We start from the raw sequence: 41,284 nt of genomic DNA on the forward strand, positions 1-41,284 counted from the left end.
GGCCGTTCAGCCCCCCGCTCGGCGCGGAGGCGGGGGCTTGGGTACAATCTGCGCCCCGACGCAGCACGGTTCCCCGGACATGATCGTCCTCGAGGGCCCCCAGGCCCTGTCCTCGTTCCGCCGCGAACGCCTCCAAGCCCGCCTCCAGGCCGTCCATCCCGAACTCCGCCTGCTGGGCGCGTGGCCGGTCTACTGGGTCCAGCCCGAGGCCGGTGCCGATCCCGACCTCGACACGCTCTGCCGCATCCTCCAGGCCGGTCGCCAGGCCCAGCCGCTGGCCGAAGGCGCGACGGCGCGCTTCGTGACGCCGCGCCTGGGCACGCTCTCGCCTTGGTCCAGCAAGGCCACCGAACTGCTTCACGGCGCCGAGCTGCCGGTCCAGCGCGTGGAACGCGGCCTGCGTTACGACCTGGCCGGCTGGCCCGTGGACGCGGACACCCGCGCCGCGGTGGCGCGGGCGCTGTACGATCCGATGACCCAGTCGCTGCTGGAGACGCGCGAGGCCGGCGAGGCGCTGTTCACCGCGCCCGGCCGGGGCGAGCTGGAGCGGATCCACCTGGCCACCATGGACGCGGCCAACGCGCGCCTGGGCCTGGCGCTGGCCGACGACGAGATCGCCTACCTGCGCGAGCGCTACGGCGTCCTCGACCGCGAGCCCTCGGACGTCGAGCTGATGATGTTCGCGCAGGCCAATTCCGAGCACTGCCGGCACAAGATCTTCAACGCCTCGTGGACCATCGACGGTCGCGAGATGTCGTCCAATGGCGGCCCCGCGTCGCTGTTCCGGATGATCAAGAACACCCACGCCCACACCCCCGAGCACACCCTGTCGGCCTACAGCGACAACGCGGCGGTGGTGGCCGGCTACATGAGCGCCCGTTTCCGTCCGGATCCGGCCACGGGCGGCTACGTCACCGAGCCCGAGGCAGAGTCGGCCTTCTGCATCAAGGTCGAGACCCATAACCACCCGACCGCGATCGCCCCGTTCCCCGGCGCGAGCACCGGCAACGGCGGCGAGATCCGCGACGAGGGCGCGACCGGGCGCGGCGGCAAGCCCAAGGCGGGCCTGTGCGGCTTCAGCGTCTCGCACCTTCGCATCCCCACCCTGCCGCAGCCCTGGGAGCGCCCGCGCGCGCTGAACCCGCGCATGGCGCCGGCCCTGGACATCATGCTCGAGGGCCCGATCGGCGCGGCTGCGTTCAACAACGAGTTCGGACGCCCGAACCTCGCCGGCTACTTCCGCAGCTTCGAGCTCGACGAAGGCCAGGTCGACGGCACCGCGCTGACGCGCGCCTACGACAAGCCGATCATGCTGGCCGGCGGGCTCGGCGCGATCGACCGCGTCCAGGTCGAGAAGCACGGCCTGGCCCCGGGCCACGCGGTGATCGTGCTGGGCGGTCCGGCGATGCTGATCGGCCTGGGCGGCGGCGCCGCCAGTTCGGTCGCCTCCGGCACCAGTTCCGAAGACCTGGATTTCGCCAGCGTGCAGCGCGACAACCCGGAAATGGAGCGCCGCTGCCAGGAAGTGATCGACCGCTGCGTCGCCCTGGGCGAGGCCAATCCGATCTCGAGCGCGCACGACGTCGGCGCCGGCGGCCTGTCCAACGCGATCCCCGAGCTGCTGCACGACTCCAGCGTCGGCGGCGTCATCGACCTCGACAAGGTGCCCAGCGACGACCCCTCGCTGAGCCCGATGCAGCTGTGGTGCAACGAATCGCAGGAGCGGTATGTGCTGGGCCTGCCGGCCGACCGCGTGGCCGAGTTCGCGGCGATCTGCGAGCGCGAGCGCTGTCCCTTCGCGGTCGTCGGCCATGCGACCGCGGAAGAGCGCCTGGTGGTGGGCCATGGCGCCACGGTCGATAACGCCGGCGAAGCCGGCCGCGACTGGGCGATCGACCTGCCGATGGACGTGCTGTTCGGCAAGGCGCCGAAGATGCACCGCGACACCACCCGGCCGGCCGACGCGCCTTGGCCGTCGCTGGACTGGAGCGGCCTGGACCTGCGCGAGGCGGCGCTGCGCATCCTGTCCCACCCCACGGTGGCCTCGAAGAACTTCCTGGTCACCATCGGCGACCGCACCGTCGGCGGCCTGACCGCGCGCGACCAGATGGTCGGCCCCTGGCAGCTGCCGCTGGCCGACTGCGCGATCACCCTGGCCGGCTTCGACAGCCACGTTGGCGAGGCGATGTCGATCGGCGAGCGCACGCCGCTGGCGCTGCTCGATGCCCCGGCGGCGGCGCGCATGGCGGTCGGCGAAGCGATCACCAACCTCTGCGCGGCACCGGTGGAAGCGCTCAACCGCATCAAGCTCTCGGCCAACTGGATGGCCGCGGCCTCCCACGACGGCGAGGATGCCCGCCTGTTCGACGCGGTGCGCGCGGTCGGCATGGAACTGTGCCCCGAACTCGAACTGAGCATCCCCGTCGGCAAGGACTCGTTGTCGATGCAGGCCCAATGGGACGTGATGGGTGATTCGCAAGCAGTGATTGGCGGGCAGGGCGCTGGCGCGGTGCCTGCGAATCCCGAATCACGAATCACCAACCATAAGAGCGTCTCCCCGGTCTCGCTGATCGTCAGCGCGTTCGCGCCGGTGCTCGACGTGCGCGCGCAGCTGACGCCCGTCATGGATCGCGAGGAGGAGTCGGAGCTGTGGCTGATCGGCCTGGGTGCCGGCAAGCAGCGCCTGGGCGGCTCGGTCCTGGCGCAATGCCATCCCGATGCCACCCTCGCGGGCCCGCATGGCGAGGACTTGCCGGCCTTCGCCGGGCAGCCGTCCGAGGACGGCCGCCGCAACGCGGGCGTGCCCGACCTGGACAATCCGCAGCGTTTGCGCGACTTCTTCGAACTGATCCGCGAAGCGCGCGAGGCCGGCCTGCTCAAGGCCTACCACGACCGCTCCGATGGCGGCGCCTTCGCAACCCTGTGCGAGATGGCGTTCTGCTCGCGGCTGGGCCTGGACATCAACCTCGACGGCTGGGGCGACGATGCCTTCCGCACGCTCTTCAACGAAGAGCTGGGGGCGGTGGTCCAGATCGCCAGCGAGGACCGCGCGGCGTTCGCCGACCTGGTCGCGCGACACGGCCTGATCGATTGTGCGCAACGCATCGCGCGCCCGACCACGGCGCCGGTGGTGCGCGTGTACGAGGACGGCGACACCCTGGCCGAATGGCGCTGGGACGAGCTGTTCGACGCCTGGTGGTCGACCACCCACGCCATGCAGCGACTGCGCGACAACCCCGAGTGCGCCGACCAGGAGCGTGACGAGGCGCGCCAGTTCGCCGCGCCGGGGCTGAAGCCCAAGCTTGCCTTCGATCCGGCCGAGGACGTCGCCGCGCCCTTCGTCAACACCGGCGCGCGGCCGCGGGTGGCCATCCTGCGCGAGCAGGGCGTCAACGGCCAGGTGGAAATGGCGCGCGCCTTCGACCGCGCGGGTTTCCAGGCCTTCGACGTCCACATGAGCGACCTGATCGGTGGCCGCTTCACGCTCGACGACTTCACCGGCCTGGCCGCCTGCGGTGGCTTCAGCTACGGCGACGTGCTCGGCGCCGGCCGCGGCTGGGCGACGTCGGTCCTGGAGCGGCCCGCCCTTCGCGATGCGTTCGCCGCCTTCTTCGCGCGCCAGGAGACATTCGCCCTGGGCGTGTGCAACGGCTGCCAGATGCTCAGCCAGCTCAAGCCGATCATTCCCGGGGCCGGTCACTGGCCGGAGTTCCTGCGCAACGCCAGCGAGCAGTACGAAGCGCGCCTGGCCCAGGTCGAGGTCCTGGAGTCACCGTCGGTCCTGCTGCGCGGCATGGCCGGTTCCCGGCTGCCGGTCGTGGTCGCCCACGGCGAGGGGCGTGCCGCCTTCGGCGACGCGCTCGATCCCGCGGCGGTGCCGGTGGCGCTGCGCTTCGTCGACGGCAATGGCGAGGTGGCCCATCGCTACCCGCTCAACCCCAACGGGTCGCCCGCCGGCATCACCGGCCTGAGCAGCGACGACGGCCGCGTCACGATCATGATGCCGCACCCCGAGCGGACCCTGCTGAGCGCCAACCTCAGCTGGGCGCCGCGCGACTGGGGCGTCGATTCGCCCTGGCTGCGGATGTTCCGCAACGCGCGGGTGTTCGTCGGCTGACTATTGCGCCGGAGATGACACACTGTCTGCCGAGGGGTCGGTCGAGAATATGAACCGGAACTCGACCTCCTCGCCACCCAGGTTCCTTTGTGATTCAAGAAAGCTGTAGGTGGGTGCCTTAGAGCTTCCGGAGAACAATTCATACCAGCGGGCGTACGCATCGGGGTTCCGGGTGCGTAGTGCACCCATGCAAAGGCTCAGTCCACACGCAAAATCGCTCACGGACAACTCCGAAGTGAGCGCGCGATCAACTGCGTTTCGATATAGCCAGGTCACGTCCTGTGCGTCTGTGTCCCTGCTCGTGTCGCGGACCATCGCTTCCATGACATCGTCGAACCGATCCGTTTGCAGCGTTGCCCCGGCCGATTCGACAGAAATGCTATCTCCTACTAGCAGTCCTGATTCCGCGTTCAGGTAGGGGTGTTCGACGGGTCTGCTCCCCGATGCGTCGAAGTCAGCGCTGCTGGAGCCGGAGAAAGTGGGCGGCGGAGTCTGATCGGCGAGTCCGACACTGCGCGACATACCCGCTCCGGGTTCCCCCGCGTCGTTCTGATGTGCGTTTTCAGCCAACGTGCCGTTCCCATGCTTCTCGACTTCAGAGCACGAAGGAACAATCGTTGCAACAATGAATGCTAGCGCCAGCGCGCCGAGTCCATGTCGAGGCATTCTCGATAACTCCAGGCCGTCAGGGGTTCAAGAACCCACCCGCCCGCGATGGGGGGTGGGTCCAACTGCTTCACTCGGGCTGGGTGGGAACCTCCGGAGGAGGCGGATAACTGATCTTTACCCGTCCCCCGCAGCAGTCCCTGACGCCATAGCGCCCGTTCGTTATCGTGACGCTACAACTGTTCGTGCACGTGTGTACCAAGCCGTTCACGGTTACCGATTCTTCCGCGGAAGCGGAGAATGCCAACAGGGTGACACCTACAGCCACGAAATAGCTTCTTGCTTTAGACACTATCCTGATCTCCTTGTCATGTGGCGTCTTTCGAACGCATATCCATTCTTCAAGGATCGTTTCCTGAAGAAGAATCCACGCTCGTCCACTAGTCTCTGGCTCCCGAGGGGGTAGTCAACTGGACGACGCATCGAGCTCGGTTCCCGCTAAAGGCGCGGAAGGAAAGTAAAGTCTCGCGGGAGGCGGTGTTTGAGTGGCCAATTTGTGATGCGTATCGCGGTCTGCTGCGACCGGCGGCGGCCGGATTATCCGTTCTCTCCTGATAGAGTCAGGTCCCGTCCGGCGGCGTGGCATGCGTGTCCGGATGGCCCTGCGGGCCGCGCGCGCCTTGTGCGGCGCGGTCCTTGGAGAGAAGCGTGAACGCACCCAGCGAAGAGGCAGACCCCGAAGGTATGGATACCGCGACATCCGGCAACCCGGCAGGCGGCGACGGCGCCACCGCCACGGTGGCCGCCAGCGTCGACGAGCGCATCGTCGAGGCCCTGGTGCAGAAGGGGCGCCTGAAGGACGCCGACCTCGTGCGTGCGCGCCGCCTGCAGGAGGAGACCGGCGGCAGCCTGTTGTCCCTGCTGGGCCGCCTGGGCCTGGTCTCCGAGCGCGACCACGCCGAGACCGTGTCCGCGGTCACCGGCCTGTCGCTGGTGGCGGCCAAGGACGCCCCGGACCTGCCGCCGGAGGACGTCGCGCTCAGCGTGAAGTTCATGAAGCAGTTCCATGTCTGCCCGCGCAACGTCACCGCGCATGCGGTGGAGTTGCTGATGGCCGACCCGCACGATGCCTATTGCGTGGATGCGGTGCGCCTGGCGCTGCAGCGGCCGCTGATCCTCAAGGTGGGCCTGCGCTCGGAGATCGATGCCCTCATCGAACGCTGGTATGGCCAGGGCCGCAGCGCGATGGGTGCGATCGTCGAGACCGCCGAAGGCGAGGGCAGCGGCGACCTGGACGATGTCGAGCACCTGCGCGACCTCGCGTCCGAGGCGCCGGTGATCCGGCTGGTCAACCTGGTGATCCAGCGCGCCGTCGAACTGCGCGCCTCCGACATCCATATCGAACCCTTCGAGAACCGCCTGAAGGTGCGCTATCGCGTCGACGGCGTGCTGCAGGAGGGCGAAAGCCCGCCGCCCAACCTCACCGCCGCGGTGATCAGCCGCATCAAGATCATGGCCAAGCTGAACATCGCCGAGCGCCGCCTGCCGCAGGACGGCCGGATCATGCTGCGCGTGCAGGGCAAGGAACTCGACCTGCGCGTGAGCACCGTGCCCACCGCGCATGGCGAGAGCGTCGTCATGCGCCTGCTCGACCGCGAGACGGTGGTGTTCGACTTCAAGAAGCTGGGCTTCACCGACCACTTCCTGCCGCAGTTCCAGAAGGTGCTCGACCAGCCTCACGGAATCCTGCTGGTGACCGGCCCCACCGGTTCGGGCAAGACCACCACGCTCTATACCGCGCTGAGCAAGCTCAACACGCCCGACGTCAAGATCATCACCGTCGAGGACCCCGTCGAATACCAGATCGAAGGGATCAACCAGATCCAGGCCAAGCCGCAGATCGGGCTGGACTTCGCCCAGGCCCTGCGCTCGATCGTCCGCCAGGACCCTGACATCATCATGATCGGCGAGATGCGCGACCTGGAGACCTGCCGCATCGCGATCCAGTCGGCGCTGACCGGCCACCTGGTGCTCTCGACCCTGCACACCAACAACGCCGCCGGCGGCATCACCCGCCTGCTCGACATGGGCGTGGAGGATTACCTGCTCACGTCCACGATCAACGGCATCCTCGCCCAGCGCCTGGTGCGGCGCCTGGAGCAGCGGCATGCCGAGAAGTACCTGGCCAGCGTCGAGGAGATCGAGAAGTTCGACCTGCGGCGCTACCAGCCCGAGGGCGACATCCACCTGTACCGGCCCCGACCTTCGGCGGTGTCGCCGACCGGCTACTCGGGCCGCACCACCATCATGGAATTCCTGGTCATGAACGACGCCCTGCGGCGCGCGGTGATGCGTCATGCGGGCATGGGCGAGCTGGAACAGATCGCCCGCGAGGCGGGCATGCGCACCATGTACGAGGACGGCATCGCCAAGGCCCTGGCGGGCGAGACGACGATCGAGGAAGTGTTGCGGGTGACCGAAGATGCGTGAGTACGGCCCGGCCATGGCGAAAGGGAAACGCGACATCGGCGGCCCCCGCCCTGACGTTCATGCCAGGCGTTCGTGTTCGTCCCGGTTCCCGATGCCCGGTTTCCGGCGCTGCCGCTGATGGCCCTGTTCTCCTACAAGGCACTCAACGCGCGCGGCGAGATGCTGGAGGGCCAGATGGAAGCCGCCAGTCGCGACGAGGTCGCGCTGCGTTTGCAGGAGCAGGGCCACCTGCCGGTGGAGGCGCGACCGGCCAGCGAGGGCGGCGGCGGCTCCCTGCTCAAGGGCCTGCTCAAGCCCCGGAGCTTCTCCGGCGAGCGCCTTGTCCAGTTCACCCAGCAGTTGTCCACGCTGCTGGGTGCCGGCCAGCCCCTGGACCGCGCACTGAGCATTCTGCTGGAGCTGCCCGAGGACGAGGCCGCCAAGCGTACGCTCACCGACGTGCGCGACGCGGTGCGCGGCGGCACCTCGCTGTCGACGGCGCTCGAGCGCCAGCACGGGACCTTCTCGCGCCTGTACATCAACATGGTGCGCGCCGGCGAGGCCGGCGGCAGCATGCAGGAGACCCTCGCGCGCCTGGCCGATTACCTCGAGCGCAGCCGCGCGCTGCAGGGCCGCGTCGTCAACGCGCTGATCTATCCCGCGATCCTGCTGGTGATGGTCGGACTGAGCCTGCTGTTCCTGCTCGGCTACGTCGTGCCGCAGTTCGCGCAGATGTACGAGAACCTCGACGCCGAGCTGCCCCTGTTCACCCAGGTCGTGCTGGGCGTCGGCCTCTTCGTGCGCGACTGGTGGATCGTGCTGCTGGTGGTGCCCGCGCTGGCGCTGTGGTGGTTCGACCGCAAGCGCCGCGACCCGGTGTTCCGCGAGGCCCTGGACGGTTGGCTGCTGCGCCGGCGCTTCGCCGGCTCGCTGGTGGCCAAGGTCGAGACCGCGCGACTGGCACGCACCCTCGGCACCCTGGTGCGCAACGGCGTGCCGCTGATGGCCGCGCTGGGCATCGGTCGCAACGTGATGAACAACCGCGTGCTGGCCGACGACGTCGAGAAGGCCGCCGCCGACGTCAAGAACGGCGTGTCGCTGTCGGTGGCGCTCTCCAAGGGCAAGCGCTTTCCCCGGCTGGCGCTGCAGATGATCCAGGTCGGCGAGGAGTCGGGCGCACTCGACACCATGCTGGTCAAGACCGCCGAAACCTTCGAGCACCAGACCTCGCTGGCGCTGGACCGCATGCTCGCCGCGCTGGTGCCGCTGGTGACCGTGGTCCTGGCGGGCGTCGTCGGGATGGTGGTGCTGGCGGTGCTGACACCGCTGTACGACCTCACCAATGCCATCGGGTGATCGCGCCCGGATGCGTTACGACAATCTGAACGCGCGTCACGCGACGGACGGACGGGGGCGGCGGCAAGCGGCCAAGTGCGGTACACATCGAGGGACGTTCCATTCCGTCCTTGACGCCTGCCCACCGCCATCGACGCATTGATAGACCGCTTCACTTCGAACGACTTACGAACAACACGAGGATGCCTGCCATGACCCATCGACGTTCACTGACCCGTTCCCCGTCCCCGGCCCGACAGGCCGGCATGAGCCTGATCGAGATCATCATCGTCATCGTGCTGATCGGTGCGGTGCTGACCTTCGTCGGCAGCCGCGTACTGGGCGGCGCGGACCGCGCCAAGGCCAACCTGGCCAAGTCGCAGGTCACCACGCTGGCGCAGAAGGTGGAGTCCTTCCAGATGGACACCGGGCGCCTCCCCGGCAGCCTGGACGAGCTGGTCACCGATCCGGGCAATGCCCCCGGCTGGCTCGGGCCCTACGCAAAGGCGCAGGAACTCAACGATCCGTGGGGCCACCCCGTCGAATACCGCACCCCCGGCGAGAGCGGCCCCTTCGACCTGGTGATCCTGGGCAAGGACGGCAAGGCCGGTGGCACCAGCGTCGACGGCGACGTGCGCTACGAATAAGCGACGCGACCGATCGCACCCTGATGCGCATGGCCTGCCACTCCCGGGCCCGCCCGGCGTCGGCGGCCCGCCAGCATGGCGTTTCGCTGATCGAGATGCTGCTGGTGGTCGCCCTGTTCGCGATCGCCAGCCTGCTGGCCGCGGCGGTGCTCACCGGCGGCATCAAGGGCATGCAACTGCGATCGGCGGCCAAGGAAGTGGCCGCCCAGTTGCGCTACACGCGCGCCCAGGCGCTGGCGACCGGCGAGGCGCAGCGCTTCGTGATCGATCCGCGCGCCCACACCTGGGAAGCGCCGAACGGCCGCCATGGCGAGATCCCCGAGGACGTCGCGATCCATTTCACCGGCGCGCGCCAGGCCCAGCCCGCCGACGGGCTCGGCGCGGTGATGTTCTTCAAGGACGGCGCGGCGACCGGCGGCCGGGTGGCCCTCAGCGTCGACAACGCGGCCTGGCACATCGACATCGCCTGGCTGACCGGCGAGATCCGCATGCGGCGCGCCGAGGTCGGGCCATGAGCCGCGCGCTGCGTCGTCCCCCGCACCGGCAGGGCGGCTACACGCTGATCGAGGTCATCGTCGCCTTCGCCCTGCTGGCGCTGGCGCTGGGGCTCCTGCTGGGCACCCTCTCGGGGGCGACGCGGCAGGTGCGCTGGTCGGGCGATGCGGGCCGGGCGGCCCTGCATGCGCAATCGCTGATCGACCAGATGGGCATCGCCGCGCCGATCCGCGCGGGCCGCGACGACGGTGACTTCGAAGACGGTCGCTACCGCTGGACCATGGAAATCACCCCCTGGGAGGACCCGGACGTGCCGCCCGATGCGCCGCCATCGAACAACACCGGCAACCGCCTCTACGAGATCGCGCTGGCGGTGGAGTGGGGCGAGGGCGGTTCTGGCGAGCACCTGCGGCTGCGCACCCTGCGCCTGGTGCAGGGCGGGCTGGAGGACGTGCCGTGAGCCGCGTCGCGCATCGACGTGCCGGGGGCTTCACCCTGATCGAGGTCCTGCTGGCGACCGTGCTGCTCGCCGCCGGCCTGGCGCTGGCATTCGCGACACTGACCGCGGCCACCCGTACCGTGGACCGCGGCGAGGCGATGGCACAGCGCGGGGAGCGCGAGCGCGCGGTGCTGGGCTTCCTGCGCAAGCGCATCGCCGCCGCGCGTCCGGTGGCCTTCGGCGTGGACGAACAGACCACCCTGCCGATGCGCTTCGTCGGCCAGCCCGACCGCATGGCCTTCGTGGCCGACCTGCCGGATTACCTGGGGCAGGGTGGCCCGTACCTGCATGCCTTCAGCATCGAAGGCAATGGCGAGGACAAGCGCGTGGTGCTGGACCTGCAGGTGGTGCAGGCCGGGCAGGCCTACGAGGACCTGCAGCCGCGACCGCCGGAACTGCTGGTCGGCGAACTGGCCGACGCCCGGTTCCGCTACCGCGCGCTGGACGGCAACGGCGAACTGACGCCCTGGCTGGATCGCTGGGAGACCAGCGAGCAGTTGCCGCTCCTGGTCGAGGTCAGCCTGGTCGACGCCAACGGCCGTCCCTGGCCGACCCTGGTGGTGGCGCTGCCGCAGGCCGGCAACCTGGCCGGCGGCGCATTCGTGGGTGGGCTGTGATGCCGGGCCGGCATCCGCATCCGCTTGCAACCCGCGCGCGCGGTGCTGCGCTGCTGCTGGTGCTGTGGCTGATCACGCTGCTCACCGCCCTGGTGGGCGGCTTCGCCCTGGCGGCGAAGGTCGAGGCGATGCAGGGCCGCGTGCTGGTCAGCGGGCTGGTCGCCGAGAACGCGGCGCGCGCCGGCATCGAGTACGCGATGACCCGGGTCGATCTCAACGACCCCAGGCGCCAGTGGCGACCCGATGGCCAGGGCCATGCCTGGCAATACGGCGGCGCCGAGATCGAGGTGAAGATCGTCGACGAGAACGGCAAGGTCGACCTCAACCAGGCCGATGCCGGCCTGCTCACCCGCCTGCTGCAGGCGCTGGGCAGCGACCCGCAGGAGGCCGCGCGGCTTGCCTCGGCGATCATCGACTGGCGGGACCTGGACATCCTGACCCAGGTCGCCGGCGGCGCGGAGGATCCGGACTATGCCTCCGCCGGGCGTCCCTACGGGGCCAAGGACGGCGAGTTCGAAAGCGTCGCGGAGCTTGAGCAGGTACTGGGCTTCACGCCGGAGATTTATGCGCGAATTGAGCCTCACGTCACGGTTTTCAGCGGCCTCGCCCGGCCGGAGGCTGCGTTTGCTTCATCACAGGTATTGACCGCGATGGGCATGGACGGCGAAGCGATCATCGAACAGCGCCGCCAGCTCGACCCGGTGACCGGCCTGCCGGTGGGCACCACCCCCGACGGCTTGTCGCTCGTGGGCAGCCGGAGCGGAACGTATAGTATCGACAGTCGCGCGCGGCTGACGGATGGCCGCGAAACGGTGGTGCGCGCGGTGATCCGGGCAGGGGGGAGCGCCGTGCCGGGCATGGCCTACACCGTGTTGCGCTGGGAGGAGGGAGTTTCACCGCGATGACAGGACTGCGAGACCGCCTTGGGCCGATCAGGGCCCGGCTATGGCCGGGTGCGGGCCGTTTTCTGGACTGGTGGGCCCGGGGCCTGGCGGCCTGGCTGCCGGCGACGATGCGGCGTGCACTGGGTGTTGGCCGCGGCCGCCTGATGCTCCAGGCTGCCGCCGGGGAGATCGTGCTGGCGCGTCACCAGGATGATGCCCTGCGCGAACTGGGCCGCATTCCCGCGCAGGCGCCCGCGCCGGCCGTTTCGGCACCGTCCATGCCGGGCGAGACCGACCCGCTGGGCCGCCTGTTGGCGCCGCGTCTGGCCGAACTCCCCCGCTGGCTGCTGCTGCCCGCGTCGAGTTGCCTGCGCCGCCACCTCGTCCTGCCGGCCGCCGCCGCGGACCGCCTGCGCGACGTCGTCGGCTTCGAAGTGGACCGGCAGACACCGTTCGACCTCGCGGACGTCGCCTATGACGCGCGCCTGCTCGGCCGGCGCGAGCGAGATGGCCAGCTCGAGGTCGAGCTGGTGGTGGTGCCGCGCAAGGCGCTGGCACCGCAAATGGAGGCCTTGGGCGCGCTCGCGGACGGGTTGGCGGGCATCGACGTGGCCGGCGAAGACGGCCGGCCGATCGGGGTCAACCTGCTCTCGCCGGACCAGCGTCGCCAGCAACGCGATCCCTGGCGGGTGTGGAACTGGGGACTGGCGACCCTCGCGGTGCTCGCCACCGGCCTGATGCTCTGGCAGCTGCTGCAGAACCGCCGTGCCGCCGCAGAGGCCTTCGAGGCCCGGATCGCCGAACAGGCGGCCGCCGGGCGCCAGGCGGCCGAAAAGCGACAGAGGCTCGTGTCGCTGATCGAAGGCCAGGCCTTCCTCGACGCGACCCGTGCCGAGCGCCCGACCTCGGTCGAGGTGATCGACGAGCTTACCCGCCGCCTGCCCGACAACACCTATCTGGAGAAGTTGTCGCTGGAAGACCAGCGCATGATGCTGATCGGACTGAGCAGCGAAGCGCCGGCATTGATCAGTCGCCTGCAGGGCGCGCCCTACTGGCGTTCGCCCGCGCTGGCGGGCGCGCTGCAGCCCGATCCCACCAGTGGCCGCGACCGCTTCACCCTGACCGCCGAGCTGGCCAATGCCACGCCGCCGGCGGGCTCCCCGCCGACGAACGCGCCGACCGCGCCGCCGGCCCCGGTCCCGGTCCCGGCTCCGCCGACGCAGGAGGCCACCGATGACGCCGGATAAGCGCGATCGCTGGCTGGCCCTGGGCCTGCTGGTCGGCCTGTGCGTGCTGGCCTATTTCGTCCTCATCCACCCCTGGTGGACGGTGCCGATGATGGAGGTCGAGCAGCGCATCGAGACCCTGCAGCAGCGCGAGCTGCGCCTGCGGATGCAGCTCGAGCAGGAGCCGCAGGTCGACGCGCGCCTGGCCGAGCTCACCGAACTGCAGGCGAGCCACCCGGGCTTCATGACCGAGTCCAACCCCGAGCTGGCGACCGCCGCGCTCATCCAGCGCCTGGAACGCGTGGTCAGCGATGCCAGTCCGGGCAACCGCAGCTGCGGCATCGTCAACCGCTCGCCGCTGGAGCCCAGCAACCGCGAGCCCTACACCCGCGTCACCGTGCAGGTGCGCCTGAGCTGCGGTAGCCGCGAGACCGCGGCGGTACTGCACGCGCTGGAAAGCGGCTCGCCGCGCCTGTTCATCGGCAACCTCAACATCCTCGTCCAGCGCCGATATTTCGCCCCCGGTACCGGCGGCGATACCGGTGAAGGCGGGCAGGACGTCACCTTCGATCTCTATGGCTACCTGGTGCCGGCGGGCAAGGGAGGCATCGATGCGCCTCGATAACGCCGGCCCTCGGACCTGGCTGCTGGGCGCCGTCGCCGGCTGGGCGGTGATCGCCCTCCTGCTGGCGATCGTCGGCATGGGCGGTCGCGTCGTGCCGGTCGAGGCCGGCGACGACATGCGACAACCGCTGCCGCCTGTCCCCCGTACGACGGCGCGCGCGCTGGGCCCCATGGAGCAGTACGCCGAGATCTCCACGCGCCCGCTCTTCAGCAGCGACCGCAAGCCGCGTCCGTTCACGCTGCGCAACGACGAGGAAGGCAAGGGCGAGGACACGAGCTTCGATTACGTCCTGACCAGCGTGCTCATCACCCCACGGCTGAAGATGGCGATCATCCAGCCGGCTGATGGCAGCGAGTCGGTGCGGGTCAAGCTGGACGAGGCGCCCGAGTCCCATCCGGCCTGGCGCCTGGTCGAGCTGGCCGCACGCTCGGCCGTGTTCGAAGGCCCCGAAGGCCGGAGGAGCATGGAATTGCGCGTGTTCGATGGCGAGGGTGGCACCGCCCCCACCGCGATGACCCCGCCGGGCGGCACGCCGCCGGACGGCCTGCCCGAGCCGCCGCGCGATCCGCCTGCCGGCGAAGTCGCCGACGCCGATGGCGGAAACCCCGAGGCCGACGCCAAGCCGGCGATGACGCCGGAATCGCAGATGGAAGCGATCCGCCAGCGCATCCAGGCGCGCCGCGCGGCGCTGCGCGAGCAGTCCGAGAACCGCCAGACCCCGCCCCGACAGCCGATGCCCCCGGATCCGCCGTCGTCCCCGCCACCCAACCCGCCCGCCGAGAGCCGGTAGAGTGTCCGCAATGAATCCATGCCCCGAGCTTCGCGACCCGTCTGTCGCCGTGTCCACCGCCCCCTCCCGTGCCGTGCCCGTGGGCGCGCGCGTCCGCGGCGCGACCCGGCAACTGCTGCTCGCCACGGCGATCGTCGCCGTGCTCAATGCCTGCGCGTCGTCGCCCGTGCCGCGGATGAGCCGCGAAGGCGACATGCGTGCGCAGACGGCAAGTCCGCAGTCCGCCGCGCCCGGCACCGTCGCCGGTGTCGAGGCCGAGCCGCTGGATGACGCCGAGGGCGGCCCGAAGCCGCAGATCCGGCGCGGCAGCGGCCAGGTCATCAACCAGGCCGCGGCGGCGGCACCGCCCCCCAACCTCGGCGGCACCACGGGCGAGGCGACGTTCAACTTCGAAGGCGAATCGCTGCATGCGGTCGTCAAGGCCATCCTCGGCGACATGCTCGGCCAGAACTACGTCATCGCGCCCGGCGTCCAGGGCACGGTGACCCTGGCCACGCCCAAGGCGGTCAGCCCGGCCAATGCGATGAGCCTGCTGGAGATGGTGCTAGGGTGGAACAATGCGCGCATGGTCTACGCCGACGGCCGCTACAACATCGTGCCGGCCGACCAGGCGGTGCCGGGCAACGTCGCCCCGCGCACCGGCAGTGCGACCACCGCGCGCGGCTTCGAGGTGCGCGCGGTGCCGCTGCGCTACATCTCGGCGGAGGAAATGAAGAAGGTCCTGGAGCCCTACGCGCGCCCCAACGCGATCGTCTCCACCGACCCGGCGCGCAACGTCATCAGCATCGCCGGCACCCGGGCGGAGCTGGAGAACTACCTGCGCACCATCCAGATCTTCGACGTCGACTGGCTCTCGGGCATGTCGGTGGGCGTGTTCCCGATCCAGTCCGGCAAGGCCAGCGAGGTGGTCGCGGACCTTGAGAAAGTGTTCGGCGAGCAGAGCAACTCGCCGGTGGCGGGCATGTTCCGCTTCATGCCGCTGGACGGCGCCAACGCCGTGCTGGTGATCACCCCGCAGGCCGAGTACCTGGACGACATCCAGGCCTGGCTCGAGCGCATCGACAGCGCCGGCGGCGACATGCGCCTGTTCACCTACGAGCTCAAGTACATCGATGCCGGCGAACTGGCCGAGCGCCTGTCGGAGGTGTTCGGCAACAGCAGCCGGGGCGGTGGCCGCAGCGGCGGCGCGCCGTCGCTGATGCCGGGCCTGGACCCGGTGGAGCTGCAGTCCACCGACAGCGGCAGCGTCGCCAACATCGGCGGCAAGGGCGGTGGCAGCGAGGGTGGCAGCGACATCGGCGGCATGTCGCTGGACCAGCGCCAGGGCGGCGGCAACGGCAGCGTCACCCTCGAGGTCGAGGGCGCGCAGGTCGGGGTGTCGGCGGTGGCCGAGACCAACTCGCTGCTGGTGCGCGGCTCGCCCGCGGCCTGGAAGTCGATCAAGGACGTGATCGAGCGGCTCGACGTGATGCCCATGCAGGTGCACATCGAGGCGCAGATCGCGACGGTGACGCTTTCGGGCGAACTCAGCTATGGCGTGAACTGGTATTTCGAGCAGGCGGTGAATGCATCGGTCGACAGTGGCGGTGCCGGCCTGCCGAGCGCACTCGGGCGCGGGATCTGGGGCGACCTCGCCGGCAAGGTCGCCAATACCGGCCTCGGCTGGACGTTCCTGGGCACCAACGCGGCGGCGGTGATCAGCGCCCTGGACGAAGTCACCGACGTGCAGATGCTGCAGTCGCCGTCCTTGTTCGTGCGCAACAACACCGAAGCGACCTTCAACGTTGGCGCGCGCATCCCGATCTCCTCGGTGACGGTCAATCCGAATGTCGGCGTCGGCGATACCATCAGCCAGGTCCAGTACCTGGAGACCGGTACCATCCTCAAGGTCCGCCCGCGCATCACCAAGGACGGCATGGTCTTCCTCGACATCGTGCAGGAGATCAGCGCGCCGGGTGACACCCCCGACGCCAATGGCAACGTGCGCATCGACACCCGCAAGCTGAAGACCCAGGCCGCCGTCCAGAGTGGCGAGACCGTCCTGCTCGCGGGCCTCATCAGCGAAGGTACCCAGCGCGGCTCCAGCGGCCTGCCGGGCCTGAGCCGGATCCCGGTCATCGGCGGCCTGTTCGGGCGGCAGACGTCCAGCTCGGGGCGCGAGGAGACGATCATCCTGATCACGCCGAAGATCGTGCGCAATCCGCAGGAAGCCCGTAGCCTGACCGACGAATATGGACGCCGTTTCCGAGCGCTGGAGCCGCTCAACCGCACGCCCAAGCCCTGATGCCCGAACGCCCCGTCCGTCGCCACGGACCCGAACATGGCTGACTCGCCCATCGTCGTCGTGCCCGTGGGGGCCGACGACGTCGCGCTCGATGCGTGCCTTGGCGCGCTGGAGGCGCATACGCCCGCCGATACGCGGGTGTGGCTCGCCGACGACGCCCAGGTCGGGCCGCGAGGCTATGCGGTGATCGAGCGCTGGATGGCCGACACCGCCCTGCAGGCCGACTACACGCGGCGCCAGCGCAGCATCGGCGAGGTCGCCCACCTGGACGAAGTCCTGGCCGCCTGCGGCGATGCCGACGTGGTGGTGCTCGCCGCGGACGTGCGTCCCACCGCCGGCTGGCTGCCGCGCCTGCAGGCCTGCCTGCACGCCGACGGCGCGGTGGCCACCGCCACGCCCTGGTGCAACGCCGGCGAAGCCGCGGCCTGGCCGCGCATCGGCGAAATCAATCCGCTCGCCCACGAGCCCGCCAGCCTGTCGCGCGCCGCCGGTGCGATGCCGGCGCTGTGCCCGGAATTGCCGGCGGCCATCGCCCACGCGGTCCTCCTGCGCGGCAGCGCGCGCAGTCGCGCCGGCGGGCTCGACACCAGCAGCTACGGCGCCTGGTACGCGGCCCTGATCGATCTTTCGCTCCGGCTGGCCGGGCTGGGCTGGCGCAACGTCCTGTGCGACCAGGCCTTCGTGCTGCGCGATCGCGAGGGCCTGGCCTTCGACGGCGACATGGAGCGCCTCGCGGTGCGGTGGCCCGGCTGGCACGCGCGGTTGGCCAACTTCCTCATGCACGATCCCCTGCGAGGGCCGCGCGCCCGGCTCGAGGCCCTGCTCGCCGAGCTCGGCCCACCGGACCCGCAACGCGATCTGTTCTGGGACGCCCACGAAGCTTCGCCCACCGGCGGGGCGACCGGGAGCGGCGCGCCATGAGCCGACCCTCGCCCGAAGCCGGGATCGCGGCGGTGGTGGTGACCTACCGCAGCCTCGAGACCATCGACGAATGCCTGCAGCGCCTGCGCCGGGCCGATGGCGTGGTGGAAATCCGCGTCGTCGACAACGGCTCCGACGATGGCACCGTCGACATCCTCCAGCGCCATGCATTGCAGGACCCGCGCGTGCGTTTCATCGCCAACCCCGACAACCCCGGCTTCGCGGTCGCCTGCAACCAGGGCGCGGCCGACAGCCACGAGCCCTGGCTGGCCTTCGTCAATCCCGATTGCCTGCCCGAAGCCGACGCCCTTGCGCGCCTGCGCGCGCTGGCCTCGACCCTGCACGAGCCGCTGCTGGGCGCGGACCTGGTGGACGAGGCGGGCATCCGCGATGCCGCCGCGCGCCGCCACGACCCGGATTTCGCGGCGATGCTGCGGGGCCTGCTCAGCGGCCAGGGCCTGCGCAGCACCGCGCACGCCATGGCGCTGGCGCCGGACGACGGCGTGGCGCTGCAACCGGTCGAGGTGGTGTCCGGCGCCCTGATGCTGATGCCGCGGTCGCTGTTCGAACGCATCGGCGGTTTCGACGAACGCTACCGCCTGCACGCCGAGGACCTGGACCTGTGCCGCCGCGCGCGCGCGGCAGGCGCCACCCTGGCCGTGGCCAACCGCGTCAGCGTGGTGCACGTACGCGGGGTGTCCAGTCGCAGCCGGCCGGTCTTCGTCGAGTGGCACAAGCACCGCGGCCTGTGGCGCTACTTCAGGACCTTCGAGGCCCCGCGCCGCGGCCTGGCGATGCGCGCGGCCGTCTTCGCGACCATCTGGCTGCGCTTCCCCGTCGCGGTGTTGCGCGCGCTGCTGCGCTGAAACGACGTCGCGGCGGGCTCGATGGGAGGCGCCCCGTATCGCACCACGCGCAGACGATGGGTTTCGCTTCGCTCTACCCATCCTACGGCTACCGTGCGGGAACGACGGGCAAGCACGTCCCGTCATCCCAGCGAACGCGGGGATCCAGCCTTTGCGGCGGGTCTTCAGCTTTGGCGGGGTCAATAGGCACGCCGCATCGCGGCACCACGCGCCGACGATGGGTTTCGCTTTGCTCTACCCATCCTACGGTTACGGTGCGGGAACGACGGGCAAGCACGTCCTGTCATCCCAGCGAACGCTGGGATCCAGCCTTTGCGCCGGGTCTTCGCTTTGGCGGGGTCAAGAGGCACACCGCATCGCGGCACCACCCGCCGACGATGGGTTTCGCTTCGCTCTACCCATCCTACGGCTACGGTGCGGGAACGACGGGCAAGCACGTCCTGTCATCCCAGCGAACGCTGGGATCGAGCCTTTGCGCGGGGTCTTCACTTTGGCGGGGTCAAGAGGCGCGCCGCATCGCGGCGCCACCCGCGGACGATGGGTTTCGCTTCGCTCTACCCATCCTACGGTTACGGTGCGGGAGCGACGGGCAAGCACCTCTTGTCATCCCAGCGAACGCTGGGATCCAGCCTTTGCGCGGGGTCTTCGCTTTGGCGGGGTCGAGAGGCGCGCCGCATCGCGGCGCCACGCGCCGACGATGGGTTTCGCTTTGCTCTACCCATCCTACGGTTACGGTGCGGGAACGACGGGCAAGCACGTCCCGCCATCCCAGCGAACGCTGGGATCCAGCTTTTGCGGCGGGTCTTCGCTTTGGCGGGGTCGAGAGGCGCGCCGCATCGCGGCACCACGCGCGGACGATGGGTTTCGCTTCGCTCTACCCATCCTGCGGCGACATGGGCCTATTGTTCCGCTCGACCTGGCCTGCGATCGCGTGGGGGTGCGGGCGCCTATCGGCGATGCGCGTTCAGGGTCTCGCGCAGGTCCAGGGCGGCCTGGGCAGCCGCTTCGGCGTAGTCGTCGCCATTGGACGCATACAGCACCGCGCGCGAGCTGCTGACGATCAGGCCGGTGCCTTCGGCATTGCGTGCATGGGTGACCACCGCCGCGGCGTCGCCGCCCTGGGCGCCGACGCCGGGGACCAGGAACGGGATGTCGTCGCCGACGATCGCACGCACCTCGCGCAGTTGTCCGGGCCAGGTCGCGCCCACCACCAGGGCGCAGTTGCCATGGTCGTTCCAGTCGCGGGCGACCGTCTCGGCCACGTGCTGGTAAAGCGGTCGGCCTTCGACCATGAGGTCCTGCAGGTCGCCGGCGCCCGGGTTGGAGGTCCGGCACAGGATCACCACGCCCTTGTCGGCGTGGTCGAGGAACGGCTGCACCGAGTCGCGGCCCAGGTAGGGGTTCACGGTGACGGCGTCGGCGCCATGGCGGACGAAGGCTTCGTCGGCGTAGTGCCGGGCCGTGCTGCCGATGTCGCCGCGCTTGCTGTCCAGGATCACGGGAATCCCGGGGTGGTGGGCATGCACGTGCGCGATCAGGCGCGACAGCGCGTCTTCCGCACCGAGGGCGGCGAAATGCGCGATCTGGGGCTTGAAGCAGCAGACATGCTCGGCGGTGGCATCGACGATGTCGCGGCAGAAGTGGAACACCGCGTCGTCGTCGCCCGCGAAGCGCGCCGGGAAGCGCGAAGGCTCCGGGTCCAGGCCGACGCAGACCAGCGAGTCGGCCTGCTGCCAACGGGTGCGGAGGGATTGCATGAAGCTCATCGCGGGGCTCCGGGTCTCAGGTCACCACGATCGGTGCGTCGCGCGTGACGATCACGGTGTGTTCGAACTGCGCGGCATGGCCGCGCGGGCAGACCATCGACCAGCCGTCATCGGCCTCGACGGTCCGGGTGCAGTGGGTGGCGAGGAAGGGCTCGACGGTGATCACCATGCCGTCGTGCAGGCGGCGCGCGTCGCGCGGATCGTAGTATCCCGGGATGGTGCCGGGCGCCTCGTGCAGGGCGCGTCCCACGCCATGGCTGCCGAGGTCGCGGATGACCCGGAAACCACGACGCGCGGCCACTGCCTCGACCGTGCGGCCGATGCTGCTGATCAGGTTCCCGGCACGCAACTGCGCGACGGCACTGTCGCGGGCCTCGCGGGCGGCATCGAGCAGTCGCTGTTGGCCGGCGCTCGCCGTGCCGACCACGAAGCTGGCGCCGGTATCGGCGAAATAGCCATCGAGTTCCGCGGAGACGTCGATATTGACCAGGTCGCCCTCGCGCAGCACGGTCCCGTCGGGGATGCCGTTGGCCGCCACCCGGTTGATGCTGATGCAGGTCGTGCCCGGGAAGCCATAGGTCAGCGCCGGGGCCGACCGGGCGCCGGCCGCCTGCATGCGCGTCGCGGCGAGCGCGTCGAGGTCGCGCGAGACCATGCCCACCACGGCCGCGTCGCGCATCTGCGAGAGGATGCCCGAGACCAGGGCACCGGCACGCCGGAGTCCGTCGATGTCGCCCTGGTGTTCGATGGTCATGCCGTCGTCCTCCCCCGGCCCGCCGGCCCGCGGTGGGCCGGGGGCTCGTATCGATCCCCGCGCTTACTTCAGCGCCTTGAAGCGCAGGCGGTGCGGGCCTGCGTCGTCGCCCAGGCGGCGCTTCTTGTCCTCTTCGTACTCGCGGTAGTTGCCCTGGAAGAACTCCACGTGCGAGTCGCCCTCGAACGCCAGGATGTGCGTGGCGATGCGGTCCAGGAACCAGCGGTCATGGCTGATCACGAACGTGTTGCCCGGGAACTCCAGCAGGGCATCCTCGAGCGCGCGCAGGGTCTCGATGTCGAGGTCGTTGGACGGTTCGTCGAGCAGCAGCACGTTGCCGCCCTGGAGCAGGGTCTTGGCCATGTGCAGGCGGCCGCGTTCGCCGCCCGAGAGCGTGCCCACCAGCTTCTGCTGGTCCTGGCCCTTGAAGTTGAAGCGGCCGATGTAGGCGCGCGACTGGATCTCGATGCCGTTGATGTTGAGGATGTCCAGGCCGCCGGAGACTTCCTGGAAGACGTTGTGGTTGCCCTCCAGCTTGTCGCGGCTCTGGTCGACGTAGGCCAGCTGAACGGTCGGGCCGGTGACGATCTCGCCGGAATCGGGCTTTTCCTGGCCGGTAATCATCTTGAACAGCGTCGACTTGCCGGCGCCGTTGGGGCCGATGATGCCGACGATCGCGCCCGGCGGCACGATGAAGCTCAGGTCATCGATCAGCAGGCGATCGCCGAACTTCTTGCTGACGTTCTTGAACTCGATCACCGAGTTGCCCAGGCGCTCGCCCGGCGGGATGAAGATCTCGTTCGTCTCGTTGCGCTTCTGGTAGTCGACCGACTGCAGCTCTTCCAGGCGGCCCAGGCGCGCCTTGCCCTTGCTGCGGCCGCCCTTGGCGTTCTGCCGCGACCATTCCAGTTCCTTGGCGATCGCCTTCTGGCGGGCCTTTTCCTGGTTCTCTTCCTGCTTCAGGCGGGCTTCCTTCTGCACCAGCCACTCGGTGTAGTTGCCCTTCCACGGGATGCCGCGGCCGCGATCGAGTTCGAGGATCCACTCCGCGGCGTTGTCGAGGAAGTAGCGGTCATGGGTGACCGCCACGACGGTGCCGGTGTAGCGCGCCAGGAACTGCTCCAGCCACTCGACCGACTCGGCATCGAGGTGGTTGGTCGGCTCGTCGAGCAGCAGCATGTCCGGCTTCTGCAGCAGCAGGCGGCACAGCGCCACGCGGCGCTTCTCGCCGCCGGACAGGTTGCCGATCACCGCGTCCCACGGCGGCAGGCGCAGGGCATCGGCGGCGACCTCGAGCTGCTGCTCGAGCAGGTGCGCGTCGCCCGAGGCCAGGATCGCCTCCAGGCGCTCCTGCTCCTTGGCCAGCGCGTCGAAGTCCGCGCCTTCCTCGGCGTAGGCGTCGTAGACCTTGTCCAGCGCGGCCTGGGCCTGGAGGACCTCGCCCACGCCTTCCTCGACCGCCTCGCGGACGGTCTTGGCCGGGTCGAGCTCCGGCTCCTGGGCCAGGTAGCCGACCTTGGTGCCGGGCTGCGGGCGCGCTTCGCCGCTGAAGTCGGTGTCCACGCCGGCCATGATCCTGAGCACCGTCGACTTGCCGGCGCCATTGAGGCCCAGCAGGCCGATCTTCGCGCCCGGGAAGAAGGACAGGGAGATGTCCTTGATGATCTGGCGCTTCGGCGGCACGATCTTGCTGACGCCGTTCATGGTGTAGATGTATTGCGACATGGGGGTTCTCGGCTCCGCGTGCGGACGGCGGCCGGCTGCTGGGGCAGGGCCGCGGTGATTCGGTCAGATGACCGCCGATTATCCCGCAAGCCCCCCGGCGGCGCCAGCGGGGCGGGGCCCGGGGCCGCGCTGCCGTTCAAGTTTGGCGTAGACTCCGAAGTCCCCTCCCACCCCGTCCATGACCGGAGTAGCAATGTTCCCGCGCGATGCCCGTATCGAAGGATTTGACCCCGAACTCGCCCAGGCGATCGCCGACGAGGCGCGGCGCCAGGAAGACCACGTCGAGCTGATCGCCAGCGAGAACTACGCCAGTCCGATGGTGATGGAAGCGCAGGGCAGCGTGCTGACCAACAAGTACGCCGAGGGCTACCCGGGCAAGCGCTACTACGGCGGTTGCGAGCACGTCGACGTCGCCGAGCAGCTGGCGATCGACCGCCTGAAGGCGCTGTTCGGTGCAGACTACGCCAACGTGCAGCCGCACTCGGGCAGCCAGGCCAACCAGGCCGTGTACCTGGCGCTGCTGCAGCCCGGCGACACCATCCTGGGCATGTCGCTCGCCCACGGCGGCCACCTGACCCACGGCGCCAAGGTCAACATCAGCGGCAAGCTGTTCAACGCCGTCCAGTACGGGGTCGACGACAACGGCCTGATCGACTACGACGACGTCGAGCGCCTCGCGCTGGAGCACAAGCCGAAGATGCTCGTGGGCGGCTTCTCGGCCTACTCGCAGAAGATCGACTGGGCCCGTTTCCGCGCGATCGCCGACAAGGTCGGCGCGCTGCTGTTCGTGGACATGGCGCATGTCGCCGGCCTGGTCGCCGCCGGGGTCTACCCGAACCCGCTGCCGCACGCGCACGTGGTGACCTCGACCACCCACAAGACCCTGCGCGGCCCGCGCGGCGGCATCATCGTCGCCAAGGATCCGTCCGAAGACCTGGTCAAGAAGCTGCAGAGCATCGTCTTCCCGGGCATCCAGGGCGGCCCGCTGATGCACGTGATCGCCGCCAAGGCGGTCGCCTTCAAGGAGGCTCTGGACCCGGCGTTCAAGACCTACCAGGCACAGGTGGTGAAGAACGCGCAGGCAATGGCCGGCGTCATCATCGAACGGGGTTACAAGATCGTCTCCGGCGGCACCGAGAACCACCTCATGCTGATCGACATGATCGGCAAGGGCGTGACCGGCAAGACCGCCGAGGCCGCGCTGGGCAAGGCCCACATCACCGTCAACAAGAACGCCGTGCCCAACGACCCGCAGAAGCCTTTCGTGACCTCCGGCCTGCGCATCGGCACCCCCGCGGTCACCACCCGCGGCTACCAGGAGGCCGACTGCGTGGAACTGGCCCACTGGATCTGCGACGTGCTCGACGCCCCCGAGGACGAGGGCGTGATCGCCGCGGTGCGCGAGAAGGTCACCGCGCAGTGCCGCCGCTTCCCGGTGTATGGCTGAGGGCCGGTGATTCGTGATAAGTGAGGGGTGATGGGCGAGCGCCCGTCACCGTTCCCGTCCTGGCAATCACGAATCACGAATCGACCCATCACCGCGCATGCACTGCCCCTTCTGCCAGCACACCGACACCCGCGTGATCGATTCGCGGGTCTCCGACGACGGCGCGACGATCCGCCGTCGCCGCGTCTGCGAGGCCTGTGGCGAGCGTTTCTCCACGCTGGAGACGATCGAACTGAAGCTGCCGGTCATCATCAAGAGCGATGGCCGGCGCGAAGCCTTCGACGCGCGCAAGCTGCGGGCCGGCTTCGACCGCGCGCTGCAGAAGCGCCCGGTGTCGGAGGAACAGATCGAGGCGGCGGTGCGGGCGGTCGTCCACCAGTTGCGCATGACCGCCGAGCGCGAGCTCGGCTCGATGCGGGTGGGCGAATTCGTGATGGCCGAGCTGCGCAAGCTCGACCACGTCGCCTACGTGCGCTTCGCCTCGGTCTACCGGGCCTTCGAGGACGTGGCCGATTTCCGCGAGGAGCTCGACCGGCTGGAGAGCGACAACTCCGCCGAGGGCCAGCTGCCGCTGCTGGACGAGGCCCTGGCGGCGACGCGGCGGCGCAAGCCCCGGTGAGCCGCTCCGCGGGGAGCCGGCCGGGTCTTTTCCACCGACAGCCACGAGGACGACGCCGAGCATGAGCGCACCGGTTTTCACCGCCCTGGACCACCTGATGATGAGCCGCGCACTGCGGCTGGCCGAACGCGGCGCCTTCACCACCAAGCCCAACCCCATGGTCGGCTGCGTGCTGGTCGACGGCGACACCGTGGTGGGCGAGGGCTGGCACGAGCGTGCCGGCGGCCCGCATGCCGAGGTCAACGCGCTGGCCGCGGCCGGCGCGCGGGCGCGCGGCGCGACCGCCTACGTGACCCTGGAGCCCTGTGCCCATACCGGTCGCACCGGGCCGTGCAGCCGGGCCCTGGTCGAGGCCGGCGTCGCGCGCGTCGTCGCGGCGATGCGCGACCCCTTCCCGGAAGTCTCCGGGCGCGGCTTCGAGGCCCTGCGCGAGGCCGGTATCGAGGTCGCCCACGGCCTGATGGAGGCCGAGGCGCGCCACCTCAACCGCGGGTTCCTGTCGCGCATCGAGCGCGGCCGGCCCTGGGTCCGCGTCAAGCTGGCCACCAGCCTGGACGGACGCACCGCCCTGGCCAACGGTGAGTCGAAGTGGATCACCGGCGAAGCCTCCCGCCTCGACGTCCAGCGCTGGCGCGCGCGCGCCAGCGTGATCCTCACCGGGGCCGGGACGGTGCTGGCCGACGATCCCATGCTGACTGCCCGGCTGGGCGACGACACCCCCTTCGTGGCGCCCCTCCGCGTCGTGCTCGACCCCGGGCTGGCGACCGTGGCGCGGGGCCGGGTCCGCGAAGGCGACGCGCCGACCCTCTACGTCCATGCCCCGGACGTAAAGCCGCCGCGGCAACTGGATGCGCAGGTCGCCTCGGCGCCGGTGAAGGGCGGCCGTTTCGACCTGGAGGCGGTGCTCGTGCAACTGGCGCGCGACCACGACGCCAACGAGGTGCATGTCGAGGCCGGGGCCACGCTGGCCGGCGCCCTGCTCGGGGCCGGGCTCGTCGACGAACTGCTGCTCTATGTCGCGCCCGTCCTGCTGGGCGCGCGCGCGCGACCGCTGTTCGCCGACCTGGACATCGCCAGCATGGCCGAGCGGCTGGAACTGACCCAGGTCGACGCCCGCCGCGTCGGCGATGACACCCGCCTGCTGCTGCGGCCGCGGACCGGCTAGGGCAGGGCGCAATGGGCAGCAGCGGCTTCAAGGATCACTTCTCCGGGGTCGCCGGCCACTACGCCGCATCCCGCCCGGACTATCCCGATGCCCTGTTCGACGCGATCGCCGCGGTGGTCCCGGCGACCGCCCGCGCCTGGGAAGCCGGCTGCGGCAGCGGCCAGGCCACGCATGGGCTGGCCGCGCGCTTCGCCCACGTCCACGCGACCGACCCCAGTGCCGAGCAGCTGGCGCGCCACTGGGCGGCCGCGTCGCCCGCCGGCGGGCGCGTGACGCTTGCGGTCGAACCGGCCGAGTCGACCGTGCTGGCCGACGGCAGCGTCGGGGTGGTGGCGGTCGCGCAGGCCCTGCACTGGTTCGACCGGTCCCGTTTCTTCGCCGAGTGCCGCCGCGTGCTGGTACCCGGCGGGGTACTGGCGGCCTGGGGCTATGGCGACTTCCTGCCGCCGGAGGGCATGGTCGACGCCGTGGCGGACTATCGCCGCCAGATCGCGCCGTACTGGCCGCCCGAACGCGTCGAGGTCGACGCCGGGTACGCGGGCTACGACTGGCCGTTCCCGGCCCTGCCGGCGGACGCCGGCTGGCTGGAGGCCGAGTGGAGCCTGCAGCGCTTCCTGCGCTACCTGGGCAGCAGCTCGGCCAGTGCGCGCTGCCTGCAGGCGACCGGTGACGATCCCGTCGCCCGCCACGCGCCCGCGCTCGCCGCGGCCTGGGGCGACCCCGCCGACCTGCGGCAGGTCCAGTGGCCCCTGTTCCTGCACCTGCGCCGCAAGCCGGACTGACCGGCCGCCAGGCCCGGCAGGGTCGAGCGCGCTGGAACACTGCATCGCGCCGCGGGCCACGGACCACGGGACGCGGATGCTAGAATTGCCGCGCCGGCCAGGCCCCACGGGCCCGGGCGGCACACTGACACGACGTCTTCAGGGCGGGGTGGAATTCCCCACCGGCGGTAGGTTCGGGCAGGCGGTCACGCCGCGCCCGGGCGAGCCCGCGAGCGCCTCCGGCACGGCCTGCAAGGGTCGGGCGGGAGGGTCAGCAGATCCGGTCCAATGCCGGAGCCGACGGCCAGGCCTCCCCCGTGCAGCGGGAACGGCCCACAGTCCGGATGGAAGAAGACGGCAACGTACGTTCCCACGGCCCGGCCGCGGGACGGGCGTGCCTCATGCCTTGTGGCGTTTTTCGCTCACACACGCGGGAAACCTACACATGCAGAACCCTCTGCCTACGATCGCAAGCGCGGCCCCGGCCGTCCCCGGGCGCCCCGGCGCGCCTGCCGGCCCCTCGTTCCGACCGGAGGCGTGCTGATGTTCACCGGCATCATCGAAGGCCTCGGCCGGGTCGCCGCCATCGAACCCCTGGGCGGCGACGTCCGCCTGCACCTGGAGGTCGGCAGCCTGCCGTTCGAGGACGTGCGGATGGGCGAGAGCATCGCCGTCAACGGCGTCTGCCTGACCGTGGTCGCGTTCGACGCGGGCACGTTCGCCGCCGACGCCTCCAACGAGACCCTGGCCCTGACCACCCTGGGCCACCTCGAACCGGGCGCGGTGGTCAACCTGGAGCGCGCGATGCGCCCCACCGATCGCCTCGGCGGCCATCTGGTCAGTGGTCATGTCGATGGCCTGGGCCAGGTGCTGGCGATCAGCGAGGACGCGCGCGCCCAGCGCTGGCGCTTCGCCGCACCGGCCGAACTGTTGCGCTACGTGGCCCGGAAGGGTTCGATCTGCGTCGACGGGGTCAGCCTGACCGTCAACGCGGTCGACGCGGAAGGCTTCGAGGTCGCCCTCGTGCCCCATACCGTCGCCCACACCGCCTTCGCCCATGCCCGCGTCGGCAATGCGGTCAACCTCGAGATCGACCTGGTCGCGCGCTACGTCGAGCGCCTGCTGGCCTGGCGCGCGCAGCCGGAGTCCCAGCCATGAATTTCGCCCCCATCCCTGAACTGCTCGAGGAGATCCGCAACGGCCGCATGGTCGTGATCGTCGACGACGAGGACCGCGAGAACGAGGGCGACCTGATCATGGCCGCCGAGCTGGTCAAGCCGTCCGACATCAACTTCATGGTCACCCATGCGCGCGGCCTGGTCTGCCTGTCGCTGACGCGCGAGCGCTGCGCCCAGCTCGGCCTGCCGCCGATGGTGCGCGACAACACCTCCCAGCACCACACCAACTTCACCGTCAGCATCGAGGCGGCCGAGGGCGTGACCACCGGCATCAGCGCCTACGACCGCGCGCACACGGTGCGTACCGCGGTGCGCCCCGACGCGAAGCCCAGCGACCTGCACCAGCCCGGCCACATCTTCCCGCTGCAGGCGCAGCCGGGCGGGGTGCTCAACCGCGCCGGGCATACCGAGGCCGCCGCCGACCTGGCGATGATGGCCGGGCTCGAGCCCGCCGGCGTGCTGGTGGAGATCCTCAATGCCGACGGCAGCATGGCCCGTCGGCCCCAGCTGGAGGTGTTCGCCGCCGAGCACGGCCTGAAGATGGGCTCGATCGAGGCGCTGATCCGTTACCGGCTCGACACCGAGCACACGGTCGAGCGGGTCGACGCCCGCCCGATCGAGACCGAGCACGGCGAGTTCCAGCTGGTCACCTACCGCGACCGGCTCAACCACGGCCTGCACTTCGCGCTGTTGCGCGGCGAGGCGGTCGCCTCGATCCCGACCCTGGTCCGGGTCCACGTGCAGAACCCGCTGTCGGATGCGCTGCACTGGCGGCGCCCCGACTTCGGCCCGGCGGTCGGCGACGTCCTCGCCGCCATTGCCGCCGAGGAGCGCGGGGCGCTGGTCCTGCTCGGCGACAGCGCCAGCCCCGACGCGCTGCTGCGACGGATCCAGTCCGGTCCGTCGCAGGGTGGGGCGGACGCGGGCGCGCCGGAGGCGTCCGGCGGGCGCGGACAGGCGCTGGGCGAGTGGCGGCGAAACGGCGCCGGCGGCCAGATCCTGGCCGACCTGGGCCTGGGCAAGCTGCGGGTGCTGGGCACGCCGCGCAAGCAGATCGGCCTGGCCGGCTTCGGCCTGGAAGTGGTGGAGTACGTGGAGCCCTGAACCGGCGCCGCGACGCCGTCACCGCTTGTCATGAACTAGCCGCTAAACTGACATCCTTAGACGAACACGACACGAAACCGCCCATGTCCCATATCGAAGGCGACCTGCGCAGCCCGCAGGGCGCGCGCTACGCGATCATCGCCAGCCGCTGGAACCCGCGCATCACCGACACCCTGGTGGCCGGTGCGCGCAAGACCTTCACCGACAACGGCGTCTCCGAGGACGCGGTGGACGTCATCCGCGTGCCCGGCGCCTGGGAGATCGCGGTCACCGCCGAGCGCCTCGGCGCGGCCGGCGGCCATGCCGCGATCGTGGCCCTGGGCTGCGTGGTCCGTGGCGACACGCGTCATTACGAACAGGTCGCCGACGGCTGCTCGGACGCGCTGATGCGGGTCTCGCTGGACTACGGCGTGCCGGTCGCCAACGGCGTGCTGGCGGTCGACCGCTTCGAGGATGCCGAGGCCCGCGCCGGCGGCAGCCACGGCAACAAGGGCGAGGAGGCGGCGCTGGTCGCGATCGAGATGGCGCACCTGCTGTCGCAGTTGCCCGCCGGCTTCGACGTGCCCGCCGACGCCCTGCCGGAGCTGGCCTCGTGAACCGCCGTCGGACCGATGGCATCGATCCGGTGGCGCGCAGCCGCGCCCGCCGGCGCGCGCTGCAGGCGGTGTACGCATGGCAGCTGTCGGGCGCACCGGTGCGCGAGGTGCTGGCGCAGTTCGCCCACGAGCAGGCGCGCGAGCACGCGGACCTGGCCTACTTCGAGGACCTGGTGATCGGCGTCGACGAGCATCGCAAGGACATCGACGCCGCGCTGCTGCCCTTCCTCGACCGCAGCGTCGAGGAAGTCGACCCGATCGAGCGCGCCGGGCTGCGCATCGCCGCGTACGAGTTGCGGCATCGCCCCGACGTGCCCTACCGGGTGGTCATCAACGAGGCGATCGAGAGCGTCAAGAAGTTCGGCACCGAACACGGCCACACCTACGTCAACGGCGTGCTCGACCACGCGGCCGCCGAGTGGCGCGCGGTCGAGGTGAACGCCCCGCGCGGCGGCTGAGGCCGCCGGTCCCGCGCCGCGCCCGCTGGCGCGGCAGTCCGGAAACGCCGCATGCATGACGCGCCGCCCGACCCGACCGAGTTCGACCTGATCCAGCGCATCCGCCAGCGCGCCGCCGGGCGCGCGGACGTGGTGCTGGGCATCGGCGACGATGCCGCGATCCTCGAGGCCGCGCCCGGCCGCCAGCTGGTGGTGGCGATGGACACGCTAAACGCCGGCGTCCACTTCCCGCTCCACACCGCCCCGGCCGACATCGGCTGGAAGGCGCTGGCGGTCAACCTGTCCGACCTGGCCGCGATGGGCGCCGAGCCGGCGTGGTGCACCCTGTCGCTGTCCCTGCCCGAGCGCGACGGCCCGTGGCTTGATGGCTTCCTCGACGGCTTCCTCGCGATGGCCGCGGCGCACGGCGTGGCCCTGGTCGGCGGCGACACCACGCGCGGTCCGCTGTCGGTCTGCGTGACCGCCCACGGCTGGGTCGAACCCGGCGCGGCGCTGCGAAGGTCCGCAGCGCGTGTCGGCGATGACGTCTGGATCTCGGGCAGCCTCGGCGATGCGGCCGCCGGCCTGCGTTTCGCGCTCGCCCCGGGCGAGCCGGCGGAGGACGACGAACACACACGGGCGGCGGTGCGCTGGCTGCGCGAGCGCCTGGACAGGCCGACGCCGCGGGTGGACCTGGGGCGCGCGCTGGCGGGCCGCGCCCATGCCGCGATCGATGTGTCCGACGGCCTGCTGGCCGACCTGGACCATGTCTGCGAGGCCAGCGGCGTCGGCGTGCGCGTGTGGGCGGATGCCTTGCCCTGTTCGGCGTCGCTGTCCAGCGTCGTGGACGCCGACCTGCGTCGCGCGCTGCAACTGGGCGGCGGCGACGACTACGAACTGTGCTTCACCGCGCCCGCGGCCCTGCGCGACGCGCTCGGCGAACTGTCGCTCGCCCTGGCGGTCCCGCTCAGCCGGATCGGCACGGTCGGCGTCGGCGAACGGGTCCGGGTGATCGACGCCGGACTCGACCAGGACGGCCCCGAATGGGTCCCGCCGCGACGGGGCTACGTCCACTTCGACCCCGACCCCGACACCGACCCGGCACCCGGTCCCGGCACCCGGAACGACTGAATCGCCCCCGCAGCGCGCGCCGCTCCGGCCGCATGCCGCGTTGCAGCGTGCTCGCGTCCGTACCCGCTGGTACGGTCCCCGTCGACGCGTCAATGCGTCAGCGTATGGTCGCCGAGGGGGCGGGACCGCCGGGATATCGGATAGTCGGGAGGGTCGATCCATGGGCAGGAACGCAATTCGTCTCGCATGCGCCGTCGTGCTGCTGTGCGCCTCGGCGCTGGCCGCGGCCGGCGACTTCAGCAAGCGCTATGCCAGCATCCAGAGCTTCGACGGCACCGCGCTGGGCGCACTGGTGCTGGTGCCCGAGGGCGAGGGGCCCTTCCCGTTGCTGGTGATGCCGGCCAGCTGGGCGCTGCCGAACCTGGAATACCTGGGCCGCGCCCGCCAGCTGGCCGCCGATGGCTACGTCGTGGTCAGCTACACCTCGCGCGGGTTCTGGGATTCGGCCGGGCGCATCGACATCGCCGGCCCGGCGACGGTGGAGGACGTCAGCGCCGTGATCGACTGGGCGCTGGCGAACACGCCGGCGGACCCGGCGGCGATCGGCGCCTCGGGCATCTCCTACGGCGCCGGCACCAGTTTGCTCGCCGCCGGCCGCGACCCGCGGATCAAGGCGGTGGCGGCGCTGAGCGGCTGGTCCGACCTCGAGGCCTCGCTGTACGCCAATCGCACGGTCAGCCAGCAGGGCGTGGGCCTGCTGGTCGCCGCGGGCGCGCTCACCGGCCGGCCCGGACCCGAGCTGACGGCGATCACCGCGCGCGTGCTGCTGGGCGACTACGACGGCGCGGTCCAGGGCATGTTGCCGGTCGCGCCCGAGCGTGGCGCCCGCAGCGAGCTGGCGCAGATCAACCTCAACGGCACGGCCGTCCTGCTGGGCAATGCCTTCAACGACGGCCTGTTCCCGCCCAATCCGCTGGTGGACTTCTTCAACGGACTGACCGGCCCAAGCCAGTTGATCCTCAGCCAGGGCGACCACGCCACTGCCGAGCTGCCCGGTGCGCTGGGCCTGCCCAACGAACTCTACGACGCCGCCACGCGCTGGTTCGACCACCACCTGCGTGGACGCGACAACGGCGTGCCGGCCGAGCCCCGGGTGCGCATGGCGACCCTCTCCGGCGACTGGCAGGCCTTCGGCGACTGGGCCGCGGTGCAGGCAGGCGCGACCGAGTATGGACTCTCGCGCCCCGGTGGTTTCGTGCCCACCGGTGGCCTGACCGGCACGGCGAACAGCGGCTGGACGCATCGCATCGGCACCGGGCTGCCCACCCTGGCCGATTCGGGCGTGGTACTGGTGTCGGGCCTGCTGCAGGGGCTCGGGCTGCCGGCGACCGCGTCGATCCCGCTGGTGTCGCGCGTCGGCGCAGCGGTCTGGGTGGGGTCCGCAATGCCGGCGACGCGCACGCTCGTGGGCGCGCCAGAGCTGCGCATCACGGTCACCCCCAGCCAGTCGTCGCTGAGCCTGTTCGCCTACCTGTACCGCATGGACCGCTGGGGCACCGGGCACCTGCTCAGCCACACGCCGTATTCGCTGCGCGGCGTGGCGCCGGGCGTGGCCACGCCGGTGGACATCGCGCTGGAAGCCACCGCAGCGGAGATCCGTGCCGGCGAGCGCCTGGTGCTGGTGATCGACACCACCGATCCGCGTTATGCCGACGCGACCTCGCTCGGTGGCACGGTCGCGTTCTCGTCGCCGGCCTCGCGACCGGCACGGCTGCGCGTCGCGCTCAAATAGGCCATGCGTCGCGGCACGCGCCATCGCGGCGCGCCCGCGACGCGCCCTGCAACTTGAACGTGGCGTTCAGTTGCTCACGGACTCCTCATACCCCCGGTGGAAGCATCGGGGCATGGATGCCACTGCCAACCCCACACCGTTCTTCACCGTGGCCGAGCGGCTCGTCCTCGACGCGCCGGACGACGACTGGGACCTGGTCCTGGGCGACGGGCCCATCGTCGCCACCGCGATCCACGATGGCCACGCCATGCGTCCCTCCCTCGCTGCGCATCTCGCGGTCGACGATACCGGCCGCCGGCGCGAGGAGGACCCGCTGACCGGCGCGCTGGTCGAGGCCGGCGACGTGAGGCTGCGGGTGCGCGCCTCGCGCTTCCAGGTCGACCTCAACCGTCCGCGCGACCTGGCCCTGTCGACCGACCCCGCCGATACCTGGGGGCTGAAGGTCTGGAAGGGCCCGCTGCCGCCCGGCGAACTGGCGACCTCGCTCGCGGCGCACGATCGCTTCTACGCGATGATGGCCGAGCTGATGGATCGCTTGATCGCGCGCTGGGGCTGCGTGCTCCTGCTCGACATCCACAGCTACAACCACCGCCGCGACGGTGCCGGGGCGCCGCCGGCACCTTCGGGCGACAACCCCGACATCGACGTCGGCGCCACCACGCTGGACCGCAGCCGCTGGGGCCACGCCGTCGAACGCCTGGTGCAGGTCCTGCGCGAACGCCCGGCCGCGGGACGCACGCTCGACGTGCGCGAGAACGTGCGCTACGACGGCGGCGGGCACTTCCCCGAATGGCTTCATGCCGCCTATGGCGACAAGGTCTGCGCCGTGTCGCTCGAGTACAAGAAGTTCTACATGGACGAGTGGACCGCCCGGGCCGACATCGCGGTGCTCGAAGACCTGCGCCGTGGACTGGCGGCCGCGGTCGACGCCGTCCGCGGGGAGTTCCACGCATGCCGGTGAGCGCGATGCATGCCCCGCCGCGCGCGCTGCCCCCGGTGGCCGCGCGGGTCGATGCCGCCCTGGTCGAGCTCGACCGCCAGATCGACTGGCTGCTGGCGCTCTCGCCGATCGACAACGACGGCGCGTGGGAGGCATTCGAGGCCAGCGGTTTCCGCCAGGCGCCACCGCTGCGTTACATCGACCTGGAGATCGACCTCGACGAGGCGCGCCAGCGCCTGGACGCGCTGCCCCTGGACGACATCGAGTCGCCCCTGCTGTCGGGCCTGCTCAGCGAGAAGCAGCGCGAACTGGAACGGCACCTGCAGCTCGTGCGACTGCGCGGCACGGAGGGCTTCGTCAACGCCAGCCTCGACCTGTTCGGCGGCGTCGATGCCGGTCTGCGCGCGCTGGCCGACGAGATCCTCGCGAGCGTGCCGCATGGCGCGCCCCTGGTCGCCGACGCCGGCATCGACGAGGTCGTCGAAGCGGTCGAGGCCGAGCTGGAGTGGTACCGCGGCCGGGCCGGGGATTTCAAGGCCGACGTGGTCGTGGACACTGACATCGGCTCGATGATGATGGTCTCGCACGGCACCTTCTACGTCGACGGCGGGATCCGCCTGCCGCGCGCGCGCGTGCAGCCGCTGGTGCAGCACGAGATCGGCACGCACGTCGTCACCCGTTACAACGGCGGCCACCAGCCGCTGCGCCAGCTCGAGGTGGGCCTGGCCCACTACGACGCCCTCCAGGAAGGCCTGGGCGTGCTCGCCGAGTACCTCGCCGGCTACCTGCCCGGCGACCGCCTGCGCGTGCTCGCCGCGCGCGTGGTGGCGGTCGACATGGCCGTCGCCGGCGAGGGCATCCCGGAGATCCACGCCTGCCTGCGCGAAACCCATGGCCTGCCGACCAACGAGGCCTTCGACATCGCGGTGCGCGCGCTGCGCGGCGGCGGCCTGACCAAGGACGCCGTCTACCTCAGTGGCCTGCGCGACCTGCTCGACCACCTCCACGCCGGTGGCGAGCTTGGACCTTTGCTTCGCGGCAAGTTCGCCCTCTCGCACCTGCCCGTCGTCGATCGGCTGGAAGAGGAGGGCTGGGCGGTGCCGCCGGCGCTGATGCCTCGCTATGCCCACGACGACGGCTTCGCCGATCGCCTGCAATGCTGCCGTGACACCGGCATCGCCGACTTCTTCCACATGGAACCACGCGCATGAACGAACGCACCGCCTCGCCGATCAAGCTGGGCTTCGTCATCAACGACATCGCGACCGAAAAGGACAACTTCACCACGATCCGCCTGGCCCGTCGCGCGATCGCGCGCGGCCACGAGGTCGCGTTGATCGGGCTGGGCGGCTTCATCTACGACAGCAACGGCGTCATCCGCGCGCATGCCCACCGCCCGCGTGGCACCGGCTATGCCGACGATGCCGAGCTGCTGGCCGACCTGCAGGCCGACGACGCCCGGATCGAGCGCATCTCGGTCGAGGCGCTGGACGTGCTCATGCTGCGCAGCGATCCGGCCGACGAAGTCAACGAGCGGCCGTGGGCGCCCAACAGCGGGCTGCTGTTCGCCCAGCTCGCGGCGCTCAAGCACGTGATCGTGCTCAACGATCCCACCCACCTGACCGATGCCTCCAACAAGACCTATTTCCAGCACTTCCCCGAGGAAGTGCGGCCGGTCACCTGCATCACCCTCGACGCGGAGGAGATCAAGGCCTTCATCGCCGCGCACGACGGCCATGGCGTGATCAAGCCGCTGCAGGGCTCGGGCGGGCAGAGCGTGTTCGTGGTGACGCCCGACAGCGGCGGCAACCTCAACCAGATGATCGACGCCGTCACCCGCGACGGCTACGCCATCGTCCAGGAATACCTGCCGCGCGCGGTCGACGGCGACCTGCGCCTGCTGACGCTCAATGGCCGGCCCCTGGAAGTGGAGGGCACGTACGCCTGCATCCGTCGCTACAACGACAGCGGGGACGCCCGCAGCAACATCAGCGCCGGCGGCAAGTACGAGATGGCGGTGCCTGACGAGGATGCCCTGCGCATCGCCAGCATCGTCGCCCCCAAGCTCATGCGCGACGGCATGTACTTCGCCGGCCTGGACATCGTCGGCGACAAGATGATGGAGATCAACGTCGATACGCCCGGCGGGATCAACATGGCCGACGACCTCACCGGCCTTGACTTCAGCGGGCACATCATCGCCGACCTCGAGCGCAAGGTCGCCATGCGCGACCACTACAACCGCACGCTCAGCAACACCGAACTGGCAATGATGTAGGCCGCCGCGTCAGTCGCCCAGCGCCGCGCGCACCCGAAGGCGCAACCCGGGCAGGACGTCCTGCTCGAACCAGGGGTTGGCCTTGAACCAGGCGACGTTGCGCGGGCTGGGGTGCGGCAACGGCAGTCGGTTCTGCTCCAGGTGCGCACGCCAGTCGCGCACCGTGGCGGTCAGGGTCGCGGCATCGCGTGTCCCCAGCACATGGGCCTGCGCATGGCGGCCCACCAGCAGGCTCAGGCGCACGTTCGCCAGCAGCGGCAGCAGCCGCGGGTGCCAGGTGGCCCGGCACTCCGGTCGCGGCGGGGCGTCGCCACCGCTGCGCTTGCCCGGATAGCAGAAGCCCATCGGCACGAGGGCGACCCGATCGGCATCGTAGAACGTGGCGCTGTCGAGCCCGAGCCACTCGCGCAGGCGCCGGCCGCTGGCATCGTCCCAGGGAATGCCACTGGCATGCACGCGCGCGCCCGGCGCCTGGCCGATGACCAGCACGCGCGCGCGGCGGCTCGCCTGCACCACCGGGCGCGGCCCGAGCGGCAACACCGCCGCGCACTGCGTGCAGGCGCGGATCTCGCACAGCAGGGCGGGCAGGGCGTCGGCCACGGCTCAGGGTGGCAGCAGCTTGCCGGGGTTGAGCAGACCGTCCGGGTCGAACTGCGCCTTGATCGCCCGCATGATCGCAAGGGTGGGCGCATCGATCGCGAGCGGCATGAAGTCGCGCTTGGCCAGTCCGATCCCGTGTTCGCCCGAGAGCGTGCCGCCGAGCGCGATCGCCAGCGCGAAGACCTCGGTCATCGCCGCCGTCGCGCGCGTGCGCTGGGCATCGTCGGCCGGGTCGTACATCAGGTTCACGTGCAGGTTGCCGTTGCCGGCGTGGCCGAAGCAGACGATGGGCAGGCGAAAACGTGCGGCCAGGGCCTGCACGCCCTCGACGAGTTCCGGGATGCGCGACACCGGCACCACCACGTCTTCGTTGATCTTGCCCGGCGCCAGCGTCCGAAGGGCGGGCGACAAGGCCTTGCGGGCCGCCCACAGGCGGGCGCGGGCCGCCTCGTCGCCGGCCGCATCGAGCGAGACCAGGCCGTCGCCGCGCGCGGCCTCCATCAGCGCATCGACGTCGTGGGCGAGCGTGGCGCCGTCGCCGTCGGCCTCGATCATCAACAGGGCGCCGGCGTCTTCCGGCAGGTCTGCGCCACCGACGTCGCGCGCCAGGCGCACGGCATGGTGATCCATGAACTCCAGCATCGACGGCGTCACCGGCTGCGCCATCAGCCGTGCCACCGCCCGCGCCGCGCTGGCGACGTCGCGATAGAGCGCGCGGATGGCGCGACGTTCGGCGGGTGCCGGCGCCAGCCGCAGGGTCGCTTCCACGATCAGTGCGAGCGTGCCCTCGCTGCCGACCAGCAGGCGTTGCAGGTCGTAGCCGGTGGCGCCCTTGGTGGTCGCGCTGCCGCAGCGGATCAGCGCGCCGGTTCCGGTGACGGCCGTGAGCGCGAGCACGTTGTCGCGGCTGGCGCCGTACTTCACCGCGCGGGGGCCGCCGGCGTTGCAGGCGAGGTTGCCGCCCACCGTGCTGTAGCCCGCGCTCGTGGGATCGGGGGGCCAGAACAGGCCGTGAGGCGCAAGCGCCGATTGCAGGTCGCCGTTGAGCACACCGGGTTCGACGATCGCGCAGCGGTCGCCCGGGCGGATGTCGATGATGCGGTCCATGCGCTCGAACGAGACCACGACGCCGCCGGCCACCGGGACCGTGGCGCCGGTCGTGTTGGTGCCGCGCCCGCGGGCGACGAGCGGCACGCCATGCCGGCGGCAGGCCTGGACCAGCGCCTGCACGCAGCCGGCGTCACGGGGCAGCGCGACCGCGTCGGGCAGGGCCTCGCGCCGTGAATTGTCGAAGCCGTAGGTGAGGCGTTCGCCGGGATCGGTGCGCCAGCCCTCGCCGAGCAGGTCGGCCATCTCGCGGTCGAGCGCGGTGGGCAGCGAGCGCACGGGGTCAGGCATCGTCCGCGCGGAAGGCATCGCGCAACCACGCCAGGCGCGGGGCGGCGGGATCGCCGCTGGCGTCGACCACGTCGAAGCGGCAGGCGCGCGAAGCGTGCCGCGGATGTTGCTGGAGGAAGGCCTGCGCCGCGCGCACCAGCTTGCGACGCTTGTGCACGTCGACCGAGGCCGCGCCGCCGCCGTAGCCCGCACTGCGTCGGTAACGCACCTCGATGAACACCAGCGTCTCGCCGTCGAGCATTACCAGGTCGATCTCGCCGACGCGGCTGCCCGCGTTGCTGGCGACCTCGCGCAGTCCGGAGCGGACGAGCTCCGCGCGGGCCGCGGCTTCCACCGCCGCGCCCCGCCCGCGGGCATCAGCGGCGGTCGCTGCCATCCGTGAGCGGCATCACCACGCCGCTGATGAAGGTGGCCCAGGTCGGCGTGCGCTTGATGTTGCCGAAGCCGTCCATGCGCAGGGTGCCCGTCGCGCCGGGGATGGATGCGTCGGTGCCGGTGACCAGGCGCTCCATGTAGGCCGACAGCTGCCAGGCATCGAAGCCGAACGCGAACAGGCGCGCCGCGCCACCGCGTGCGGTCGGCAGGGTTTCCGCGGTGAAGGCGGCGGTCGGCAGGCCGCGCGCGCCGCGCGCGGTCCAGGTCTCGGTCGGGAAGGCGATGCCGTCGAGGACGCGGTCGTCCTCGGGCTTTCCGGTGCCCGACAGCAGTTGCGAAGTCGCCACCCGCGGCTTGCCGGCGAGCCCGGCGAGGGCCAGCTTGGGCATCAGTTCGCGCACGCTGTTGCCGCGCATCGCCAGGAACACCGCGTCGATGCCGCCTTCGCGGCTCGCGAACGGGGTCAGGTCGGCGACACCTTCGCCGACCACGTCGGTGACGGTCGCGCCGCGCGAGGCGAGATGCTCGCGCAGTGCATCGACCGCGCGACGCTGGCTTTCCTCGCTGCCCGACACCACCATCACGCGCTTGGCGCCGCGTTCCAGCAGGTATTCGGCGGCGGCGGCGCCCTCGTCCTCGGGCGAGAGGGCGAACGCGGCATTGCCGGCGGGCGGCGGCTGGCTGCCGCTGTTGAGCGCCAGGATCGATACCGGCAGCGCGCCGCGGGTGAAGAGGGCATCGACCGCGTTGCGCTCCAGCGGGCCGACGACGAAATCGTTGCCCTCCGCGACGGCCCGGTCGTAGGCCGAGAGCGTGCCGGCGATGCTGCCGGTGGTGTCGTAGAAACTCACTTCCGGGCGACGCCGGTGCTCGCCGTAGTAGCCCGCCAGGAAGCCATCGCGCACCGGCGAAGCGGCGACGGCCATCTCACCCGAGAGGGGCAGCAGCATGGCCAGCTTGACCGGCGGCCGGTAGCCGTCGGGATCGGCGGCGGGGCGGCCGTTGGCGTCGAACGTCCAGGCGGTATGGTCGAACGGGCGGGGCAGGGGCAGGCCGCGTTCCAGCAGGGCCTGGCCCATGTAGTTGTAGAGCGGCTCGCCGGCCGGAAGGGCGGCGGCCTCGCGCGCCAGTGCGGCGTCGTCGAGCTGCGACAGCAGGTCGCGGATCTGGCGCTCGTTGTCCAGGCGCGCCTGCCCCGTCAGCACCGTGCCGCTGCGCGCCAGCGCGCTGGCCTGTGCGACCACCGGGCTCATCACCACCTTCGCGGTATCCGTCGAGCGCGTGGACAGTCCACCGCAGCCGCCAAGGATGAGCATGGCCAGCGCGGGGCCGGCCAGCCAGCGCGTGGCGGGGCGGATCGAACGGGAATTGGACAGTGGGGGCATGGGCGATGTCCGCCGCGGGGCGGCGTTGTTCAGGAACCGGGTACGATTCTAACCGTCCCTTCGATGGAATCACCCGTCATCGCCACATCGCCCGCCACCCTGCACGTCGTCGCCACGCCGATCGGCCATCTGGGCGACCTCAGTCCGCGCGCGCTGGAGGTCCTGGGCTCGGTCGCCGCGATCTGCGCCGAGGACACCCGGCACACCCGGCAGTTGCTGGCGCACTTCGGCATCGAGCGCCCGCTGGTGGCCCTGCACGAGCACAACGAGGACGCACAGGCCGGCCAGCTCGTCGAACGCCTGCGCGCCGGGGAGGCGCTGGCGCTGGTGTCCGACGCCGGCACCCCGCTGGTGAGCGACCCGGGCTACCGTCTGGTCCGCGCAGCGCGCGCGGCCGGCATCCGGGTGTCGCCGGTGCCGGGGGCCTGCGCCGCGATCGCCGCGCTGAGCGTCGCGGGGCTGGCATCCGACCGTTTCGCCTTCGAGGGTTTCCTGCCGGCGAAAGCGGGCGCGCGTCGGAAGCGACTGGCGCGCCTGGCATCCGAGACGCGCACCCTGGTCTTCTACGAATCGTCCCATCGCATCGAGGCTTCGCTCGCCGACTTGGCCGAGGCCTTCGGGCCCGCGCGGCCCGCGGTGTTGGCGCGCGAGCTGACCAAGCTGTTCGAGACCGTGCTTGACGGCAGTCTCGAGAGGCTGTTGGCGACCGTTTCGACCGACCCCAACCAGCGCAAGGGCGAGTTCGTCGTCATCGTGGAAGGCGCGGGCGACGACGCCGATGCGCGGGTCGCGGAAGGGCGTCGGCTGTATTCGCGGCTGGTCGCGCACCTGCCGCCGTCGACCGCGGCCAAGCTCGCCGCCGAACTGAGCGGCGCGCCGCGCAAGGCGCTGTACGGCGGCTGAGCCCGCGCGGCCGATCGCGGGCGGCCTGACGCTTCGCCGACGGCCATGCGGCGCGGCGAAGCGCTACAATGCGCGCGGCGGAGTCGGCCAGGCAGTCGCGTCATGCAATGCATGCCGAGGAAAGTCCGGGCTCCACAGGGCACGGTGCCAGGTAACGCCTGGGCGGCGCGAGCCGACGGAAAGTGCAACAGAGAGTAGACCGCCGATGGCCCGCGAGGGCACAGGCAAGGGTGAAACGGTGCGGTAAGAGCGCACCGCGAGTCTGGCAACAGACCGGCACGGCAAACCCCACCGGGAGCAAGACCAAATAGGGAGACGATGCCGCGGCCCGCGGTGTCTCCGGGTAGGTTGCTCGAGCGTATCGGCGACGATGCGCCTAGAGGAATGACTGTCCACGACAGAACCCGGCTTATCGGCCGGCTCCGCCGCCTTTCTGGCTCAGTGAGCCAGAAAGGCCCCAAAGTTTGTCGCGACAAACTTTGGGCCCCAGGCTGTCCTCTCCATACCCCCGCTCGCCCGTCGGGCTCGCCGCCCCCTGACTCAGGGGGCTGGAGGCTGTGATTTGGGATTGGGGATTGGGGATTGGGGATTGGGGATTGGGGATTGGGG

Annotated in this window: 35 protein-coding genes and 1 other RNA gene; 29 read left to right on the forward strand and 7 right to left on the reverse strand. The window is 70.8% G+C overall.

Annotated elements, in window-relative coordinates:
* The first annotated feature begins 79 nt into the window (after positions 1-79).
* The 14 genes from purL to FKV25_RS14660 all read left to right on the forward strand — a co-directional run bounded on the left by purL (position 80) and on the right by FKV25_RS14660 (position 18,381).
* Positions 80-4,117 carry a phosphoribosylformylglycinamidine synthase gene (gene purL / locus FKV25_RS14595; protein WP_141519523.1) on the forward strand — a complete coding sequence of 1,346 codons (4,038 nt, stop codon included), beginning with the start codon at positions 80-82 and terminating at the stop codon, positions 4,115-4,117.
* Positions 4,118-5,521: 1,404 nt separating this feature from the next.
* Entirely contained in the window at positions 5,522-7,213 is a 1,692-nt protein-coding gene (gspE, locus tag FKV25_RS14600) for a type II secretion system ATPase GspE (RefSeq protein WP_425462640.1), read from the forward strand.
* A 117-nt stretch (positions 7,214-7,330) separates the two neighbouring features.
* Positions 7,331-8,548, forward strand: a complete 1,218-nt coding sequence (xpsF, locus tag FKV25_RS14605) for a type II secretion system protein XpsF (protein WP_141519555.1) — start codon at positions 7,331-7,333, stop codon at positions 8,546-8,548.
* Between the two features lie 191 nt (positions 8,549-8,739).
* Positions 8,740-9,174, forward strand: coding sequence for a type II secretion system major pseudopilin GspG (gspG, locus tag FKV25_RS14610; protein WP_141519524.1), 435 nt, complete (start codon positions 8,740-8,742; stop codon positions 9,172-9,174).
* A 23-nt stretch (positions 9,175-9,197) separates the two neighbouring features.
* Positions 9,198-9,689, forward strand: a complete 492-nt coding sequence (gene xpsH / locus FKV25_RS14615; RefSeq protein WP_141519525.1) for a type II secretion system protein XpsH — start codon at positions 9,198-9,200, stop codon at positions 9,687-9,689.
* On the forward strand, positions 9,686-10,129 hold the full coding sequence (xpsI, locus tag FKV25_RS14620; RefSeq protein WP_141519526.1) for a type II secretion system protein XpsI: 444 nt from the start codon (positions 9,686-9,688) through the stop codon (positions 10,127-10,129). Before xpsH ends, xpsI begins: the two co-directional genes overlap by 4 nt.
* Entirely contained in the window at positions 10,126-10,785 is a 660-nt protein-coding gene (locus FKV25_RS14625; protein WP_141519527.1) for a prepilin-type N-terminal cleavage/methylation domain-containing protein, read from the forward strand. The genes xpsI and FKV25_RS14625 overlap by 4 nt, the downstream gene beginning before the upstream one ends.
* Complete coding sequence (locus FKV25_RS14630) at positions 10,785-11,690, forward strand: type II secretion system minor pseudopilin (RefSeq protein ID WP_141519528.1); 906 nt, start codon at positions 10,785-10,787, stop codon at positions 11,688-11,690. The genes FKV25_RS14625 and FKV25_RS14630 overlap by 1 nt, the downstream gene beginning before the upstream one ends.
* A 143-nt stretch (positions 11,691-11,833) precedes the next feature.
* Positions 11,834-12,916 carry a PilN domain-containing protein gene (locus tag FKV25_RS14635; RefSeq protein WP_246072110.1) on the forward strand — a complete coding sequence of 361 codons (1,083 nt, stop codon included), beginning with the start codon at positions 11,834-11,836 and terminating at the stop codon, positions 12,914-12,916.
* Entirely contained in the window at positions 12,903-13,520 is a 618-nt protein-coding gene (gene gspM, locus FKV25_RS14640) for a type II secretion system protein GspM (protein WP_141519530.1), read from the forward strand. Before FKV25_RS14635 ends, gspM begins: the two co-directional genes overlap by 14 nt.
* Positions 13,507-14,310, forward strand: coding sequence for a hypothetical protein (locus FKV25_RS14645; RefSeq protein WP_141519531.1), 804 nt, complete (start codon positions 13,507-13,509; stop codon positions 14,308-14,310). The genes gspM and FKV25_RS14645 overlap by 14 nt, the downstream gene beginning before the upstream one ends.
* Before the next feature lie 49 nt (positions 14,311-14,359).
* Positions 14,360-16,594 (forward strand): type II secretion system secretin GspD, encoded by a 2,235-nt coding sequence (gene gspD / locus FKV25_RS14650; protein ID WP_425462639.1) that lies wholly within the window; start codon positions 14,360-14,362, stop codon positions 16,592-16,594.
* 36 nt (positions 16,595-16,630) lie between these two features.
* Complete coding sequence (locus tag FKV25_RS14655) at positions 16,631-17,515, forward strand: glycosyltransferase family 2 protein (RefSeq protein WP_141519533.1); 885 nt, start codon at positions 16,631-16,633, stop codon at positions 17,513-17,515.
* Complete coding sequence (locus tag FKV25_RS14660; RefSeq protein WP_141519534.1) at positions 17,512-18,381, forward strand: glycosyltransferase family 2 protein; 870 nt, start codon at positions 17,512-17,514, stop codon at positions 18,379-18,381. The genes FKV25_RS14655 and FKV25_RS14660 overlap by 4 nt, the downstream gene beginning before the upstream one ends.
* Positions 18,382-19,328: 947 nt before the next feature.
* On the opposite strand, the gene pyrF is transcribed toward FKV25_RS14660, so the two are convergent.
* The 3 genes from pyrF to ettA all read right to left on the reverse strand — a co-directional run bounded on the left by pyrF (position 19,329) and on the right by ettA (position 22,626).
* Complete coding sequence (gene pyrF, locus FKV25_RS14665) at positions 19,329-20,147, reverse strand: orotidine-5'-phosphate decarboxylase (protein ID WP_141519535.1); 819 nt, start codon at positions 20,145-20,147, stop codon at positions 19,329-19,331.
* Positions 20,148-20,163: 16 nt separating this feature from the next.
* The gene (gene map, locus FKV25_RS14670) at positions 20,164-20,901 is read right to left on the reverse strand and encodes a type I methionyl aminopeptidase (RefSeq protein ID WP_141519536.1); all 738 of its coding nucleotides are present in this window, start codon (positions 20,899-20,901) and stop codon (positions 20,164-20,166) included.
* 63 nt (positions 20,902-20,964) lie between these two features.
* On the reverse strand, positions 20,965-22,626 hold the full coding sequence (gene ettA, locus FKV25_RS14675) for an energy-dependent translational throttle protein EttA (RefSeq protein WP_141519537.1): 1,662 nt from the start codon (positions 22,624-22,626) through the stop codon (positions 20,965-20,967).
* Between the two features lie 193 nt (positions 22,627-22,819).
* On the opposite strand from ettA, the gene glyA reads away from it, so the two are divergent.
* From glyA to FKV25_RS14740, 13 genes are all read left to right on the forward strand, one after another.
* The gene (glyA, locus tag FKV25_RS14680) at positions 22,820-24,073 is read left to right on the forward strand and encodes a serine hydroxymethyltransferase (RefSeq protein WP_141519538.1); all 1,254 of its coding nucleotides are present in this window, start codon (positions 22,820-22,822) and stop codon (positions 24,071-24,073) included.
* 97 nt (positions 24,074-24,170) lie between these two features.
* The gene (gene nrdR, locus FKV25_RS14685) at positions 24,171-24,692 is read left to right on the forward strand and encodes a transcriptional regulator NrdR (protein ID WP_141519539.1); all 522 of its coding nucleotides are present in this window, start codon (positions 24,171-24,173) and stop codon (positions 24,690-24,692) included.
* A 61-nt stretch (positions 24,693-24,753) separates the two neighbouring features.
* Entirely contained in the window at positions 24,754-25,857 is a 1,104-nt protein-coding gene (gene ribD, locus FKV25_RS14690) for a bifunctional diaminohydroxyphosphoribosylaminopyrimidine deaminase/5-amino-6-(5-phosphoribosylamino)uracil reductase RibD (protein ID WP_141519540.1), read from the forward strand.
* Between the two features lie 11 nt (positions 25,858-25,868).
* Entirely contained in the window at positions 25,869-26,639 is a 771-nt protein-coding gene (locus FKV25_RS14695) for a class I SAM-dependent methyltransferase (RefSeq protein WP_141519541.1), read from the forward strand.
* A gap of 522 nt (positions 26,640-27,161) precedes the next feature.
* A complete protein-coding gene (locus tag FKV25_RS14700) occupies positions 27,162-27,776 on the forward strand; it encodes a riboflavin synthase (protein ID WP_141519542.1) in 615 nt (204 codons plus the stop codon).
* A complete protein-coding gene (gene ribB, locus FKV25_RS14705) occupies positions 27,773-28,900 on the forward strand; it encodes a 3,4-dihydroxy-2-butanone-4-phosphate synthase (RefSeq protein ID WP_141519543.1) in 1,128 nt (375 codons plus the stop codon). The genes FKV25_RS14700 and ribB overlap by 4 nt, the downstream gene beginning before the upstream one ends.
* An 83-nt stretch (positions 28,901-28,983) precedes the next feature.
* The gene (ribH, locus tag FKV25_RS14710; RefSeq protein WP_141519544.1) at positions 28,984-29,496 is read left to right on the forward strand and encodes a 6,7-dimethyl-8-ribityllumazine synthase; all 513 of its coding nucleotides are present in this window, start codon (positions 28,984-28,986) and stop codon (positions 29,494-29,496) included.
* On the forward strand, positions 29,493-29,954 hold the full coding sequence (gene nusB, locus FKV25_RS14715; protein WP_141519545.1) for a transcription antitermination factor NusB: 462 nt from the start codon (positions 29,493-29,495) through the stop codon (positions 29,952-29,954). The genes ribH and nusB overlap by 4 nt, the downstream gene beginning before the upstream one ends.
* 51 nt (positions 29,955-30,005) lie before the next feature.
* On the forward strand, positions 30,006-31,064 hold the full coding sequence (gene thiL / locus FKV25_RS14720; protein WP_141519546.1) for a thiamine-phosphate kinase: 1,059 nt from the start codon (positions 30,006-30,008) through the stop codon (positions 31,062-31,064).
* 160 nt (positions 31,065-31,224) lie between these two features.
* Positions 31,225-32,796, forward strand: a complete 1,572-nt coding sequence (locus FKV25_RS14725; RefSeq protein WP_141519547.1) for a CocE/NonD family hydrolase — start codon at positions 31,225-31,227, stop codon at positions 32,794-32,796.
* A 112-nt stretch (positions 32,797-32,908) separates the two neighbouring features.
* Positions 32,909-33,757: an N-formylglutamate amidohydrolase gene (locus tag FKV25_RS14730; RefSeq protein ID WP_170218660.1), complete on the forward strand. Its 849-nt coding sequence runs from the start codon at positions 32,909-32,911 to the stop codon at positions 33,755-33,757.
* Entirely contained in the window at positions 33,748-34,947 is a 1,200-nt protein-coding gene (locus tag FKV25_RS14735; protein ID WP_170218661.1) for a peptidase MATCAP family protein, read from the forward strand. Before FKV25_RS14730 ends, FKV25_RS14735 begins: the two co-directional genes overlap by 10 nt.
* Complete coding sequence (locus FKV25_RS14740; RefSeq protein ID WP_211345458.1) at positions 34,944-36,014, forward strand: ATP-grasp domain-containing protein; 1,071 nt, start codon at positions 34,944-34,946, stop codon at positions 36,012-36,014. The genes FKV25_RS14735 and FKV25_RS14740 overlap by 4 nt, the downstream gene beginning before the upstream one ends.
* A gap of 9 nt (positions 36,015-36,023) precedes the next feature.
* Here the strand turns inward: FKV25_RS14740 and FKV25_RS14745 are convergent, their stop codons facing one another.
* The 4 genes from FKV25_RS14745 to FKV25_RS14760 are packed head-to-tail and all read right to left on the reverse strand — an operon-like array spanning position 36,024 to position 39,772.
* The gene (locus FKV25_RS14745; protein ID WP_246072111.1) at positions 36,024-36,614 is read right to left on the reverse strand and encodes a uracil-DNA glycosylase family protein; all 591 of its coding nucleotides are present in this window, start codon (positions 36,612-36,614) and stop codon (positions 36,024-36,026) included.
* A gap of 3 nt (positions 36,615-36,617) precedes the next feature.
* The gene (locus FKV25_RS14750) at positions 36,618-38,012 is read right to left on the reverse strand and encodes an FAD-binding oxidoreductase (protein ID WP_141519550.1); all 1,395 of its coding nucleotides are present in this window, start codon (positions 38,010-38,012) and stop codon (positions 36,618-36,620) included.
* On the reverse strand, positions 38,005-38,388 hold the full coding sequence (locus tag FKV25_RS14755; RefSeq protein WP_141519551.1) for a YraN family protein: 384 nt from the start codon (positions 38,386-38,388) through the stop codon (positions 38,005-38,007). The genes FKV25_RS14750 and FKV25_RS14755 overlap by 8 nt, the downstream gene beginning before the upstream one ends.
* Complete coding sequence (locus FKV25_RS14760; RefSeq protein ID WP_141519552.1) at positions 38,369-39,772, reverse strand: penicillin-binding protein activator; 1,404 nt, start codon at positions 39,770-39,772, stop codon at positions 38,369-38,371. Before FKV25_RS14760 ends, FKV25_RS14755 begins: the two co-directional genes overlap by 20 nt.
* Positions 39,773-39,835: 63 nt before the next feature.
* On the opposite strand from FKV25_RS14760, the gene rsmI reads away from it, so the two are divergent.
* Positions 39,836-40,675: a 16S rRNA (cytidine(1402)-2'-O)-methyltransferase gene (gene rsmI / locus FKV25_RS14765; RefSeq protein WP_141519553.1), complete on the forward strand. Its 840-nt coding sequence runs from the start codon at positions 39,836-39,838 to the stop codon at positions 40,673-40,675.
* Positions 40,676-40,754: 79 nt separating this feature from the next.
* Positions 40,755-41,103: RNase P RNA component class A (rnpB, locus tag FKV25_RS14770), an RNA gene on the forward strand.
* The last annotated feature ends 181 nt before the right edge of the window (positions 41,104-41,284 follow it).

The organism is Marilutibacter aestuarii, from assembly GCF_006546775.1.
Lineage (GTDB): Bacteria > Pseudomonadota > Gammaproteobacteria > Xanthomonadales > Xanthomonadaceae > Marilutibacter > Marilutibacter aestuarii.

Coding starts and splice junctions, on each gene's coding strand:
- gspM (WP_141519530.1), top strand. CDS start 12,903: ATGACGCCGGATAAGCGCGATCGCTGGCTGGCCCTGGGCCTGCTGGTC.
- xpsH (WP_141519525.1), top strand. CDS start 9,198: ATGCGCATGGCCTGCCACTCCCGGGCCCGCCCGGCGTCGGCGGCCCGC.
- FKV25_RS14645 (WP_141519531.1), top strand. CDS start 13,507: ATGCGCCTCGATAACGCCGGCCCTCGGACCTGGCTGCTGGGCGCCGTC.
- FKV25_RS14725 (WP_141519547.1), top strand. CDS start 31,225: ATGGGCAGGAACGCAATTCGTCTCGCATGCGCCGTCGTGCTGCTGTGC.
- FKV25_RS14730 (WP_170218660.1), top strand. CDS start 32,909: ATGGATGCCACTGCCAACCCCACACCGTTCTTCACCGTGGCCGAGCGG.
- ribB (WP_141519543.1), top strand. CDS start 27,773: ATGAATTTCGCCCCCATCCCTGAACTGCTCGAGGAGATCCGCAACGGC.
- FKV25_RS14750 (WP_141519550.1), bottom strand. CDS start 38,012: ATGCCTGACCCCGTGCGCTCGCTGCCCACCGCGCTCGACCGCGAGATG.
- map (WP_141519536.1), bottom strand. CDS start 20,901: ATGACCATCGAACACCAGGGCGACATCGACGGACTCCGGCGTGCCGGT.
- ribD (WP_141519540.1), top strand. CDS start 24,754: ATGAGCGCACCGGTTTTCACCGCCCTGGACCACCTGATGATGAGCCGC.
- FKV25_RS14655 (WP_141519533.1), top strand. CDS start 16,631: ATGGCTGACTCGCCCATCGTCGTCGTGCCCGTGGGGGCCGACGACGTC.
- FKV25_RS14740 (WP_211345458.1), top strand. CDS start 34,944: ATGAACGAACGCACCGCCTCGCCGATCAAGCTGGGCTTCGTCATCAAC.
- FKV25_RS14695 (WP_141519541.1), top strand. CDS start 25,869: ATGGGCAGCAGCGGCTTCAAGGATCACTTCTCCGGGGTCGCCGGCCAC.
- FKV25_RS14735 (WP_170218661.1), top strand. CDS start 33,748: ATGCCGGTGAGCGCGATGCATGCCCCGCCGCGCGCGCTGCCCCCGGTG.
- FKV25_RS14630 (WP_141519528.1), top strand. CDS start 10,785: ATGCCGGGCCGGCATCCGCATCCGCTTGCAACCCGCGCGCGCGGTGCT.
- nrdR (WP_141519539.1), top strand. CDS start 24,171: ATGCACTGCCCCTTCTGCCAGCACACCGACACCCGCGTGATCGATTCG.
- gspG (WP_141519524.1), top strand. CDS start 8,740: ATGACCCATCGACGTTCACTGACCCGTTCCCCGTCCCCGGCCCGACAG.
- FKV25_RS14755 (WP_141519551.1), bottom strand. CDS start 38,388: ATGGCAGCGACCGCCGCTGATGCCCGCGGGCGGGGCGCGGCGGTGGAA.
- rsmI (WP_141519553.1), top strand. CDS start 39,836: ATGGAATCACCCGTCATCGCCACATCGCCCGCCACCCTGCACGTCGTC.
- xpsF (WP_141519555.1), top strand. CDS start 7,331: ATGGCCCTGTTCTCCTACAAGGCACTCAACGCGCGCGGCGAGATGCTG.
- pyrF (WP_141519535.1), bottom strand. CDS start 20,147: ATGAGCTTCATGCAATCCCTCCGCACCCGTTGGCAGCAGGCCGACTCG.
- FKV25_RS14700 (WP_141519542.1), top strand. CDS start 27,162: ATGTTCACCGGCATCATCGAAGGCCTCGGCCGGGTCGCCGCCATCGAA.
- FKV25_RS14760 (WP_141519552.1), bottom strand. CDS start 39,772: ATGCCCCCACTGTCCAATTCCCGTTCGATCCGCCCCGCCACGCGCTGG.
- xpsI (WP_141519526.1), top strand. CDS start 9,686: ATGAGCCGCGCGCTGCGTCGTCCCCCGCACCGGCAGGGCGGCTACACG.
- FKV25_RS14635 (WP_246072110.1), top strand. CDS start 11,834: ATGCTCCAGGCTGCCGCCGGGGAGATCGTGCTGGCGCGTCACCAGGAT.
- purL (WP_141519523.1), top strand. CDS start 80: ATGATCGTCCTCGAGGGCCCCCAGGCCCTGTCCTCGTTCCGCCGCGAA.
- glyA (WP_141519538.1), top strand. CDS start 22,820: ATGTTCCCGCGCGATGCCCGTATCGAAGGATTTGACCCCGAACTCGCC.
- ribH (WP_141519544.1), top strand. CDS start 28,984: ATGTCCCATATCGAAGGCGACCTGCGCAGCCCGCAGGGCGCGCGCTAC.
- thiL (WP_141519546.1), top strand. CDS start 30,006: ATGCATGACGCGCCGCCCGACCCGACCGAGTTCGACCTGATCCAGCGC.
- ettA (WP_141519537.1), bottom strand. CDS start 22,626: ATGTCGCAATACATCTACACCATGAACGGCGTCAGCAAGATCGTGCCG.
- FKV25_RS14660 (WP_141519534.1), top strand. CDS start 17,512: ATGAGCCGACCCTCGCCCGAAGCCGGGATCGCGGCGGTGGTGGTGACC.